We start from the raw sequence: 56,108 nt of genomic DNA on the forward strand, positions 1-56,108 counted from the left end.
CAGCGCCGTCTCCAGGCTCGTCTCGACGCCGGTGCCGAACTGATAGGCCACGCCAAGATCGACGATGGCAGGCAGCGCGCCCTGGCCGGCCGCCTCCTCCAGCAGCCGGATCGCGCGCGCCTCGTCCCGCAGCGGCTCCGGGGCGCGCTGCAACGCCAAAGCGAGGCCGCGCTTCAATTCGGGATGGCTGAAGAGGCCGATCGCCTCCTCGAACAGCGAGACGCCGTTCTTGGCCTCGTCGGGAGTGCCGCCCGCAGCCAGCGTGCCCGCCGTCTCGTCGAAGGCCCCGGGCGAGCCCAGCATCACCGCCATCAGGAGCGCCTCGCGCGCGCCTTCGCCGTCCTGCCCCGCCTTCAGCGCGAGGCCGAGGCGGAAGGCAAAGCGCGACTCGGACGGGTACTCCGCCATCGCCGCGCGGCAGGCCGCGATGATCGGGTCGATCTCCGTGGCGCCGCCGCCCTGGTTGAACCGGAGGCCGGGCTCGTCGGGCGTGGCAATCACGCGCTCGGGCGGCACGTTCGACAGGCGATCGCACTCGGTCGCGGGAGCTGCCGCAGCGTTCGCCGTCACCGGCAGGCTATTCTGACGCGGCGCAGCGTCCTGCGCGGCCACCCCACCCGCCAGGGCCAAAGACGCGACGGAGATCAGCAAGACATATCGAAGCATGTGGCGGCCTATCGACTTGATCTTTCATCCGGCGCGGGAAGAACAACTTTCATCCAGCTTAGGTCACAGCGCCATTCCGTAAAGTCAAAGCGCCGGCCTTGACCAAGCCGACGAAATACTTACGGCCGCCCGCGGACCTGCGACAGGCTATACCGCCATCGCATCCATTTTCAATTCCGGAAATGCTGGAATTCATCGGGAGGGTGGCGGCGGATCGTCCGCGGCGGCACAGGCGGAGATGGGCTCGCGTCCGAGGACAGCCGAGCGTGTTGCGATGACGCGGCAACCTCTCCGCGTCATCCCGGACAAGCCGCGAGGCGGCACCGCTCCGGGATGACGGCGTTTAGCTCTGGCAGATCACAGCAAGTTCTAGCGCCATGCCGGCGCGAAGCGCGGCCCGTGCCCGGCCGCCTCGGCGATCTGCCTGGCGCGCTGCGTCGCCTCGCCCAGCACCTCGTCGAAGGACGGGCCGTTGGCGAAGGCGCTGTTGCGATAGACCACCGCGCCGTTGACGATCACTGCCTTGGCGTCCGTGCCCTTGCCAGCGCTGACGAAGGTCGAGAGCGGGCGGTTGAGCACGCCGATATGGGGCTTGCGCATGTCGAAGATCGCGATGTCGGCGCGCTTGCCGGGTTCGAGCGAGCCGATCTCGTGGTCGAGCCCGAGCGCCCTGGCGCCGTTGATCGTCGCCATCTCGATGGTGCGCTCGACCGGCATGCGGGTGGGGTCGAGATGGCGGACATGCTGCATCAGGGTGCAGATCTTCATCTGCTCGATCATGTCGACGGAGTAGTCGACCATCGGCCCGTCCGTGCCGAGCGCCGTGTTGACGCCGGCGGCCTGCGCCTTGGCGAAGGGCGCGATGCCGCCGCCGCGCATCGCCTCGCTGCTCGGCGTGTAGACGAAATGGCAGCCGACATGGGCCATCTGGGCGATGTCGGTATCGGTGACGTGGATGCCGTGGATCATCAGCCAGTGCTTGTCGAGCACGCCGAGCTCCATCAGGTACTGCACGTCGGTGCGGCCGGTGGCGCGCAGGTGCTTGAGAAACCCCTTGTCGAGCGAGAGCGTGCCGCCGGCGATATGACCGGATATCCGCAGGTCGCGGTCGCGGGCGAATTCGTAGCCCTTGCGCACCAATTCGTCGGTGCTCATGCCGGCGGCGATCCAGTGGGCGTTGGCCTCGATCACCATCGCCATGCGCACCAGCCCATCGGAGGCGCCCTGCCAGCGCTCGACCTCCTCGGCCATGGCCGCGAGCGATTCATCGAGGCTGAGCGGGTGGTTGGGATTGCCCGGCGTGCGGCAGCGCAGTTCCTTGGCAAAGACCTGTCTGATGCCGAGCTCGGCCTGCGGTTCGATGATGGCGCGGACCATCGACGGTGTCGTCGTGGTGACGGAGTGGTTCAGCGAGCAGGTCGTGCCGGTCGCCAGCATCTCCATGCCGTCGAGATAGCTTGCGACCCGCATCGCGCCGTCGTCGAGGTGGCGCACCAGCGGGAAGACGAAGCCGGTGATCCAGTCCTCCAGCAGGTAGCCATCGGCGAGGCCCTTGAACAGCGTGTACCAATGGTGCTGGTGCAGGTTGATCAGGCCGGGCACGACCAGGCAGCCGGCGGCGTCGATGACCTCGTCGGCCTGCGCATCGGCCGGCAATTCGGCCATCGCGCCGAGCGCCGCGATGCGGGTGTCCTCGATCAGGACGAAGCCGTCGGGATGGACGGCGCGACCGCCATCGACCGTGACGACATAACCATTCTTGACCAGCAGGCGGGCCATCGCAGTTCTCGCAGTTGGGGCATTTGGAGTGAGGCGGAAACCTCTCCGCGTCATCCCGGACGGAGCGAAGCGGAGCTCCGGGATCCATCGTAAAACTCAGCGCCTTACGATGGATCCCGGAGCTGCGCGGCTTCGCCGCTTGTCCGGGATGACGCGGGAGGGTTTCCGGCTTCGAGCAAAAGGGTACCGATCAGCCCGCCGGCACCGCGACGATCATGTCGAGCTCGACGCGGGCGCCGGGCGAGGAGAGCTGGTTGATGCAGATCATCGTCGAGGCCGGGCGCCAGTCGCCGAAATAGGGCCGCATCACCGCATGCATGCCGTCGGCGTCGCGGATGTCGGTCAGGTACTTGGTGATCTTGACCACGTCGCTCCAGGTCGCCCCGACCGTGTCGAGGATCGACTTGATCGATTCCATCGCGTTGCGGGTCTGCACGCCGATGTCGTTGGAGTGGTCGTGCTCGCTGTCGATATGGGGGTGGTTGTGGTAGAGCGGCGAGGCCGTCGCCCCGGAAATATACATCAGGTTGCAGGCGCCTACGATGTGGACGGCCGGGGCATAGGGCATCATATGAGCCTTGTCGGGCTCGGGCTGGACGACCTGAAGCGTGGCGTTGGACAGCGACATGGCAAGGCTCCTTCGGATGGCTGTTGGTGACGAGGCCGGGCGCCTCAGTTGGTGCGCCAGAGGCCGAGGCGATCGTCGATCAGGTCCTGGCCCTTGGTGATGAGGATGCCGAGCAGCGCCAGCACGAGCAGCACGGCGAAGACGAGCTCGGTGTCGAGCAATTGCCCGGCGACGAAGAGCTTGGCGCCGAGCCCGTCCTTGGCCACGACCATCTCCGCGGCGACGACGAGGATGATCGAGATGCCCAGGCCGATGCGGATGCCGGCGAAGATCGCGGGCACGGCACTCGGGATCAGCACGCGCAGCACGATCTGGCGCAGGTTGGCGCCGAGGTCGCGCGCCGCCAGGATCAGGCCGGGCTCGCATTGCTGCACGCCGACCACCGTGTTGATCACGATCGGGAAGAAGGCGCCCATGAAGCTGATCGTCAGCATGAACGGGCCGCCGGTGCCGAGCCAGATCACCAGGAGCGGGATCAGGGTCACCTTGGGGAGCGGGTAGAGCGCCGCGATCAGGATGTCGGCCATCGCCTTGACCGGCTTGGACACCGCCATCCAGACGCCGAGCAGCACGCCGGTGACGAGCGCGATCAGGAAGCCGGCGAAGATGCGGTAGAGCGTCAGGCCGAGATCGGTGGCGAGGTCGGCCTCCATGAGGTTTTGCCAGAGCACCGCGACCACGCGCGTCGGGCGCGGCAAATAGAGCGGCGAGATCTTGGCCTGGATGACGATGAACTCCCAGACGCAGAGCAGCGCGATCAGGAAGCTCCAGCCGATGAGGCGCTGGTCGTCGAGCACGGCCCTGAACCACGGCACCTGCGGCCTGGGCTTCGCCGGCTTGTCCCCAGCGTTCGGTTCAGCGGCGGCCTCGGTCGGCATGGTGGTCTCCCCCGCCATCAATGCGCTCCGCTTTCGCCCGTCATCGCCTTGACCACCTCGTCCTTGAGCAGGTCGTAGATCTCCTCGAACAGGGCGACGGCCTCCGGCCGCTTCAGGTCGGCGAGCAGGCGCGGCTTCGGCAGCGCGACCTCGATCTCGCGCGAGATGCGTCCGGGCCTTGCCGTCATCACGAAGATCGTGTCGCCGAGCAGGATCGCCTCCTCGATCGAATGGGTGATCAGGATCACCGTCGCGCCGGTCTCCTGCACGATCTGCGCGACCTGCTCCTGCAGCACGAGCCGGGTCTGGGCATCGAGCGCGCCGAAGGGCTCGTCGAGCAGCAGGATCTCCGGCTTCATCACCAGGGCGCGGGCGATGCCGACGCGCTGGCGCATGCCGCCCGAGAGCTGGCGCGGATACTTGCTCTCGAAGCCACGCAGATCGACCTTGGCCAGCGCCTCCATCGCCCTGGCATGGCGCTCCGCCTTGGGAACGCCGGACATCTCCAGGCCGAAGGCGACGTTGTCGAGGATGGTCAGCCAGGGGAACAGGTTGAAGCTCTGCCACACCGTCGCCATCGGCGGACGCGGCGCCGACTGGCCGGAGCGGCGGTCGACGAAGCGGATCTCGCCCTCGCTCGGCTCGAGGAAACCGCGCGCCAATTGCAGCATCGTGCTCTTGCCGCAGCCGCTCGGGCCGATGATGGCCGTGACCTTCCCGGCCGGGATGGCGCAGCGCATCCGGTCGAGCGCCACGGTCGGCGGGCCCTTCCGGGTTTCCCAGGCGAGGCGCACATCCTCGAAGCGGATATCGATGACGGGAGAGGTCACGGCGCCGGCCTCAGACGAAGGGGTTCTTCGACTTCAGCGCCGCCGCCGCCTCCTCGGCGATGCCGAGGTCGAACAGCGCGTCCTTCGGTACGGGACCTGAGATCAGCTTCATCGTGTCGACCCAGAAGGAGGCCTGGTCGAGCACCGACTGGGTGTTGGGCATGCCCTCATGGTCGTAGCCGGTCCAGCGCGGCGCGGCCTTCTCGATCAGCGCGCCGGGAACCTTGGTGGCGTCGGCGATGATCTTGACGATCTCCGGGTCCTTGGTCTTGGCGGCCTCGACGAAGAGGCGGGCGGCGTAGATATGCGCCATGGCGAAGGCGACGGCGGCCTTGCGGTTGCCCTCCAGGAACTTGGTCGGCATCGTCCAGCAGCCGAGCTGGGCGTTCGGCACGATGTCGGCACCGGTGCCGATGATCTTGCCGACATTGTTGCTCTCGGCCAGGAAGGCGAGCGGGACCGGGCACTGCGCAGCGTCGGTCACGCCCGTGCCCATGCTCTTGATGATGTCGGGATAGGTCAGGCCGCTCGCATAGGTCGCGCTGGTGCGCGGGTCGAGCCCCGCCTTGAGCAGGCCATTGGCGAGCAGGTAGTGGTCGATGCCGCCGGGAGCCTGCATCGAGAAGCGCGCGCCTTTCAGCAGGGCGAACTTGTCGATGCCGGTGACGCCGGCGTCGTACATCTTGTTGCTGACCAGGATCGTGGTCGAGCCGAAGCCCGGCTTCTCGCTGCCGCGGTCGAGCACCAGCTTGTAGTTGGCGCCCTTCGAGACGGCGTTGAACAGGCCGGCATTGAGCGTCGCCACCGTGGCGTCGAGCTCGCCGGCGACGAGGGCGGGAATGGCGAGCGCGCCATCGGCGAAGGTGCGCAGCTCGACCTCGATGCCGACCTTCTGGAAGTAGCCCTTGGCCACGGCGATGAAGAGCGGGCCCGACGAGAGCAGCGGCACGACGCCGATCCGCATCTTGGTGACGGGCTGGGCGCGCAGGACGCTTGGCATGGCGAGCCCGGCGAACGTGGCCGTTCCGGCGGAAAGAACCTGTCTGCGGTTGATCACGGCGAGTCCTTTCGAGTTCTGCAATCGATTGCTCACGTCATTCAAGTTCCGTGCCAGCCGCTTTCGGCCGGCTTCGCAGCGGAAAGCGGGGCCATGCGCCGCCTCTGCTCAATTCACTTGCTGGCGCTGCCGCCCGTTTGCGCAGCCCTGGGCGTTTCCTGCGCGATCGCGATCTCCGGCGCCTCGGCCAGCAGGCCGAGCAGTTCGGCCTCGGCTGCGACGTCCTCAGCCATGTGCCGCATGGCCGAGCGGCCGAGGCGCTCGCCGCTATCGTAGCCGATACGCTCGACCAGCAGCGTGCCGGTGCGCTGGCTCGACCAGTAGCGCGCGCCGGTGCGCAGCCGGGCCGCCTTCAGGTGCGAGAGCACGCGCTCGGCCGCTTGCTGCTCGCCGTCGCGCGGCGCGTAGGTGATCGTGACCATGATCGCGGCGTCGCGGTCGAGCACCGTCACCGCCGGCAGGATCGCGGAATGGGCGAGCTTCACCGGCGCGGCGATGGCGATGCGCAGGCGGGCGAAAGCCGCGAGCGTCGCCAGCAGCAGCCCCGCCGCCGAGAGCCAGAACGTGACGGAAATGCCGAGATGGTCGGCGAGCAGGCCGGAGGCGAAGCTGCCGACCGCCAGCGAGCCGAAGACCGAGATCAGGTAGACCGCCGTGCCGCGCGCCCGGATCCACGGCGTCAGCCGCAATTGCGCGGCGAGATGGATCGAGGAGAAGGAGAGCAGCCAGCAGAAGCCGAGCACGGCATGCAGGGCGGCGAGAGCGGCCGGAAGCGGCGCCAGCGGCACGCAGGCCATGGCGAGCGCGGCGAGCAGGCCGGCCCCCAGCATCAGCTGGTCGAGATCGAAGCGCCGGCGCAGGCTCTTCAGCGCGCGTGCGCCGATGATCGCGCCGAGCCCGACGCTGCCGACCATCAGCCCGAGCATCAGGCTGGTGCCGTGGAACCATTCGCGCACCACGACCGGCACCAGCGCCCAGAAGGTCGCGGCGAAGATAAAGAAGGCGACGGCCCTGAGCGCCACGGCCTGGAGGCCGCGCTCGTGCCGGACATAGGCGAGCCCGCCGCGCACGGCCGAGAGCAGGCTCTCCTGCGCCGCCATCGGCGCGCTGCGCGGGGCGATCATGATGAAGGCCAGCGCCACCGCGGAATAGAGCACGGCGTTGAACAGGAAGGCGGCGGCGGGCCCGGCGGCGAAGAGCAGCAGGCCCGAGGTCAGCGGCCCGATCGAGCGGGCGATGTTGACGCCGAGGCTGTTGAGCGCGAGTGCGCCCTGCAGCCGCTCGCCGCTGACCAGCTCCGGCGTCATCGCCTGCCAGGACGGCGTGAAGGCGGCGTTGCAGCAGCCATTGACGAAGGAGGCGAGCAGCAGCAGCGGCACCGTGATGGTGCCGCTGAGCGCCGCCAGCGCGACGACGAGCGACAGCCCGGCCAGCCCGAACGCCGCCGCCTGCACGATCCGCCGCCGCTCGACCATATCCGCCAGCGCCCCGGCCGGCAGGGCGAACAGGAAGAAGGGCAGCGCGGAGGCGGTCTGCGCCAGCGCGACGAGGCTGCGGCTCTCGGTCTCGCGCGAGATGATCCAGGCCGCGCCGACATCGTGGATCAGGAGCCCGCTCTGCAGCGCGACCATCGCGACCCAGAGCGGCAGGAACACCGTGAGATAGCGCCGCGCCTCGAGGTCGCCCCCCGCCTGCCCCGCCGACGCGCTCGTCTCGCTGCTCATACCTCGTCCCCTTGCCACGTCCCCTTGCCGCATCCCCGCGGTTCCCGTGGTTAGCCTGAATGCAAGGATCGTGCAATCGAATGCACTTGCTGTTTGCGGCGCTTGCGCTAGCTATGGTGGCTGTCAGGAGGATTCGGTGAGCCGCGGACCCAAATTGAGCGATGTCGCGGCCGCCGCGAAGGTGCACCAGTCGACCGCCTCGCGCGCGCTCGACCCGAACCTGTCGCGCCGGCTCTCGCCGGAGGTGGTCGAGCGCGTCCGGCGCATCGCCGACGAACTGGGCTATAGCCGCAACGCCATCGCCGCCAGCCTGCGCATGCAGCGCAGCCGCATGGTCGGCGTCATCGTGCCCGACCTGACCAACACGATGTTCCCGCCGATGTTTCGCGGCATCGAGGACCGGCTCAGCACCGAGGGCTACAGCGCCATCCTGGCCAATTCCGATTTCCGCCCGGCCAAGGAACGCTCTATCATCGACACCTATCTCGACCGGCGCCTCGACGGCATGATCCTGGCCTCGGCCCATCTCGAAGATGCCGAGCAGCTCGAGGCGCTCGCCCGCAAGGTGCCGGTGGTGCTGATGAACCGCGAGATCGCCGACGCCTCGGTCACCGCCGTGATCGGCGACGATGCCGGCGGCATCAGCGAGATGTTCGCGCATCTCGCCGGGCTCGGGCACGAGCGCATCGCCCATATCGCCGGCCCGCAGGACACCTCGACCGGCGTCGCCCGCCGCGACGCCTTCCTCGCCGCCGCGCGCAAGGCCGCCCGCGGCTTCGACGGGCGCCTGCTCGTCGCGGCCGAGACCTATTCCGAGCGCGAGGGCTATCGCTGCGCCCGCCACCTCCTGGAGGCCGGCGGCGGCCCGACCGCGATCCTCGCCGCCAATGACTGGCTCGCCATCGGCTGCCTGACCGCGATCGAGGAGGCCGGGCTCAATTGCCCGCAGGACATCTCGGTGACCGGCTTCAACGACATGCCCTTCGCCGACCGGATGCGCCCGCCGCTGACGACGATCCGCATCCCGCATTACCGCATGGGCTTCGAGGCCGCCGACCATTTGCTGGCGCTGATCGCCGCGCCGGAGACGACGCCGACCCGCGTGGTCATGCCGCCAGCCCTGATCGTCCGCGGCTCGACGGCGCAGCGGGGCGGTTGAAACAGCTCTAGCGGATGTCCTTCGCGGTCAGGTTCGGCCAGCCGGCCTCGGCCCGGGCGATGTATTTCCTGGTGGCGCCGAGCCAGGTCTTGCGCACGCCGGTATCGTAGTTGAGGTAGAGCCTGCCATCGACGATGGACCAGGCTTCCGGCTCGATCTTGACGAGATAGCCCCGCGAGGTGCCGTAGGCGCAGAAGCCGCCATAGGCCGGCAGGTAGCGCTCCGGAGCGGCCTCGAACAGCGCCTTGTGCTCGGCGCTGGCGAAGCGCCAGGTGGCGCCGCCATGCCGCACCGAGAATTCCGGCTTGCCGAGGCGCGGGCCGCCGTCGCGGAAATAGGCAACGGGGTCGTAGCCGCGGATCGCGACGCCGTCGGTCGAGCCGAGCGTGTTGACCGGGCGGCCGGCATCGGCCCGGGCGGCGGGCGCGGCAAAAGCCGCGCCGGCGAGCAGGATGAAACTGCGCCTGTCGAGCATGGCGTTTCTCCCTTGTGGTGTGACGCTCAGGCCGGGCGCGCTTCGAGGATCTCGAAGACATAGGCCGCGAGGTAGCCGTAGATCGCGTGACCGATGAGGCTCATGAAGGAGAGGCGCGGCACGTCGTTGAGCAGGAAATGCTGGCCCGCCAGCGGCGCGAAGAAGCCGAGCGCGATGAAGTAGGTGATCACGCCCCAGATCCAGCCATCGGCCGGCATGCCGAAGCTCTTCACCCGGCGGGTCAGGATCCAGTAGCCGAGCGGGTAGAGCAGGAAGCCCGTGGTGAAGTGCAGCAACTTGGCGGTGGGCGTCGAGATGGTCAGGCCGAGCTGGTTTGCGAAGAGCGACTTGACCAGCTCCGGCGGCTCCAGCGGGTATTCGGCGAACCAGGCGGTCGGCACGGCCGAGAACAGCTCCCAGAAGCCGAGCGCGGCGAAGCCGCCAAGCGCGAGGTTGAGCACGGTGCGGGACGAAGGCAAGGCGAAGCTGCGGGTCATGGTTGCGGTGGTCATGGCGTGGGTTCCCGTCTCTGGGGTTCAGTGGGCGATGGCGAGGGGCGTCGCGGCAATGGCGAGCGCGGCGACGCGGCCGGCGGGACGGCTGCGCAGCTGCGCCAGCCGGCGGGCGGCGAAGAGGTTGGAGCCGCCGCGGCGGGCGAGGCGCTCGCTCAGGATGCGGGCGGCCCGGTCATGGCTGCCGGAGCGGATCAGGCTCTCGACATAGGCCTGCTCGAACAGGTCGCGCTGGGCATGGCTGCCGCCGATCGCGACGAGGCCGTTGCGGGCGCCGCCGAGCAGGCGGGCGGCCTCGGCATAGTCGCCCTCGCGGAAGGCGATCAGCCCGAAGGCCGCGAGCGCGCCGTTGCGGGCGGCGGCGCGACGCTCGCCGCTCGGATGGGTATGGGCGTGCTCGACCAGGGAGCGGGCGATGGTCTCGGCCCCGTCATGATGGCCGGCGCCAAGCAGCGCGAGCGCATAGTGCAGGTCGGCGAAGACGAGGCGGCCGTCGTGGATGCGCGCTTCCGCCTTCTCCGCCAGTTCCTCCCAGCGGCCGCCGACATCGACGCCGGCATAGTCGAGCCGTGCCAACAGCGAGGCGCCGTTGGCGATGTCGCGGTAGTCGTCGGTCTGCTCGCCGCGAATGTCGTCGTCGTAGAGCCGCAGCACTTCGGCCGTCTCGCCGCGCTCCAGCCGGAACAGGGCGAGGTGCCAGACGATGTGGAAGCGCAGATTGTTGGCGTGGGCCCAGTTGCTGCCATCGCCGAGCCAGGCGACGCCCTCGTCGGCGCGGCCGGTCATCTCCAGCACATGGGCGACGGCGTGGCGACCCCAGGCGTCGCGCGGGCTCAGATGCACGGCGCGACGGCCGGCGCGCTCGGCCTCGGCATAGAAGCCCTGCTCCTCCAGCGCGAAGGCGTAGCAGCCGTTGACATAGCCGGCGAGCGGGTGGCCCTCGCCAAAGCCGGGCGCGACGCGGCGCAGGCTCGCCAGCATCTCGGGCTGGTCGCCGAGCATGAAGCGCAGGCCGTGCGAGAGCTTCAGCGCGAGAACGTCGAACGGATGCGCTTCGAGGATCGTCTCCAGCCGCTGCGCCGCCTGGCGCGGGGCATCGGCCAGCCAGAGCGCCAGCGCCTCGGTGACCATGCGCTCGCGCCGCGTCACCGGGCGGAGCGCGATGGAGGCTTGCGCCTTGGCGAGGCAATCGCCGGCGGCGCCGAGCAGCTCGGGCCGCGCCAGCGAGAGCAGCATCAGGCCCTTGGCGGCATGGGCCAAGGCGAAATCCGGATCGGCCGCGAAGGTGCGGGCGAGATGCTCGGGCGTCGCTGCGGCATGGGCCAGCAGGGCCTCCAACGTGTCGTTCCAGGCAAGCCTTGCGGTGTCGTTCGCGACGGAGACGCAGTCGCCGGAGAGGTCGTGATACATGAGGCTGCTCCATTGCAGCGCCCGAACGAGGCGCTCATCAGGGAGTTCGCAGGCGGCCGATCAAGCGGAGATCAACTCGCTTCACGGACCCGTGTTGGCAGGGCCGCCGCCATGGCCGGCTCGTCCTGCCGCTGCGGCTCAGGCTTTTGCAGTTCTGTTTTGGTCGCCGGCCCGCTCCAGGGCGCACTCTTGAACCAGCCGACCGCGACGGCAACGCCGAGGATCAGCGCGAAGCCGGTGAGGTTGAGCAGCGCGACGACGAGCTCGCTGCGCCCGGCCATGTCGGCGGCGGTGCCGGCGAGCCGGGCCAGCACGACGCCGGCCAGGAAGGTCGCGAGCGATTGCCGGCCGATCAGGATGAGGAGATGACCGAAGCCGCTGTCGAGCCGCGCGCGGAACGGCTCGATCAGGCTCAGCACCAGATAGGCGAGCGCCAGGAAGTGCAGCACGCGCAGGATGTGCAGGTTGCTCTTCTCGGCCGCCGGGATGATCAGGTCGCGCAGGGCCTGCGCCGCCGGCCAATGCTCCAAAATGCCCCAGAAGGAGAGCGGCACGGAGAGCGCGAGGAAAGCGGTCGCGGCCAGCATCAGCCTGGTGTCGCCGAGCCGCGGCACCGGCAGCCATTTCATGGCGATGAAGAAGCCGATGAAGAAGACGAGTTGCCAGGCGAAGGGATTGAGGAACCAGCCGGCGCCGTTCCAGGGATTGCCGGGCAGGTTGAGCCCTTCCGCCCAGACCAGCGCATAGAGCAGCCCGGCCAGCAGGAAGGGCAGTGCGGCGTGGAGGCGCCGCAGCGCCATCATCACCGGCACCAGCGCCAGGATGACGAGGTACATCGGCAGGATGTCGAGATAATCCGGCTGCCAGGTCAAGGTCGCCAGGCCGAGCAGCGCGCTCTCGGGGTCGCTCAGCAGCGGCGGGAACTGCTTTGCCAGCTCGGCGAGGCCGAAGGCGCGGTCGAGCAGGGTCGCGAGCGCGATCAGCGCCAGCACGAGGCCGAGCTGGGCCCAGTAGACCTGCCAGATGCGGTAGGCGATGCGCGCCGCGCCGAGCAGCAATCCACGCCTGACGAAGACGCTGCCGAAGGCGAGCGCGCTGGCGACGCCGGAGCAGAAGACGAAGAGCTCGGCGCCGGAGGAGAAGCCGAAGCGGGCGGGGATGAAGGCGTTCCAGCTATTCTCCGGCAGGTGCGCCACGAAGATGATCAGCATGGTCATGCCGCGGAAGACGTCGAGCCGCTCGTCGCGCGGCCGCTTCTCCTTCTGGTGGGATTGGCTCATCAGAAGGCTCCCTCGTAATCCCTGGCCTCGATCCGGCAGGCGAGCAGCGTGAAGCCGTCGCGCCGGAACGCCGCCTCCGCCTCGCGCTTCAGGCCGTCGCGGTCGGAGATCGCCACGCCGTGGCCGCCCATGGCCTGAGCCACCGCGGCGAAATCGGTCGCGCCGAAATCGACGCCGGTGCGCCTGAGGTTGAGCTGGCGCTGCTTCAGCGCGATCAGGCCGAGGCTCTCGTCGACGAGGACGGCAATGACGACGGGAAGCTTGAGGTCGCGCAAGGTCGCGAGCTCGCCGAGGACCATCTCCAGCCCGGCATCGCCGGTGAAGCAAAGCACCGGCCGGCCCGAGCCTAGCGCCGCGCCGGTCGCGAGCGGCAGGGCGCAGCCCATGGTGCAGAGCCCGGTCGATTGCAGCAGACGGCGCGGCCCGTCGCACTCCCAGACCTGGCTCAGCAGGATGCGGTGCGCGCCGGAATCGGCTGTTGCGACCGTGCCGGCCGGGGCGGCCTGGCGCAGGGTCTCGAACACGGCATGCGGGCCCCAGGCGGAGGGCGCCGCAAAGGCCTGCCGAACGATCTTGCGGATGGCCGCCGGCTCGCGATCCGGCCAGGCGCCCTCCGGCATCCTGCCATCGGCGAGCAGCGTCAGGATCGCGCCGACATCGCCCTCCAGAAGCAGGCTTGCGCCGTGCATGCCGTGCGGCATGTCCTCGGCAACGATGTCGATGACGCGCTTGCCGGCCGGCCAGGGGTTGCGCCAGCCCTGCCGCATCTCGATCGGGTCGTAGCCGGCGAGCACGATGAGATCGGCCGCGTCGATCAGCGGGCGCACGATCGCGTCGGCTTTGGGCGAGAGGCCGACGCCGCCGACGACGCGCGGGTCATGCTCCGGCACCAGCCCCTTGGCCTTGTAGGTGGTCAACAACGGCGCGCCGGTATGCGTCAGGAATTGGTCGAGCGCGGCTGCGCCGCCCTGGTTGACGAGGTCGAGCCCAGCAATGACCAGAGGCTTCCTGGCATTCGCAATCAGGTAGCGGGCGGTCGAGAGATCGGCCGGGATGGAGATCTGCTGTCTCGGCATGGCTGGTGGCGGGCGGCGCGCCGTGCGCGCCTCGGCGACCGAGATCGGCAGGTCGATATGGACCGGGCCGGGCCGGCCGCGGGTGGCGATGGCGAGCGCCTTCTCGATGACCAGGTCTTCCGTACCCGGCGCAACGCGAAAACTCGCCTTGACCAGCGGCCGCAGCACGGCCTGATGGTCGAAGACCTGATGCGTGTAGCTCTCGGCCAGGGCTTGATCGACGCAGCCGGTGATGAAGACCAGCGGCACGCGGTCCTGCCGGGCGTTGGCGACGACGTTGACCGCGTTGGCGACGCCCGGCCCGAGCGTCGCGACGAGGATCGGCAGGGCGCCGGTCGTGTGCCAGAGCCCCTCCGCCATGAAGCCGGCGGCGTTCTCGTGCTTGGCGAGCAGGAAGCGGATGCCGGCGCGCTCCAGCGCATCGACCAGCGCCAGCACCTCGCCGCCGGGGATACCGAAGGCGTGGGTCGCGCCCGCCGCCGAGAGCCGCGCCGCGAGGAGATCGGCGCCTGTAACAAGATCGGCCGGGGCTGCTCCCGAAATCCTCTCCGCTGAACTCGTATCGTGGCGCATGGCTTCTCCCCGGCATTCCGCTCAAAGGCGGAGCATGGCTTGTGCGAAAAACGGGTTCCCACTTTTTCGCACAAGCCATGCTCTGGCGGCTCCGCGAGAGAGGTCGCGCCGGCAGGCGCTTCGGTTACACCCTCACGGAAAATTGAGCTTCGCGCCCGCGGTCGCGGCGGGCGCGCTGATCGGCATGGCGAGGCTCCAGGCGCGCTCGACCCAGGCGGGATCGGCCATGTGCCCGCCCGCATGCAGGCAGAGCTCGAGTCGGGCCGGGCCGCCGCAATCCGTGGCGAGCCGGCAGGTCAGCGTCTCAGGCGGCGCGGCGCGCTGGACCTCTGCCGCCCACGGCGCGGTGCAGCCACCGGGCGCCAGGATGGCGAGGCTCTTGAAGACGTCGCCCTGCCTGTAGCCGAAGCGCAGCGAGCGGCCGGCCAGCGGCACGGTGGTGTCGCTGGTGCCATGGACATGGATCAGGTTCGGGCGCGGCCCAGTGCAATCATGCGGCAGCGGCTCCCAGAAGGCCCCGGCGATCGGCGCGAAGGCAGCGAAGCGCTGGGGCATCCGGCAGGCCAGGTACCAGACCATCGAGCCGCCCTGCGAGAAGCCGCTCGCCATGATGCGGCCGGGATCGACGGGAAAGCGCCCGGAGACATCGTCGAGCACATGGCCGACATAGGCGAACTCGTCGCGGTTATGCGCCGGCGAGCCGGGAAAGGACCAGCTATGGCCCATGCCGTCCATGGCGATCAGCGCGACGCCGAGACGCTGGGCGACCGCGACCAGCGCCTGATCCGCGACCGTCTCCTCGGCCGAGCCCTGATAGCCGTGGAAGTACATGATCGCGCCGCTGCGCTGCCCGGAGGCGGCCTGCTGCGGCAGGATGATGCGGTAATGGCCGCCCTCGACCTGGCAGCCGCCCTCAGTCGGGCAGGAATCGACGGGTTTCGGCTGTTGCGCCAGCGCAGGGCCGGACAGGGCGAGAACGGCCGCAAGCGCCACCGTGAAACGCAATCCCGCCGCCATGCCCAGGCTCCTCCCGCGTGCTCTGTCTTGGACAGCGCCTCGCATGCGCGAGCGTAGCCGGATGGCGGGGCGGCTTCATCGCCCGGTCACGGGCTTGTGAGCCCCATGCCGGCATGCGACGGAATAAGCGATTTCCGTCTCGCCATCCGGAAAAGCGCATCGCCTTGTCGCTCGCCAAACTCGAAACGCAGCTGCGCCCCGTCTTCCTCGCCGCGCTCGCCGGCGACGCCGCGGCCTACCGGCTTTTCCTCGACGCGATCAGCGCCCGCCTGCGCGGCTATCTCAGGCAGATGCTGGCGCGCGCCGGCCGCAGCGAGGCGAGCGAGGCCGAGGACGTGCTGCAGGAGACGCTGCTGGCGCTGCACCTCTCGCGCCACACCTACGATCCGGCGAGCCCTGTCACCGCCTGGGCCCATGCGATCGCGCGCTACAAGCTGGTCGACCATTTGCGCCGCTCGGGCCGCCACGCCGGCAACCTGCCGATCGACGACGAGGCCTATCAGCTCGCCGCGCCCGAGAGCGGCGGCTCGGACGCAAGGCTCGACCTGGAGCGCGCCATGCAGGCCTTGCCGGAGCGCACGCGCCGGCTGATCGACCGGGTCAAGCTCCAGGGCGCCAGCGTAGCCGAGGCGGCGAATGCAGCGGGCATGACCGAGACGGCGGCCAAGGTCGCGATCCATCGCGGCCTGCAGGCCATGGCCAAGTTCCTGTCGAAGCGCGGCAAGAGGCCGGCTTGAGCCCATGCGATCCCGCCCCCACGTAACCTTCTGCCCGACGTAACCTTTCGCCGGCTCGCCGCGAATTCCCGTTCAACCAGAGCGCATTTTCAAGATCAGACATGCAGACCGACGACCTGATCTCCCTCATGACCGCGAGCCACCAGAAGGTGGACACCGGCGGCTTGCGCCGCGCGACCTGGCTGGCGGCGCTCGCCGCGCTCGCGGTCACGGCCGGGCTCGTGCTCGTCACGCTCGGCGCGCGGCACGACTTCGCCAGCGCCTGGATGACGCTGCCGGTCCTGGCCAAGGCTGCGCTCGGGGCGAGCGTGGCGGTGGTTGCGCTCGGCGTGTTCCAGAGCAGCCTGCGGCCTGGGCTGAAGCGCGGCCACCTGCTCTGGCTGGCGGCCGTTCCGCTCGCGCTGGTAGTGGGCTGGGCGCTCGCCACGCTGGCGCAGGCGCCGGCCGGGCAGTGGAGCGCGCTGGTCTTCGGCCGCTACTGGCTGGCATGCCTCATCGCCGTGCCACTCTACGCGATCTGCCCTTTCGTGGCGCTGCTGGTGCTGGCCCGCCGCGGCGCGCCGGTCGATGGCCGCCTGACCGGGTTCAGCGCCGGCATCGCCTCCGCCGGCCTGGCGACCGTCGCCTACAGCCTGCATTGCCCGGACGACGCAGTGCCATTCCTGGCCAGTTGGTATCCGCTCGCCATGGCGGCGGTGGCCGGCTTCGGAGCGCTGGTCTTCCCGCGCTTCGTGCGCTGGTGAGCCGCTTGGGCATAATGCTCTAGGATAGGAAACCTTGCGCCGCCAAAGCCGACCGCAGGCTGGCGACGACATAGTCCTGGTCCTCGGCGCCGAGGTCCGGGAAGGATGGCAGCGAAATGCCGCGCCGCGAGATGCTGTCGGCGATCGGCAGCGGGCGAACCGCCAGGTGCTGGTACATCGGCATCAGATGCGCGCAGTAGAAGACAGGCCGCGTCTCCACGCCATCGGCCATCATGTCGGCCATCAGGCGCTCGCGGTCGCATGCGTCGGGCAGCAGGATCGAGACCAGCCATTCGCTGCTTTCGACGCCCTGGTCGGGAATCTGGAATTCGACGGGGAAGGCCGCGAGCGCTGCGCGATACCGGGCCGCGAGCGCCCGCTTCCGGGCCAGGATATCGCCAAGGCGCTCGCTCTGGGCGAGGCCGATCGCAGCGGCGATATTGGTCATGCGGTAGTTGAAGCCGAGCTCCTCATGCCAGTAGCGGCGGGTCAGGCTCTGGCCCTGCCCCTTGACCTTGCGCATGCGGGCGGCAAGGACCGGATCGCGCGCCACCACCGCGCCGCCCTCGCCGGTCGTGATCGTCTTGTTCCCGAAGAAGGAGAATGTCCCGACATCGCCGAAGGCGCCGGGGTGGACGCCGTTCAGGGACGCCCCGAGGCACTCCGCGCAATCCTCGATGACCTTCAAGCCATGGCGCTCCGCGATCGCCATGATCGCCGGCATGTCGCAGATCGCGCCATAGAGGTGCACGGGCATGATCGCGCGGGTGCGCGCCGTGATCAGCGGCTCGATCGCCGCGGGATCCAACAGCCAGTCGCGCGCCCGGCTCTCCGCGAAGACCGGGATGGCCCCGGTCTGGGCGATGGCGTTGACCGACGCGATATAGGTGAAGCTCGGGACGATGACCTCATCGCCCGGCCCGATATCGAGGCAATGGATCGCCAAATGAAGGGCTACGGTGCCGTTGCACAAGCTGATCGCGCGCGGAACCCGCGTGATGTCGGCAAGGGAGGCCTCGAAGCGTTCGATGTAAGAGCCGATCGAGGATATCCAGGTGCTATCCAGGCAATCGACGACGTATTCCTTTTCGCGTCCGGACAGGTCAGGCCTGTAGACCGGGATGCGGCGACGCGGTTCTGCTTTACTTTGCATGGGACGAAGCGCGGGCATTTTCCTGCCTCTCTGTCTGAAACATATCCGATAGGGCAGCCATGAGCCGCTGGCCTTGCGGGGAGTCCGGCGACATGCCGAGCTCTCCGAACTGACGCCCGAGGCGCCGCGCCAGGCCGATCGCGGGGGCGGCGGCGTTTGCCGCGGCCAAGGCGGGCAGGAGCCCGTCGACATAGCGCTCCGCCGAGTTCGTCTCCCGGACATAGGCCCTGGCGCGCCGCCCCATCGCGGCGGCGGCGGCGCGATCGGCCAGGATCGCGGTCAGGTGGCGGGCCACGTCCGCCGCCTCTCGCCCAGGCTCGCAGCGCAGGACGAGATCGGCCGGGACATCGGCGTAGACGCCGTGGTTGGACACCAGCACCGGACGAGCGGAACGCATGCCCGTGATCAGCGAGGCCGAACCCGCTTCGATGATGGGGTTGCGCAGGCAGCAGACGACATCGACCGATCTCATCTCGTTTTTCAGCGCGTCGTCGTCGATCCAGCCGGTGAAGCGCGGCGGCGCGATCCCGAGCTCGGCCGCGAGCCCCTCGAGCCACGTCCGCTGATTGGCCCCGACTTCTCCGATCAGGCGGTACTGGCAATGCGCCTTCAGGTCCGGCCGGCTCGCTATCGCGCGGAGGACCTGGTCGGCCTGCTTATTGGGGTTCACGTCGCCGATCGTTGCGACGACGAGCGTCGGCCCGGGCTGCGGCGGCTCGGGCATGCCGTCGTCGGGCATGGTCAAAGGCTGGACCGTCACAGCGCCCGAACAGGCCGCGCGCAGCCGGCCGGCCCAGCCATGCGAGTGAACCACCGCTCCCGAGACCATCGGAGCGAGCCATTCGAGCATGGGCCGCTCAGTGACCATCTGCTCCAGCGGCAGCCAGAACTCCGCGGCCCCGCCGTTGCCGGCGCCGTAGACGGCCTCGGCAAGCCGCCGCGGCGATTGCGAGGCCGGCAGCCAATCCTCCGCCCAGACGTCAGCCAGGTGCGCCAGGAAGCCGTCGTGAAAGATCCCCAGCACCGGCAGGCGGTCCATCAGGTCGGGAAGCGCGCCGTGATAGGAAAAATTATTGCCGATATTGGCGATGACGCCGTCGAAATCCGCCCGCAGCTGTTGCGGAGACGTAGCGCCCAGCATCCGCACCGGAGCGGAATCGCACCGGCTCGGAATTTCGGCCGCGGCGCCGACCTCCGTGCGGAAGACGGAGACCTCATGCCCGCGCCGCCGCAACTCCGCGACCAGGGGCGCGCCGAAGGTCGCGATCGCCGATTTCGTATTCCAGGGACTGAGCCAAGCGATTCTCAGCATCATGCCAACAACTTCTTCAGCGTTGTTTCCCAGGTGAAATTGCAGGCATCGAGGATGTCCCGCCCCGCCTCGCCGAATTCTTGCGCCTGCCTTCGATTCGAGACGAGCGCAGTCATCGCCGCGCCCAAGGCCTCAGCCGTCGGCTCTACAACCAATCCGCTCCGCCCGTTCTTGACGATATCAAGAACCCCGCCTGAATCCGTCGTGGTGATGACGGGCTTCGCGGCACGGAAAGCTTCCATCGTTACATAGCCTACACTGTCCTCATCGAACGGAATATAGGCCGACGCGCGGCACCTGTTGACCAGGGAGGCGATATCCTCCTTCGGCAGATAGCGGAGATCGAGCGTCACGCGATCTTCCACGCCATGACGGCGCGCGAGCTGAACCAGATCGGCCGATATCGCCGGATCGTCAGGCGGGCCTGCGATCACCAGCCTGACGCCAGGAGCATGGCGAAGCGCCTCGATCAAAAGCGATTGGCGCTTGGCCGCGTTCACCCGACCGCCGGCGAAGACGAAATCCTCGCTCGGGCCGCCCGCGAACAGCTCGGGGTCGTTGAGCGGAGCAGACAGGACCTCGGCTTCGATCCCGTGGTAGCGGGACAGGCGCTTGGCCGCCTCCGATATCGCGAACAGGCGCCGCGCCGAGCGGAAGGCCTCCTCATCCGCCAGCCGGATCGCGCCGCGGATCGCCTCTCCCGACGCGTCGTCGGGAATGTTCGACATGCCGGCGTCAAAGAGGTCGTAGGCCTGCCGGTATTGATGGAGCAGCCAGACGACCCTGTTGGGATGCGGAACCAGGTAGACGGGGAATTTCAGCGCGATCACGCGGTCGACATTCTCGATCCGCAGGTTGCGGGCGATCAGCATCTCGTCGACGAGCCGCTCGGCCGGGTTCCATGAGAACGGAATCCGCATCTCCTCGGCCTCGTGCCCGGCCATGCGAAGCTGGAGGACGAGCTCGCGCGACAGGGCCTCGGCGCCTCCGCGCACGAACGGCACCCGGCTGTTGAGGACGAGCACCTTCATGCCAGCAGCCGCCCGATCACGGCATCCCAGCCGATGCCCGACTCGGCGATACGCCGCTCCGGCTCCGGGGCGGCCACGGGAGGGTAGAGAACCTCGCTGTCCAGACCATTGAACGTCTTCAGCCCATCCGCGGCGGCCTGGCTATTCGCAAACAGGCGCCGGGCGCCGGCAAGGGCGGCCGTGTCCGCCGCGCGCACCGCGTCGCGCAAGCCCCTGTACTGGGCGTTGTCCGGCAGCGAGCTGTGCTGCGGGTCTCCCCACAGATCGTAGAACATGCGCTGGTGGTGGATGAACCAGCAGATCTTCCGGCTGTGCCGCACCATGTGGGACGGGGCGCGGAACGTGACGACGAGATCGAAATGGCTTTCAAGCTCGATCATCTGAAAGGCGAGCATCTGATCCAGGACCGTCTCCGGGTCATCCGAACTCGGGACATAGATGGTCTCGACGAGGTGGCCGCGCGCCCGAAGCTCCTCCTCCAGCCCTTCGACGACGAAGCGGTACCCGCCCTCGACGGGAGGCACTGCGGACGAAATCAACGCGATGCGTTGAGGCGAGGCGGTCATGACGGCTTCCGCAGCAGCTTCGCCGGGGCGCCCCCGACCCAAACGCCATCGGGCAGGTCGGAGACCACGGCAGATCCGGCGCCAATGACGACGTCCGCCCCGATCGTGATTCCGGGCCTGACGGACGAGCCCACGCCGACCAGCGTCCTGGCGCCGACCGTGACCTGCCCCGCCAGGGCGCAGCCCGGGGCGACGTGGCATGCGTCTGCCAGCATGCCGTCATGGTCGACGATCGCACCCGTGTTGAGGATGGCATGCTCGCCCAGCGCCGCATCCGTGCCCAGCACGGCCCGGGCCATCACGAGCGCGCCGTCCCCGAGCCTCGCGCTTGGCGCGACGAAGGCTGAGGGATGAACGAGGCAGGGCTGGCCAAAATTCAACGCCCGGACCTTCGCCCCGACCTGCTGCCGCAGCCGGTTCTGCCCCAGGGCGACAAAGGCGTGGCGGACGCCCTGCGACCAGAGTTGCGGCAGGAGATCGTCGCCACCCAAAATCGGCGAGCGATGCAGAGACGACTGCTGCACGCCGATATCGAGGAACCCGACGATCGAGAAGCCGCCGAGGGCGGAGACAAGCTCATGCACGACACGGCCATGCCCGCCCGCTCCAAGGATGACGAGCGGCGTCATGTGCGCACGACCAGCTTGGGCCAATCGGATGGCGGGCGGCGCAGCATCAGGAGATTGACCGAGAAGACGCCGTCGAGATCCGAGGGGACGATCGCCCGAATGCTGCCGTCGCCCTCGCTGATCTCCCAGGGGCGAAAGCCATGCTCGGCAAAGGCGCCAAGCCAGCCGGCGGGGTCCATGCCGAGCCGCTCGAGATGAGAGGCACCGAACTCGACGATCATCGCAAGGCCCGGCGTCGATTCCAGCAGGCGCGGCATCCCGCGCAGGACCTCCAGCTCCATCCCTTCGACATCGACCTTGACGAGCTTGGGATGCATGCCGTCCGGCAGGGCGGAATCGAGCGTCCTGACCGGGACCTCGATGCCGCCCTCCCCATCCGCGAGCGGCAGGAGGCTGTTATGGGACGAGGTCAAGCCCAGGTGGAGCTTGGCCGTCGCCTCGGCGGATCCGATGGCGCATTGGACGATCGTCACGGCGCCCTCGGCGCCCTTGAGGGCGATGGTCCGGCGCAGCAGGTCGGCGCAACGCGGGGTCGGCTCGAACGCCACGACCTTGCCGCCCGTGCCCACGGACGCCGCCATCACGAGGGTCAGCGAGCCGATATTGGCGCCGACGTCCACGGCCTGATCACCGGGCCCAAGCATCCGCTGCAGAACGAGGGAGGTGCCGGGCTCGAACGCATCCCCGACTTCGACCATGGTCGATACGAGGCGCAGATCCTCCGCCGGCACCAGGAGCCAGCCGAAGGACGTCCTGCACAGAACTTCGGTGCCCAGGGGCACCGCACGCGACCGGAGCAACTGGCCGGCATAGTTCTCGACCCTGGCCAGGCCGGCGGCGGTGGCGCCTGCGGTCGCTTCGACCCTGGCCAGGCCGGCGGCGGTCGCGCCCGCGGTCGTTTCGACCCTGGCGAGGCCGGTAGCGGCACCACTCGCGCTCGCCTCGACCTGGGCCAACCTTTGCGTCAGGACTCGCAGAGCCTCGTTAGTCTCCCGGGAATACTGGCCAACGACATCCAGCATCTCCTGTTTTCCCGCCAGCAGCGTCGCGATTGCCAGGGTTTGCTGCTGGGCGAATTGCGACGCTTCGACGCCCGCCGTCACGCGCCCCTGCAGGCGCGTCAGCAGCGGCAGGACAACAGGACGGAGCCACCTGAGGCCACGGCGGCCGATGCGCCGATAGAGGGAGAGCCCTGAAGGAGCAACGCTCCCCGCGCCCGCGCCGCTCGCGCGCAACGAATGGGCCGGCTCGCCTCCGGCGAGAGGGAGCTGAGCCCCTCTCTCAAAGAGAGCGCGCGATACCCCGGCCCTGAAGGAAACATTCAGACGCATAGAATTGCGCTTCTCAAAGCATTTTTTAACAGAACAGCCGCCGAGATAGCAGAAAAGGTCTATTTTGTCCAGATTTTATATACTTTATACTACATACATAACCTTACGTCATCAAATAGATGTTTATCACCTCAAATACTTATAATCTAAAATCTGATCATCTACGCCCGAAAAGACCGGATACTGGTGATTCTACCGCGAGCTGCGCGGTGGTCGGCACATGCGATGCGGCGGTGGCGCAGCTCATGCTGCGCCACCGGGTCGCCCGTTCACGAGGCCAGGCACATCATCCGAACGCGACGCCATCGGACCACGCCGGCGGCGGCGTCATAACCAAGCACGTCAGGATAAGCGCTTTAAAACGTAAAGCCAAAATCGTTCGCATGCAGGGAGGTGCGCAGCACGTTCTGCAGCACGACGGTGTTGCCCTTGCCATCTCCGATCCAGGTATCGGCGCCGACCTGGGCCGAGTTCGCGTAAACCTGGGCGAAGCTCAAAAACACGGAGTAGGAGAAGACCACGGCATCCGGCGAGCCCGCACCGGCGACGAAGTCGGTGATCACATCCACGCCGAAGCCGGGCCTGACCAGGAACAGATCCGAGCCAGCGCCGCCGGTCAGCGTGTCATAGCCGGCGCCGCCCTGGATGACGTTGTTCTGGGCGTTGCCGATGATGATGTTGTCGGTCGCATTGCCGGTGCCGTAGACGGCGTTGCCGCCCATGATCAGGTTGTCGACGGCATCGGGAAGCGCGAAGTTGACATAGGCGAAGACCTTGTCGGCGACGCCGCCACCCGCGAATTCGAAGGCGATGTCCGAGATGTCGTCGACTTCGTAGGTGTCGTTTCCGCTGCCGCCGAGCATCACGTCGGCTCCGGTTCCGCCGAGCAGGACGTCGTCGCCGACGCCGCCATCGAGCCAATCCGAATCAGCGCCGCCGTCGAGCTTGTCGTTGCCGATACCGCCCTCAAGATAGTCTATGCCCGCTCCGCCGTAGAGTCCGGAAGCGACGACGCCGCCGAGGGCAACGACGATATCCGTGCCGCCGTCATCACCATCGCCCCCATAGATATGATCGCTGCCGGCGCCGCCATACAGGGCGTCCCGACCTTGACCGCCCTCCAGGTAGTCGCCCGAATCGGCCGCGGCGGGCCCACCCACTAGGAAATCGTCGCCGAGACCTCCGTAGAGGTAGTCGATCTCTGCCCCACCTTGCAGCCAATCATCTCCATTGCCACCGTAAGCATCAATGTCTAATCCGGCAGCCGCCGGGTCTACAGAAATATAATCGTCACCCCACCCGCCTTCAAAATAGTTATACGACCCATAAGCAGCGAAAACGACATCGTCTCCGTTACCCATATAATACCAATCATAGTCTAAGTGATCCGATATTTCATTAGCGTCACCGCCATAAAGCGTAGGCATAATACCGCTCCGTATCACAAAGTGAGATTTGATCTTGGCCTCAGTGATACAGGGTTTTCTTTTGCTGTCACGCTCAATCTCTAGTTGCGCCGATGCAACCCTCCCATCGAGGGAACAGACAAGCGCGGCACATTGGCCGGCTAACCGCGAGCGCGATCAAGACCGGGCGGACGAAACGCCCGCCCGGGGAGCCGTCCAGACGCGCGTCAGACGAAGCCGAAATCGTTTGCGTGGAGCGCGGCGCGGTTGACGTTCTGGAGCACGACGGTGTTGCCGTAGCCGTCGCCGATCCAGGTGTCGGCGCCGACCTGGGCCGAGTTGGCGTAGACTTGGGCGAAGCTCTGGAACAGCGCGGTGGAGAAGACGACCGCATCCGGCGTGCCGGCGCCGGCGACGAAGTCGGTGATCACGTCGACGCCGAAGCCGGGCCTGACCACGAACAGGTCGGAGCCAGCCCCGCCCGTGAGCGTGTCGTAGCCGGCGCCGCCCTGGAGGACGTTGTTCTGCGCATTGCCGATGATGATGTTGTCGGTGCTGCTGCCAGTGCCGTAGACGGCGTTGCCGCCCATGATCAGGTTGTCAACGGCGTCGGGAAGCGCGAAGTCGACATAGGCGAAGACCTTGTCGGCGATGCCCTGGCCGGCGAACTCGAACACCCGGTCGCCGACATTGTCGACCTCGTAGGTGTCCTCGCCCTCGCCGCCGATCATCAGGTCGGCCCCGGTCCCACCGAGCAGAGTATCGTTGCCGCGGCCGCCATAGAGCGAGTCCGCATCGGCGCCGCCATCAAGGGTATCACCGCCGTCTCCGCCATAGAGGTAGTCTATGCCGGCGCCGGCATATAGCAGGTCGTTACCCTGGCCTCCGTCGAGGCGATCGGCACCGGCATAGGCATATATGACGTCGTTCCCTTCGTCGCCATACATGTCGTCAGTGCCGGCGAAGCTCGATTCATCGGCATCCAAGTTGTCATCGCCGCTGCCGCCATACATGTCGCCGTAGGAGTTCGTTCCGTCTTGAAAATTCAAGCGGTCGGTGCCCTCACCGCCATACAATGTGTGTGAGCCGGCGGTGGCACTGAGGTTGTCATTGCCATCCAACCCGTACATGACGGCATCAGTGCCGGTGTAGATGTCGCTACCAAGCGTTCCGACGTAAGTGACCATCGCCTTCTCCCTGGATGCTATCGCGGTTAGTCATTCGAGGCTGCGCGCCGTCGGCGTGCAGCTCTGCCCATGCGAAAATTCGGCGATGCTGTTTTGGCGCCCATCAGCAACCCAAACCCCAGCGTGATGATGGCACTGAATTTTAACCGGTCCATCCTTTATTCGGATGACGATCGGCCTATGCCGTCAAATAACTCCGCCACTTTCTGGATCATTATTTTCCTTACGTAACCTTATATTGATATAATATCTTCCGACTATCAGTATTACACTTAAATCTACGTTGCCGTTCTTGTCATCCAAAATTCTTTGATCGAAATAAATAAATTCAGATACTTTTAAATTACCGAAAGCTCATCGGCATATCGAATTGGAATCATGACTGCCAATCCCCCTGCACGGGCCACGCAGACATTACGTCAACCTCATCTCGTCCAGCTCACCCGCAACCGCACAGCTCCGGAAGCGTCCCTACCGCTCCCTGAACGCCTTCGCGATCTGATCGGCGAGGGGTTTGACGATGTACTGGAGCGGGGTGCGGTCGTCGGTCTTGACGAAGATGTCGGCCTTCATGCCGGCGCTGACCCGGTTCGGTGCGATGCGGGCGAATTCCGCCGGCGATATCGAGACGCGGATCGTGTAGAAATCCGCGCCGGCCTGCTGGTCCCGGCTGGTATCGGCCGAGATGCGCGCGACCGTGCCAGAGAGCTCGGGCGTGCTGCGCTGGTTGAAGGCGTGGATCTTGACCTGGGCCGGCCGGCCAAGCGCGATCTGGTCGATATCGGGAGGATTGACGCGGGCTTCGACCTCGAGCGCATCCCCGGCCGGGACGATCAGCATGGCGGGCTCGGCCGGCGTGATCACGCCGCCGACCGTGTGGACTGCGAGCTGGTGGACGAAGCCGGCGCTCGGCGCGCGGATGTCGATCCGCTTCAACTGGTCCTCGGCCGCGATCCGGCGCTCGACCAGCTCGGCGCTCCGCCCTTGAATCTCGCGCAGCTCCTTCATCACCTCCTCGCGCAGGCTGTCATCGACCTGGATGACCTGGAGCTGCGTTTCCGCGATCTTGCCTTCGGACTGCGCCACGGAGGCGATGAGCTGGCCCTTCTGTCCCTCGAGCCTGGCGGCCTCGCGCTCCAGCGCGGTCTTGCGATTCAACGCGACCAGGCTCTTGGCGTAGAGATCGCGGACGCCGAGCAGCTCCTCCTCGATCAGGGCCGCCCGGCTGTCGCGGGCCGATTGCTGGGCGCGCAGGCCGCGAACCTCGTCGGCAAGCTGGTCGACGCGCTTGGCGAGCTGCGCCTTCTGGCCGTCGCGGGAGGCGCGGCGCGCCTCGAACAGGCTCTGCTCGGCCGCGACGAGTTCGGTGATGGCCGGCTCGGCGAGGCGGCCGGCCAGCTCAGGCGCGACGATGATGGCGGCGCGGCCGTCGCGCTCGGCCTGCAGCCGCGCCTGCCGGGCGGCAAACTGGCCGAGCTGCTTGAGCACGACCTGGAGGTTGGAGCGGGTCACGGTGTCGTCGAGCCGGATGACCACCGCATCCCGCTCGACGCGGTCGCCCTCGCGCACGAAAATCTCGCCGACCACCCCGCCGGTCGGGTGCTGGACCTTCTTGACGCTGCTGTCTACCACGAACTGGCCGGAGGCGACCACGGCGCCCGACAGGGTCGTCGTCACCGCCCAGACGCCGACCGTGCCGGCGAACAACGCGATGCCGGCGCCGCCGGACAAGGCGAGGCTCCTGAGCGAGCTCTTGAACTGCGAGCGCTCGCCGCCCCCTTCCGCCATCATGATACCGCCCCCTGGCGCTTCGCGCCCGGCAGGCCGCCCTGCCGCAGCACCCGTTGCAGAACCTCCTCCTTCGGGCCGAACGCCTGGATGCGGCCCTCCGCCATCATCGCAAGCTGGTCGACGCCGGCGATCGCCGTCTGGCGGTGGGTGACGACGATGACGAGGCCGCCGCGCGCCCGCACGCCCCTGACCGCGACGGTCAAGGCCTCGTCGCCGTCGCGGTCGAGGTTGGAGTTGGGCTCGTCGAGCACCACCAGGAAGGGCTCGCCAAAGAGCGCCCGCGCCAGGCCGATGCGCTGGCGCTGGCCGCCCGAGAGAGCCGCGCCGCCCTCGCCGATGCGCGTGTCATAGCCGCTCTCCAGCTTGAGGATCAGCTCATGCGCGCCGGCCGCCCGCGCCGCCGCGACGATCGCCTCATCCGTGGCCTCGGCCTGGAAGCGGGCGATGTTCTCGGCCACACTGCCGTCGAACAGCTCGATGTCCTGCGGCAGATAGCCGACATGGCGGCCGAACTCGGCCGAGCCCCATTGCTCGAGCGCGGCTCCGTCGAGCCGGACCTCGCCCTTGAGCGGCTGCCAGACGCCGACCAGGGCGCGCACCAGGGTCGACTTGCCGGATGCGCTCGGGCCGATGATCCCCAGGCCCTGCCCGGCGGTGAGCCGCAGCGAGACGCCCTGCAAGATCGGCGCCTGGCGCCCGGGAGCGGCGACGAACAAATTGTCGACCGAAAGCTCGTGGCGCGGCGGCGGCAGGCCCGTGCGCTCGCGCTCGCTCATGCCGGGCGCATCGAGCACCTGCTGCAGGCGCGTGATGCCCTGGCGGGCCGCGACGAAGCCCTTCCAATGCGCCACCGCGATCTCGATCGGCGCCAGGGCCCGCGAGGTCATGATCGAGGCGGCGATCATGGAGCCGCCCGAGATATCGCCGTGCATGGCAAGGTAGGCACCCAGGCCGAGCACCGCCGACTGGAGCGCCAGGCGGAAGATCTTGGCGAAGGAGCCGAGCCCGCTCGTCGCGTCGGAGCCGGCGAGCCAATCGCGAACGTGCCGCAGATTGGCCTCGCGCCATTTGCGCTGGAAGGCCGGCGCCATGCCCATCGCGGTCAAGGCCTCGGCATTGCGGCGGCTGGCCTCGGCAATGGCATAGCGGTTGGCGCCGCTGGCCATCTGGGCCTTGTTCGCCTCGTGGGTGCCCAGTTCGGTCAGGTAGGTGAGAAGCAGGATCGCGCAGCCGCCGGAAACCGCAAGCCAGCCGAGCCAGGGATGCAGCAGGAAACAGCCGAGAAAGAACAGCGGCATCCACGGCATGTCGAACAGGGCGGTCGGCCCCAGCGAGGCGAGGAAGCCCCGGACCTGATCGAGGTCGCGGATCAATTGCATCGACTGCTCGGAGCGCGCGCCGAGCAGGGACAGCCTTTGCACGGCGGCGAAGGCGGCCGGCGAGACCTGCTCGTCGAAATGCGCCCCGATCCGGGCCAGCATGCGCAGCCGGACCGCATCGAGGAAGCCCTGCAGCGCGAAAGCCGCAAGCAGCAGCAGCGAAATGCCGATCAGGGTCGGAACGCTGCGCGAGCTCAGCACGCGGTCATAGACCTGCAGCATGTAGAGCGAGCCCGACAGCATCAGGACATTGATGACGCCCGAGAAGGCGCCAACCGCAATGAACGCGCCGCGGCAGGACGACAGGGCAGCGGCGACGGTCGACGTTCGCGAGGATGCTGAGCGACGGATCAAGGCAAGCCTCGCAAGCCCGGCCTTTTTGCCGACGACGGTCGGCACAGCAGGCAGGCAAAACATTCGCCTTAAACCTACAGCTTAAATCCCTGTCTTTCAAATTTAAGCGGACACAATCCGCACAAATATCCCCCATCCCATCAACTTAAACCATTTAATATAATGTATCTATAGTTTTAGAATCCGAAATACGTCTTTATTGAATGTCATACTTCTGCTTACGCAATTGACACGATAGCAAATCATCGATCTAACCCAACGTAATATTTCTATACTGAGTCATTGGCGTGGCGTTGATACCCATCGAAATTATCTCCACGACGCCCGTATGATCATCAGGCACCAACCTCGACCGGCCATTGCCTTAGTGCAGGCGCTTCTCCGTCGCGGCGTCGAAGATGCGGATGTTCTCCTCTCTGGCGCCGAAGCGGAGCTTGTCGCCCGGCCGATAGACCGTCTCGGACGGGGCGCGGGCGACGATGGCGCCGTTCTGCAGGTCCATCAGCACGAAGGTCTCGGAGCCGTGCGGCTCGGCCACCCGGACCGTGCCCTCGATCAGGAGCGCGTGGCGCTCATCGTCCGGGCCGGCGAGGGTCAGCTCCTGCGGCCGCAGGCCGACGACGACGGGGCGTCCGTCTTCCGCGCCGCTGAGCCCTTCCGGCCAGACCGGCCCGAAGCTGCGCAGGGCCGCGGCGTTGGCGCCGAAGTCGAGGGCGCCGCCGCGGACGGTCGCATCGACCATGTTCATCTCGGGGCTGCCGATGAAGCGGGCCGTGAAGATGTCGGCCGGCCGGTTGTAGAGCTCCATCGGCGCGCCGACCTGGAGGATGCGGCCGTCGCGCATCACCACGATCCTGTCGGCCAGCGACATCGCCTCGACCTGGTCATGGGTGACGAAGACGATGGTGGTGCCGAGGCGCTGGTGGAGCTGCTTGATCTCCAGGCGCATCTGCCCGCGCAGCTGCGCATCGAGGTTGGAGAGCGGCTCGTCGAACAGGAAGGCCTGCGGGCTGCGGACCATGGCGCGGCCGATGGCGACGCGCTGGCGCTGCCCGCCCGAGAGCGCAGCCGGCCGGCGGTCGAGATAAGGCTCGAGCCCGAGCAGGTGGGCCGTCTCCAGGATGCGCTTGTCTTTGTCGGCTTTCGGCAGCTTTGAGGTGTAGAGCCCGAAGCCGATGTTCTGGCGCACGGTCAGGTGCGGGTAGATCGCGTAGTTCTGGAAGACCATCGCGATGTTGCGATGCTTCGGCTCGCGGTGGTTGACGACGTCGCCGCCGATGCGCAGCGTCCCGCCCGAGATGTCCTCAAGGCCTGCGATCATGCGCAAGGTGGTCGACTTGCCGCAGCCGGAGGGGCCGACGAAGACGACGAACTCGCCGTCCGCGATCGTCAGGTCGATGCCGTGGACGACGGTCGCCGCGCCGTATTTCTTGACGATCTTCTGCAGCTCGATGCTGGCCATCAGGCCCCTCCCACCAGTTCGGCAAAGCGCGCGGCGAGCTCCGCCGCGGCATTGCTCTCGCGCCGAGCCCTGTCCTCGGCCCGCTGTTCGAAATCCTTGAGCGCCGTGCGATAGCCGCGGATCGCGGCGTCGAGCGCGGCCGGGCCCGGCCCGCCGAAGCGCTCGCGCACCGCGACGAAATGCTCGGGCGAGACGATGCGCGCGAACTCGTCGGGACCGATCGAGGAGTCACGCCCGGCGCGCTCCTTGAAGGCCAAGGCGAAGGGCGCATAGCCATCGCTCGGCAGGTCGCCGGAGAGTGCGACCACGGTGCGGGCGACCTGCGCCGCGATGCCGTGCGCGAGCCTGAAGGACAGTCCCTCGACCCTGACCAGCGTGTCGGCCAGCTCGGTGATCGTCGCGCAGGAGCGCCGCAGGTTGACCGCGACACGGGCCGAATCGATCGCGCCGGCCGGCACGGTCACGGCGAGCAGGTCGAGGACGCGCCCGGCGACCTCGAAGACCTGGTAGCCCATCTCCTGGGTGTCGCCCTCGCTGTCGACCATGTCGGTGAAGGGGGTGTTGTGCATGACGTTGACGACCGCCCGGGCCCGGCCGACCGTCTGGGCCGAGAGATGGCGGAGATGCTCGATCGGCACCGGGTTGCGCTTCTGCGGCATGATCGAGGAGATCTGCACGAAGGCGTTGGGCATGTAGAGCTGCCCGACCTCGAAGCTCGACCAGACCTGGAAATCCTGGATCGGGCGGCCGAGATGCAGGAACAAAAGCTCGATCGCGCTGAAGATCGAGGTGATGTAGTCGACCGAGGCGATGCAGCTATAGGAGTTCGGCATCGCCCCGGCGAAGCCGAGCAGATGCGCGACGCGGGCCCGGTCGATCGGGAAGCCCGAGGTGGTGATCGCCGCCGCGCCCATCGGCGAGAGGTCGATGATGGCGCGGGCCGCCTCGAGCCGCTCGATGTCGCGCACGAGCACCTCGATGACCGCCCCGAGGTAGTGGCCATAGGTCGTCGGCTGGGCCGGCTGGCCATGGGTATAGGCCACCACCAGCACGGCCTTGTCGCGCTCGGCGGTGTCGACGAGCGCGCCGAGCAGGGTCCGGCACTTCAGCAGGAGACGGTCGACATGCTGCTTCAGCACGAGCTTGAACAGGGTGTGGTCGATGTCGTTGCGCGAACGCGCCGTGTGCAGCCGGCCGCCGATATCGGCACCGACGCGCTGCTTCAGCTCGCCTTCCATCAGGAAGAAGTAATCCTCGACCGCGCCGGTATAGGACAGGGTCAGGGGATCGACCTCGGCGGCGATGGCCTCCAGCGCCCCAGCGATGGTCGCGCCCTGCTCGCGCGAGACGATGCCGGTCTCGACCAGCATGACCAGATGCGCCCGGTCGACGGCCTTGAGGGCTGAGGCGAGATGGCGCTTGGCGCCGTCGAAGAGCGGCTTCAGCACGGTCTCGCGATAGACCGGATCGGGAAAGACGCTCCGGTCGCTGGCCTGCAATGCCTTCATATGCCGAAACCTATCCCTTGACGCCGGCGAGCATGACGCCGCGGACGATGTAGCGCTGGAAGAAGAGGAAGATCAGCAGGGTCGGGATCGTAGCGAGCGAGGCGCCCGTCATGATCAGCTCCCACTGGATCGACTGCTCGACGGCGAAGCTGGAGAGGCCGACCGGCAGCGTGTAGAGGTCGTGGTCGGTCGTGACGATCAGCGGCCAGAAGAACGCCGTCCAGTTGCCGAGGAAGGTGAAGATCGCCAGCGCCGACAAGGCTGGCGTGACCAGCGGCAGCGCGATCTTCCACCAGATCTGGAACTCGTTCAGGCCGTCGACGCGGGCGGCTTCGAGGAAGTCGTTCGGCACGGTCTCGAAGAACTGCTTCATCAGGAAGACGCCGAAGGCCGTCATCAGGCCGGGGAACATGATGCCCCAATAGGTGTCGATCCAGCCGAGCTTGCTCGCCATCAGGTACCAGGGGATCACCAGCATCTCGGTCGGGATCATCAGGGTCGAAAGGATGGCGATGAAGACGAATTGCCGGCCGCGGAACTGGAACTTAGCCAGCGCGTAGGCGACGAGGCTGTCGAAGAACAGGCAGGACAGCGTCACGATGGTCGAGATCAGCAGCGAGTTGAAGAACCAGCGCCCGAGGCGCCCGTCCGACAGCACCTTGACGTAGTTGTCGAAGGTCGGTGCCGCCGGCACCAGGCGCAGGTCGTAGACCTGGCCGGCGGTTTTCAGCGAGGTCGAGAACATGAAGAGCAGCGGCGTGACCATGACGAGGCCGCCAAGCAGGAGCAGCGTCCAGGCGATGATCCGGCCGGGGCGGAGCGGCTTTGCGGCCGCGCTTTGAGGTGCGGAACTCATCTCAGCGGCTCCTCAGGATCCAGAGCTGCGCCATCGAGATCGTCAGCAGGATCGTGAACAGGACCACGGTCTGCGCTGCCGCATAGCCCATCTGGTAGGACGAGAACGCGGTCTGGTAGATCATCAACACCAGCGGCTTGGTCGAGTTCAGCGGCCCGCCGGGGTCGTTGCTGGTCATGTTGTAGACCTGGTCGAAGATCCTGAGAAAACCGATCGACGAGAACACGACGAGGAAGACGGTCGTCGGCTTGAGCAGCGGCAAGGTGATGCGCCCGAGCACGGCGAGCTCGCCCAGCCCGTCGACGCGCGCGGCCTCGTAGTAGCTCGTCGGGATCGCGCGCAGGCCGGCGAGGAAGATGATGATCTGGAAGCCGAGATGGGCCCAGATCCCCGTCGCCATGATGGCGTAGAGCCCCTGGTCGACCGAGCGCAGGAAGGGCTGCGTCGGCAGGCCGAGGAAGATGAGCAGGTCGTTGATCACGCCGATCGGCGGCGGCTGGTAGAACCAGCGCCAGACCCAGGCCATCGCCGCCGCCGTCGTCAGGTAGGGCAGGAAGTAGAGCGCGCGGATGAAGCCGTGCAGGATGACGACGCGGTCGAGGTAGTAGGCGATGGCGAAGGAGATGACGATGCTGAGCGGCGTGCCGACCAGCAAGTAGGCGAAGGTGTTGCGGAAGACCTGCCAGAACAGCGGGTCGGCGAACATCGTCCGGTAGTTCTCGAGCCCGACGAAATTCGCCTCGCGCAGCAGGTCCCAATCGGTGACCGAGAGGTAGAAGGCCTGCGCGGTCGGATAGAACCTGACGACGGTAAAGAACAGGATCGGGACGGCGAGGAAGCCCCAGGCCCAGATCACCTGCTTGGTCGAGATCCGCAGCCGGTCCCAGAGGCGGGCCGGCACCTCGTCGCGGCCGGCCGCCGCGCTCGTCACCGACATCTCACTTGACCTTGCGGGCGTCGATGATGCGCTGCTCCTTCGGCACGGCGGCCGCGAGCGCCTCGGCGGCGGGCTGGTTCTTCAGCAGGACGCCGTTGATCATGTCGATCGCGACCTGGCGCTGCGCCGCCTCGTCGACGAAGAGCGTCGTGTGCGAGTAGTCGAGGCCGCGGATGAAGGGGCCGTAGACCGGGTCGGCCAGGTTCTTCTCGGTCATCGCCACGGTGCGGCGCGCCGGCAGTTCGCCGACCTTGTCGAGCCAGACGTTCATCGCCTTCTCGGAGGTGATGAAGGCGAGGAACTTCTCGGCCGCCGCAAGCTTCTCCCCGGTCGCGCTGGCGCCGATCGCGTTGGCGAAGTAGCTGCCGAAATTCGAGCGGATGCCGTCATCGGAGGCCGGAAGCTCGGCGACGCCCCATTTGAAGGTTGTGATCGTCTTGAACGATGCGATGCGGAAGGTGCCGTCGATCACCATGCCGGCGAGACCGGCGCGGAAGGCGGCCTGGCCCTCGTCCATGAAGCCTTCCTGACTGACCTTCTGCTGGGTCTGCAGGCCGGTGTAGAACTCCAGCGCCTTGCGGCCGCCCTCGCTGTTATAGGTGACCTTGGAGCCATCGGCCGAATAGGGCTCGCCGCCGAACTGGCGGACCAGCATCTCGCGCCACCAGTTGTGGTCCTGGCGGGAGATGTCCATGGCGACGCCGACCGTCTGGTAGTTGCCGGCTGCGTCGCGCTTGGCGATGGCCTTGGCGGCGGCGGTGAACTCGCTCAGCGTCTTCGGCGGCTTCTCCGGGTCGAGCCCGGCCTGCTGGAACAGGTCCTTGTTGTAGAACATCGCCATGGTGCGCACGGCGGTCGGCAGGCCGTAATACTCGTCGCGGTACTTCATCGCCGAGACGATCGGGAAGAAGTCCTTCTCGACCTGCGCAGCCGGGAAGCGCTCCTTCGAGAGCGGCTGGATCAGGCGGCCGGCAATGAAGTTGTCGAGCCAACCGTAGAAGAGCTGGACGACGTCGGGGCCCCTGCCGCCGGCCTTCGCGGCGACGATGCGCGTCTGATAATCGGCATAGGGGAAGGTCACCTGCTTGACGGTGATGCCGGGATTCTCGGCCTCGAACTCCTTGATCAGCAGGGTCATCGCCTGGACGCGCGAGTCGAAGAGATATTGCCAGTACTGAATTTCGACTGCCTGCGCCGGCGAGACGGCGGCAATGGCGAGGCAGGCGGCCCCGGCCGCAAGCGCGCATAGATTGGAGACAGCCCGGCGCAATCCCAGCAGGGACTTCCTCATCGTCGATCCTCCCGAGGATACTATGAGCCTGTTTCGGCTCTTTGTTTATGCAAGCGCTTGCATAATATGACGTTGGCCATACCGAGTCAACATCGCGGCAGAGAACCTCCGTTCCGTGCATTTAAAGCATTGAATATCAACGCTAATTGATATGGCGCCGAATATGCGCTAAAGGCCCTCGATCGTCGCGAGCTGCGCGGCCGCGAGTGAGTGATGACGAAAAATAGCCAGCGCTTGCCCTCAATGCCCGCCGGCCTCAAGGCCCTGGCGGAGCAGCTCGGCCTGTCGCAATCGACAGTCAGCCGGGCGCTGCGCGAGCATCCCGGCATCCCCGACAAGACGCGCCGCCGCGTGATGGCGGCAGCCGAGAAGGTCGGCTACCAGCCGAACGCAAGGGCGCGCGGGCTGGCGATCGGCCGTACCGAGGCGATCGGCCTCGTCTTCCCGATCGAGCGGCTGCAGCTGGAGGAGACGAATTTCGTCGACGTGCTCGCCGGCATCAGCGATGTCGTCACCAGGCGCAACCACAGCCTGCTGATGTCGCCCTTCACCGGCGACGAGGGCACGGTCCTGCGCAAGCTCGCCTCCTCGAAGGCGGTCGACGGCGTCATCATCACCAGGCCGCTGGTCCAGGACCCGCGCATCGCGCTGCTCACCGATCTCGGCCTGCCCTTCGTGGTGCATGGCCGCAGCGAGGTCGCGATCCCCTATTCCTTCGTCGACATCGACAACGAGGCGATCTTCGAGCGGCTGACCGGGCTGCTGCTCGACTACGGCCATCGCCGGATCGTCGCGCTGAACTCGTTCCTGCAGTTCCGCTACGCCGCGGCTCGCGCCGAGGGCTTCTACAAGGCCTGGGCCGCGCGTGGCCTCGACCCGGCCCCAGCGCAGATGCTGGAGACGCCGATGACCGAGCGCGCCGGCTATGACTGCGCCACGCGCGCGCTGGCAGGGCCCGACGCGCCCACCGCCTTCGTCTGCGGCTCGATCTTCCTGGCGCGCGGGGTCTACCGGGCGGTGGCGGAGCGTGGGCTCAAGGTCGGCCGCGACGTCTCCGTCGCCTGTCACGACGACGGCCTGCGCGGCATCAGGGCGTCGGAGTTCAATCCGCCGCTGACGGCGACCTACAGCCCGGTGCGCGAGCATGGCGAGCACCTGGCCGCCCTGCTGATCGACCTGACCGAGGCCAAGGCGGGCGCGCCGCACCGCATCCTCCCCGCGGACCTGATCCTGCGGGAATCGGTCGGGCTGGCTCCGTCTGCGGCGGCTCATACCGGCTTGAACGAATAGGGCCGCGTTCCTATAGACGGCCGGGATGAGCGCCCCAGACAAGCAGCGGACGGCTATGCGGTCGGGGCACTCCGACCAGCACTACGACGTTATCGTCGTCGGCGCTGGGATGGCCGGGCTTTCCGCCGCGGCCTTGCTGGCGCGGCACAACTACAAGGTCCTGGTCGCTGAGGGTCACGACCGCCCCGGCGGCTGCATGACGTCCTGGGTCCGCAAGCCGCGCGACAGGAACCGCGTCGCCCGGCGCTTCGTCTTCGATGCGGGCGTGCAGGACATCAGCGGGTTGAGCCCGCAGGCGCCGGTGCGGCATCTTCTCAGCCAGATCGGCGAGCAGGACTCGCTGGACTGGCTGCCGGTTCAGCATCGCTATGTCGTCAATGGCACGACGCTCGATCTCCCACGCAACTGGGACGGGCTCGAACGCGTCCTCTGCGCGGCTTTCGCTGAGGACGCTGCTGGCATCAGCGCGCTCCTGCGCGAGATCAGGCTGGTCTACGATGAGCTCTATGCCGGAATGGCGGCGGCGGATTACCGCCCCGTGACGGCGTCCGCGCAGATGCAATCGGGGCAGCGCTTCGAACACGCCGCGCGAGCCGCAGGGCAATCCTATGTCGCGCTTCTGGAGCGCCATATCGGCAATCCGACCCTGATCAGCATCTTCAAGATCCTGTCCGAATACGTCACCGACGATCCGGCCTGTCTGAGCCTCACCGATATGGTGCCGCTGTTCGGCTATTATATCGGCGGCGGCTTCTACCCAGCCGGCGGCGCACAAAAACTGCCCGACCTGCTCTGCCGCTCGATCCAGCGGCATCATGGCGAGATCCGCCTCAAGAGCCGCGTCAACGCGTTCATTCTTCGCGACGGACGGATCGCGGGCATCGAACTGGCGTCGGGCCAAGCGGCCTACGCGCCCGCCGTCATCAGCAATGCCGACATCGGCGCCAGCCATGGCGCGCTGCTCGGCCCCTACGACCTCCCCCCGCGCTACCGGCAGAGGCTCAAGCAATTGAAGCGCGGCCCCTCGGCGATCCTGATCAATTTCGGCCTGGACGCGATACCGGACCTGCCGGCGCGCGTCTTCGTCGAGCAGGACGGGCTGATCTTCGGACTCGGCAATCCCAGCGCCATCGATTCCACCCTGGCACCGGCCGGCCATGCCGCCCTGAGCCTGCTGCATCTGCTGCCTGAAGCCGAGGCGCACTCCTGGTTCGCGCTCAGCCCGGCCCAGGACGAGGACGCCAGAAAGCTCTACGCGCAAAAGCTGATCGCCGCCGCAGGCCGGGTGATCCCCGGCCTGGAAGACCATATCGTGCATTATGAAGTCGCGGCGCCGCCGACATTCCGGCACTACATCCAGTCCGAGAACGGCAGCATCTATGGCGCGGCGCGGGGTCAATGGTGCCCTCCCGTCGCCTCGCCCGTGCCCGGCCTGTTCCTGGCCGGGGCTGGCACCGCGACCGGCCCCGGCGTCGAGGCCGCCGTGCTGTCGGGCCTCCACGCCGCGCATGCGGTGATGGACCGGTAACGTCAGTCCCGCCAGGCGATGGACAGGAACATCTGATCCGACGGCTTGGCGTGCGCGACGGACCAGGCCGTCTCATCGACATGCGCACGCATCACGCCGCCCGAGACGGGACCGGCCAAATAATCGCAGCGATCGGTGAGCTGTGCGAAGGCGCGGCCGGTCGCCTTGGCCAGAGCCTCGCGCCCCGTCCAGATCCGGTAGAACGCTTTGGGCCCATCCTGCGCGACCTGTCGTCTTTCGGCCGGGCCAAACGCCAGTTCAGCGATGCCCGCGATATCGCGCTCCTTGGCGCTGCATTCGAGGTCGAGCCCCAGGCCGGGGACGAAGCCATAGGCGGCGGCAACGAAACCGTTCGCATGCGAGATCGAGATGACCGGCGTAACCTCCCGCGCGCCGGCCTCCAGAACGGGCCGGCCGGTCGGGTCGCGCAGGATGGAGCGCTGGCGAGACGCGTCAACCTCTCCTCTCAGCATGTAGCGCAGGAGCGCCCGGGCGGCTTGGGAGGACGGCGAATAGGCCTTGTCCGCCGGGTGCGACCAGCCACCGAGACGTTCCCGCGCAAAAGCCCCCTCCTCGCCCATCAAAGCAAGGGTGATCCGGCCCTGCGGCCTGGCGCGCTCCGGAAGGGATATCGGCAGGGAAAAGGCCGGAATATCGAACATTACACGCGAAACTGGATGGCCGACGCAAGGCAGCCAAGCTATGAGAACCGTCTCCGATGCCAAGCGAAATTTTCATGAGATTTGCGGTTCGAAACTGGTTCGCATGGACGTCCGAGCGGATTTCGAGCGCGCAATGGCGGGATTGGGCCGGTCCCTGCCGCGAGGACGACTTCGTCCCCCCCGTCGCCTTGCCCTTGTCCCTGCGCCGGCGCGCGACCCCGATGGGGCAGACCCTGCTTGCCGGCGCCCTGGGCTTCACCGAGATCGTGCAGGAGGCGCGCTATGTCCAGGCCTCCCGCCATGGCGAGTTCAGCCGGGCGCGCCAGACCCTGCTGGCGCTGGCGCAGGAGGAGGAGTTGTCGCCGGCCGAATTCAGCATGTCCGTCCATCACGGCCTTGCCGGGCTGCTGTCGATCCACGCGCAAAACCGGCAGGGGCACATCGCCCTGGCGGCGGGCACCGAGTCCTTCGCCTGCGGCCTGCTCGAGGCCGCCGCATGCATCGCCGAACGCCCGCAGACGCCCATCCTGCTGCTCTACGCCGATGAGAAGCTGCCGCATGAATTCGCCGGGCTCGCCGGCCCTGAAAGCGCCTTGCCCTGCGTCATGGTGCTCGGCCTGACGGCGCCGCGCATGGACGGCGACGACATCATCCTGACGCAGGAGCCCGCCAGCCGCCCCGGAGACCCGTCGCCTTCGGCCGCCTTGGATTTTCTGCGCTTCCTTCTTTCGGGCGAGGCGCAGGCGGTTTCGCATGGCGAACACTGGGACTGGACCTGGCGGCATGCTTGACCGGCTCGGCCGCATCTACCGCATCCTCGGGACCGGCTTCTTCTTCGCCATCCTGTTCGGCGGCGGCGCGGCCATCGCGGCCATCGCCTTTCCGATCGTCGGCCTGACGACGCGCGACCCGCGGCTGCGGCGGGAGCGCAACCAGTACATCATCCACCTGCTCTTCAGGTCGTATATCGGCTCGATGCGCCTGATGCGGCTGGCCTTCTTCGACTACAGGGGCCTGGACAAACTGCGCGACGCGCCGGGCCGGATGGTGATCGCCAATCACCCGTCCCTGCTCGACGTCGTCATGCTGATGGCGCTGATGCCGCGCGCCCAATGCATCGTGAAGCAGTCGCTCTGGGAGAGCCCCTATCTCGGCCGCCTGGTGCGGGGCGCCGGCTATATCAGCAACGCCCTGCCGACGGAGCAATTGATCGAGGCCTGCCGCCAGAGCATCGACGACAAGACCTGCCTCATCGTCTTCCCGGAAGGCACCCGGACCACGCCCGGCGAGCCGATGCGGCTGCAGCGCGGCTTCGCCAACGTCGCCCTCATGCTGGGGCTCGACATCCAGCTCGTCACCATCACCTGCACGCCGCCGACCCTCTTGAAGGGGCAGAAATGGTATGCGATTCCTCCGCGCCGGCCGGTATTTCGCGTCGATGTAGGAGAAATGTTATCGGTAAAGCATATGCTGAACGACCATGGACGACCTCTGGCCGCCCGAAAGCTGGTCAGGATGGTCTCAGCCTACTACGAGGACAAGCTGGCGAATGGATGAACTGGAAACACGCATCAAGCGGCTGATCATCGATAGCCTCAAGCTCGAAGACCTCAAGCCGGAGGATATCGCCAGCGACGAGCCTCTCTTCGTCGAAGGACTGGGCCTGGATTCCATCGATGCGCTCGAGCTCGGCGTCGCCCTGCGCAAGACGTTCGGCCTGACCATCGAAACCGTAACGGACGACGTCAAACTTCATTTTCGGACGGTTGGCAGCTTAGCTCGGTTTGTCCGCTCGCAACAGAAAGACCCTCAACACCATGTCGCGTGACGAGCTCTACCAGCAGATCAAGTCGTATCTCGTCGACGTCTTCGAAGTCCCGGCCGACAAGGTCACGCCGGACGCGCGGCTCTATGAAGACCTCGACCTCGATTCCATCGACGCCGTCGACCTGATCGTGAAGCTGCAGGACCTCACCGACCAGAAGTTCAAGCCGGACGACTTCAAGTCGGCCCGCACCGTCGCCGATGTCGCCGACCGGGTCGACGCGATGATGAAGGCGCAAGCCTGAACCGAGGCTCGACCTCCGTGGGCCCGGCCATGCGCGCGCTGCTGATCGTGCTGGGCCTGGCCTATCCCGTGCTGGCCTACTGGGGCCATGGCACCGTCTCGCCTGCAGTCTTCGTTCTGGTGGCCTTGGCGCTGCTGGCCGCCCGCTACCTGCTGGCTCCCGTGGGACCGCTCAACCTCAACCACCCGACCGTCCTGATCATCGGCGCAGCGCTCATCGTCATGGGCCTCGTCGACCAGTCCCTGGCCAGCCTCGCCTATCCCAGCCTGATCAGCTGGGCTTTCGCCTCGGCTTTCGGCCTGTCGCTGCTGCATCCGCCGAGCCTGATCGAACGCTTCGCCCGCGCCCGGCATCCGGATCTGCCGGATGAGGCGAGAGCCTATTGCGCGCGCATCACCTTGCTATGGACTCTCTGGCTGCTGGCCAACGGCCTGATCGCAGCCGCCCTCGCCTTCGGCGGGAAGCTGGAACTCTGGCTGCTCTGGACCAGCCTGATCAACTACCTCATCAGCGGCAGCCTGTTCGGCGGCGAGTGGCTGTTCCGCCGGCTCAGGCGCATGCCGTCATGACGGCCGGCGGCCTCATGCCCATTCCGATGGGTTGGCGTGATGAACTGGACCGGCCCATTGCCTGTCGCAGCGATGGCGAACTGGTCTCGCGGCGGCAGTTCATTGCCGACCTCAACCACAACATCGGGCTGTTGGGGCAGAGGCCCGACGAGGCCGCAATCCTGTCCACGGCCAATCTCTATTGGTTTGCCGTCGGGCTGTTCGCGCTGGCCGCCTGCCGCAAGCGCACCATCCTTGCCGCCAACGACCTGCCTGCGACCCTGGCGGGGCTGACCGACCATGCCGGGCTGCTCGTCGGCGATCGAGAGCATGCTTTCTCCGGCGTGCAGCACCGGCTCCAGCGAAGCGACGACGCCCGAGGCACGGCATGGCCCGAGATCGCCCTGACCGCGCCGATCTGCTTCTTCACCTCCGGCTCGACCGGCGGGCCGAAGCGGATCGACAAGGAGCTGCGCCATCTCGTCACCGAGGCGGAGGCGATCTCCGACTTGTTCGCCGCGCAGCGAGCAGGGTTCCGCTCGGTCTGCGGGACGGTGCCGCATCACCATGCCTATGGCCTGGCCTTCCGGTTGGTCTGGCCGCTGATCTCGGGCATTCCCTTCGCAGAGGAGACGCCGGAATTCCTGGAACAGGCTTTGGCCGAGCTCGATATCGGCGCTGTCTTCGTCACCAGCCCGGCCCATCTGCACCGGCTCGACGGCTTCGCGCCGCTGCCATCGGCAAGGCGGCCGGCCTGCGTCCTCAGCGCCGGCGCGCCGCTCGATGGGGAGGCAGCGCAGCGGGCGCAGGAGCTCTTCGGCTGCGCGGTGACGGAGATCTACGGCTCGACGGAGACCGGCGCGCTCGCCAGCCGCCTGCATGATCGCTCCGGGGAGCCGTGGCGGCCCCTGCCCGGCGTGCAACTGTCGCAGGACCCGTCGGGCCATGCCAGCGCGACCGCCCCGCATATCCCGGGTGGGCAGGCGGTGCTCGCCGACCATGTCCGTAGGCGCGACGATGCAGGCTTCGACCTGCTCGGGCGGCGCGACCGCGTCGTCAAGATCGAGGCCAAGCGGGTGAGCCTCGACGAGGTCGAGGCGCGGCTGCGCGAACTGGCCGATGTCGAGGACGCCATCGTCATCGTGCGCGGCCATCCGGCGCGCCTTGCCGCCTGCGTCGTGCCGAGCGGGGCGGGGGCGGGGTTTCTTGCCAATGAAGGCGCTTTCCGGTTTAACCGCAGGATACGCGCCGCTCTGGCAATTCATCTCGAAGCTGCCAGCTTGCCTCGGCATTGGCGCTTCGTTGAGCAATTGCCACGCGGCGCCCTAGGCAAGATCAGCCAGCGCGACGTCGAAACATTGTTTGATGAGTAATGCCCCTACGACGCAGTTGTCCGGCAGAACCGAGCCCGACATATCGATGGTGCGCCCGACCGCAGACGGCGTGCAGATCGATCTCTCCGCGCCCCCCGACCTTGCCTATCTCGCCGGCCATTTTCCCGAGGCGCCGATCGTGCCCGGCGTCGTGCAGATCAATTGGGCGATCGAACTGGCCGCCCGCCATTTGCAGCTCGTGCTGGAGGCGGGAACCCAGTTCCAGGTGAAGTATCGCCGGGTCTTCCTGCCCGGCAGACCCGTCACTTTGACGCTGACCAACAAGAATGGCGCCTTACGCTTCGACTATGCCGATCAGGGCGACGTGCTGTCATCCGGCTCGATCAGGCTGAAGCACGGGGAGAGCCGCTGAGATGGGTATTTTTGCCGAGGCCAAAGCCGAGGTCCAGTTCTACGATCTCGATCCGATGCAGATCGTCTGGCACGGCAATTATCCGCGCTTCCTGGAACTGGCCCGCGGCGCGCTGCTCGACCGGCTCGACTATAATTATCCGCAGATGGCGGCCTCAGGCTATGTCTGGCCGATCGTCGACATGCAGATCAAATACGTCAAGCCGGCGCGCCTGGCCCAGAAGCTCACGATCCGCGCGACGCTGCTCGAATACGAGAACCGCATCAAGATCGCCTACCGCATCAACGACGATCCAAGCGGCGAGTTGCTGACGAAGGCGCAGACGATCCAGCTTTGCGTCGATGCTGGGACCGGCGAGCTGCGGCTCGATTGCCCGCCGGAGTTCATCAGGAAAGTGGAGGCGCTTCGTGATGGGGCATAGCTCGACCGGGCCTCGGGCTTCGGGCCTGCAGTTCTGCGGTGACGCGCTGAGGCCGATCGCCTGCGCACTCACCCTGTCCTTCCTCGCGCTGCTGCTCCAGGCCCTGCCGTCGCAGGCGCAGAGCACGACCTTGCAGGAGGGCCAGATCCTGCGCGGGCAGTTCGAGCAGAAGCGCTATCTCAGCGGCCTCGACAATCCCGTCAGAAGCTCCGGCGTGTTCACGCTGGTCGCGGGCAAGGGCTTGATCTGGACCACGAAAAGGCCGTTCGCGACGGTGACGGTGATGACCGAGGCCGGCCTGGTCCAGGACGTGAAGGGCAAGGAGACGCTGCGCCTCAGCGCCAGCAAGCTCCCGGTCATGGCGAAGCTCTATACGATGTTCGGCGCGGCGCTGACCGGAAATTGGGACGCCATGCAAGGCGCCTTCACCTTGACCCGCCAACAGAATGGCCAGGCCTGGACCATTCACCTCGAGAGCCTCAGGGCGGATGATCCCAACCTGCCGATCAAGGCGATCAAGGCGCGTGGCCAAAAACTTCTCGACGAGGTCGAGGTGGTGAAGACCAATGACGACCGCGACGTGCTGACCTTCTCCAACCAGAAGCTGGAAGCCGGCCGGCTGACGCCGGAGGAAGAGGAATTCCTGGTGAGGGCGCAGCGCTGACGCGCTCCCAAGCCAGCCTGCTTTGGCTGCTCGCGGTGGTCGCCGCGGGCATTTTTCTTGTTTTCAGCTTCCGCCAAGCGAATCCGCTGCGCACGGACCTCACCGCCTTGCTGCCCCTGGAGCAGCAGGACCCGGCGCGGCAGAAGGCCAATGACCTGATCTCCCGGTCATTGGCGAAGCGATTTATCGTCCTGATCAGCCATAAGGACCGCGCGCAGGCGCGGGCCCGCGCCGCCGAACTGGCAAAGGCGCTCGAAGAGACGAAGCTCGTCAGGCCGATCGGCGATGATTTCAGCCCCGACCAGTTCAGGAAGCTCGGCACGCTCTATTTCGCCCATCGCGCCGGCCTGCTCTCGCCGGGCGACCGCGACGCACTGCTGGCCGATCAGGGCCAGGACCTCGCGGAGCGGGCGATGGCGCAGATCGTCGGCCCCGGCGCGATCGCCGATGCGCGCCTGCTGAAGGCCGATCCGTTCCTGCTCCTGCCCTCGTTCCTGCTCAACCTGCCCTTTCCGGCCACGAAGCTGGCGCTGGACGAGGGCATGCTCGCGCTGCGGGACGAGAATGGCACGCATATTCTTTTGTCGGCTAATTTACTTGCCGACCCGTTCGACCTCACGGTCCAGCAGACCATCGTTTCGACCTTCAATCGCTACGAGGCCGCGCTGGACAGGCTGGACCCTCCCTCTATCCGCCGCCTCGGCGCGGTGTTCTTCGCGGAGGCCGGCGCGCATAAGGCCATCGACGAATCCTCCTGGCTAGCGGGCTTTTCGCTCGCCGGGACCATCCTGCTCATCCTCGTCGCGTTTCGCGGGTTGCGGCCCCTGTTCCTGAACCTGCTGGTGATCGCCGCCGGCGTGGTCTGCGGCCTGAGCGCCTGCCTTTTGGTTTTTGCGCAGGTCCATGTCGCCGTGCTGCTGTTCGGCATCAGCCTCATCGGCGTCGCTGCCGATTACGGCTTCTATTATACGGCGACGATCTTTGCGGCCGAGGACAAGACGCCTGAGCAACGGCTAAAGGAGATCCTGCCCGGCCTGTCCATGGCGCTGCTGATCGCCGTTCTCGGCTATGGCGCGCTGGCGATCGCGCCCTTCCCGGGCCTGCGCCAGATCGCCATCTTCTCCGCCGTCGGGCTGGTCAGCGCCTATATCACGACCGTGCTGTGGCTGCCTTTGGCCGACAGGCGCAAGCGGCCGGCCCATGCGGCGCAAACCCTGCGCTTCATCACCGGGCTTTCACGGCTCTGGACCGACAGGCGGTGGCGCGTGCTGCGGCTCGGCTTCTGCGGCGTCCTCGTCGTGATCGTGGCAGCCGGCCTCGGGCGCATCAGCTTCGATGACGACCTCAGGAAACTGCAGCCGCTCGACGCGTCGCTCATAGCCGATCAAAGCGCCATTACTGCCGTCACCGGCCTGAATCTGACCACACAGTATCTGCTGGTCGAAGCGGCCAGCGACGAGCGGGCGTTGCAACTCGAAGAGCAGATCGCGCCGATGCTCGGGCAATGGCAAAAATCCGGCCTGATCAAGACAGCGCAGTCGCCGGCTGCCTATGTGCCATCGCTGGCGCGGCAGGCGGAGAACCAGCGGCTCCAGCGCGAAAAACTCATTGAACCATTCCGCGCGGAGCTGCTGGAGGCGATCGGCCTGCAAGCCGGCGACCTCAACCCGGCGCCGGACGAAAAGCTCGCGCTCGCCACGGCGCTGGAGAGCCGCGCCATCCCCTTCCTCAACGAGCTCGTGCTCGAACCCGGCCTGCATGTCGTCACGCTCCAAGGCGTTACCAGCCCCGAGCGCATCAGGCAGGAGATCGCCGGCATGGCCGGGATCAAGTTCGTCGATCCGACCGCCGATCTCAGCGCCCTGCTCGGCCTCTACCGCTTTCGCGCGCTGGTGCTCCTCGCCTGCTCGCTCGGGGTGATCTCGCTGCTCGCGGCGTGGCGCTACGGCTCAAGCGGCGCCGCGCGGGCGCTGGCGCCGTCCTTCGTCGCGCTGCTGGTCGTGCCCTGCGCGCTGGGATTGCTCGGCTATGCCTTCACCTTCTTCAACGCCATGGCCATGGTGCTGCTGCTCTCCTTCACCATGGATTATTCGGTCTTCTGCGCCGAGGGCAAAGCGGAGAGCCGGCCGATCACGCTGCTGGCCGTGTGGCTGGCGGCGCTGGCGACGATCCTGTCCTTCGGCGTCCTCGGCTTCTCCAGCACGCCCGTCGTGGCGAGCTTCGGCCTCACCGTCCTGCTGGGCGTCGCCCTCGCCGGCCTGCTGGCCCCGATAGCTGCCCCGGCCCTCAAAGAGCCCGGCGGCTCCTAGAAGCCTGCGATCCTTGTGCTATAAGCGCCCGTAACAAGAAAAGGGCCCTTGATGCGACCGTGGCGCGATTGGCTGATAGGCGGCTTGTTCTTTGCTTTGGCCGGCTGCGCATCCGATACAAATTCAGCAGGAACGGGCGAGGCCACGATGCTGATCGGCCCGCAATTGCCGATCCGCGCCATCTCCCCCGCCGAATTCGCGTTCAAGGGCCAGGTCACGCAGGTGCTGACCATGCGCTTCGGCGAGCAGTCCATCAATCTCGAAGCGCAGCTCGTCATGAGCAAGAGCGAGGTCCGCGCGATCCTGCTCGATTCGCTCGGGCGCCGCGCCGTGACCCTGGCCTGGCGCGAGGGCAAGCTCGAGTCCCAGCTCGCATCCTGGCTGCCGCCGGGCATCCGCGCCGACGCGATCTTCGCCGACATGATGATCCTCTACGGCCAGCCTGCCGCGTTGCAAGCCGCCCTCAAGGATTCCGGCTGCGCGCTGGAGCTGGGCAGGGCCTCGCGCCTGCTGCGCTGCCGCGACAAGGAGGTCCTGCGCGCCGAGTACGAGCTGAAATCGCCGAAGACGCTGAACGGCTCGCTGCATTACGCCAACCTCGCCTGGGGCTATGACGTCGATGTCCAGTCCGCGGAAGTCCTGCGGTGACGGAGCATCTCAGCCTGTCCGCCATGGGGCTGGTGACACCCATCGGGACTGGCAAGGCCGAGACCGCCGAGAACCTGTTCAAGGGCTCCCAGGCCGGCTTTCGGACGCGCGGCGATCTCATCCCTGGGCGACAGGCTCTGGTCGGGGAGGTCATGGGGGACACCCCTGCCCTGCCAGCCGGGCTGGCGAAGTGGGACTGCCGCAACAACAGGATGATGGCTGTGGCGCTGGAGCAGATCCGCCCCGATCTCGATCGCGCGATTGGGCGCTACGGAGCAAATCGCATCGCCGTCATCCTCGGCACCAGTACCTCGGGCATCGCCGAAGGCGAGGCGGCTTTCGCGGAGCGCGTGAAGGCGGGGCGATGGCCCCCGCATTTCGACTATGCGCAGCAGGAAACCGGCGGCCTCAGCGAATTCGTCAAGGCATTCCTCGGCCTCACCGGCCCGGCCTACACGATCGCCACCGCCTGCTCGTCGAGCGCGAAAGTCTTCGCCACGGCGCGGCGGCTGATCCGCCTGGGGCTCGTCGACGCGGCCATCGTCGGCGGCGCGGATTCGCTGTGCCGGATGACGCCGAGCGGCTTCACCGCGCTCGCCTCGGTTTCCGCCAGACCGGCCAATCCGTTCAGCCGGAACCGCGACGGGATCACGATCGGCGAGGCAGCGGCCGTGTTCCTGCTCGAAAAGGAGCCCGGCGAGATCGTCTTCATGGGCATCGGCGAGACCTCCGACGCCCACCACATCAGCGCACCCGACCCGCAGGGAGCGGGAGCAGAAAACGCCATGCGCGCGGCGCTCGACGATGCCGGCTGCGAGGCCGGCGACATCGCCTATGTCAACCTGCACGGCACCGCGACGCCGCTGAACGACGCCATGGAAGGCCGGGCAGTCCACGCGATCTTCGGGGCGCAGACGCCGTGCAGTTCTACCAAGGCCATGACGGGCCACACGCTTGGCGCGGCAGGCGCGTGCGAGGCCGCCTTCCTGTGGCTGACGCTGTCACAGGAGTATAATCCATCCCGCTTATTGCCGCCCCAGCTCTGGGATGGGGTTCGCGACGAGGAGATCGCGCCATTGCACCTGACCGGTGCAGGCGAATGTTTTCCTGGGCAAGGCCGCGTCGCGATGCTGAGCAATTCCTTCGCCTTCGGCGGCAGCAACGTCGCGATCATCCTGGGAAGGCGATGAGATGAGCCAATCGCTTTACCCGCTCGACGCCGTCCTGCCGCACCGAGCGCCGATGATCCTGATCGACGGCATCCGGGAGTGGAGCGAGCACGAGATCCGGACGGAGCTGACGATACGCCCCTCCTGCCCGTTCTTCGTCGGCGGCAAGGGCATCGCCGCGCATATCGCCATGGAATGGATGGCGCAAAGCTGCGCTGCCTTCATCGGCGTCGAGGCGCTGCGGGCGCAGCAGCCGGTCAAGATCGGCTTCCTGCTGGGCACGCGCAATTTCTCGGCAGCCCTCGACTGGTTCGGCGAGGGCGAGACGCTCGAGATCAGCGCCAGGCCGGTCTACCGCGACGCGGGCATGGGCCAGTTCGACTGCGCAGTGTATCGCCCTGCCGGAAAATCCGAACTGGCAAAAGCGCAATTGACCGTTTACCAGCCGGATGATCTTTCCAACTTGATTCAAGATCAAACCTCGGAACGCGGGACATGATGCGCACCCTGCTTGTTACAGGCGCAAGCAAAGGCATAGGCCGGGCCATCGCGCTTCGCTTGGGGCGCGATAATTTCACTGTGCTTGTACATTACGCCAAGGACCGCGCCGGCGCGGAAAGCACGCTCGCCGAGATCGTCGCTGCCGGCGGGCGCGGCCGCCTGATGTCGTTCGACACGTCGCAACGCGAGGCGGCGCAAGCGGCGCTGGAAGCGGATATGGCCGAGCACGGCCCCTATTACGGCGCCGTGCTCAACGCCGGCGTCGCACGCGACAACGCCTTTCCCGCCTTGAGCAACGAAGACTGGGACAGCGTGCTCGATACCAATCTCGGCGGCTTCTACAATGTCCTGAAGCCGATCGTGATGCCGATGGTGAGCGAGCGCAAAGGCGGGCGCATCGTCACGATCTCGTCGGTCTCCGGCATCATGGGCAATCGCGGCCAGGTCAATTACAGCGCGGCGAAGGCCGGCATCATCGGTGCCACCAAAGCGCTGGCCATCGAGCTCGCCAAGCGGAACATCACCGTGAACTGCGTCGCGCCGGGGCTGATCGACACGCAGATGCTCGATCCGTCCATTCTCGACGAGGCCTTGAAGACCGTGCCGATGCGGCGTGTCGGGCAGCCGGACGAGGTCGCGTCGCTGGTCTCGTTCCTGTGCTCGGAGCAGGCCGCCTACATCACGCGGCAGGTGATCTCGGTGAACGGAGGCATGTTTTGACGCGCCGCGCCGTCATCACCGGCATGGGCGGCGTCACTGCGCTCGGCAATGAGTGGGCCGATATCCGCGCCAACCTCCATGCCGGCCGCACGGCCATCCGCCGCATGGATTGGGATCAGTATACCGGCGTCAATTCCAGGCTCGCCGCGCCCGTCCCCGATTTTTCCGTCGATCAGCGCTATAGCCGCAAGCAGCTGCGCACCATGGGGCGGGTGTCGCGCATGGCGGTCTACGCGACCGAGCAGGCGCTGGGTCAGGCCGCCCTGCTTGGCGATCCCGCGCTCAAGACCGGGCGCTGTGGCGTCGCCTACGGCTCGTCCTTCGGCTCGATCGCGCCCATTCTCAGCTTTGCCGAACTGATGAAGGACGGCGCCTCCAAGACGCTCAACGCCACCAGCTACATCCAGGTGATGGGCCATACCGCTGCGGTGAACATCGCGCTGTTCTTCGGCATGACCGGCCGCATCATTCCGACCTCGACCGCCTGCACGTCAGGCAGCATGGCCATTGGCTACGCCTATGAGGCGATCCAGAGCGGCAAGGCCGACGTGATGATCGCGGGCGGGGGCGACGAGCTCGACATCTCCGACGTCGCCGTCTTCGACACGCTGTTCGCGACCTCGACCAATAACGACAATCCCGGCCTGACGCCCCGCCCCTACGACATCACCCGCGACGGGCTGGTGATCGGCGAAGGCGCCTCGACGCTGATCGTCGAGGAACGCGAGCACGCCCTGGCGCGCGGCGCGCAGATTCACGCCGAGATCGTCGGCTTCGGCACGAATTGCGACGGCCACCACGCCACCCATCCGCAGGCCTCCACGATGGAGGTCGCCCTGCGCCTCGCCCTGGACGATGCCGGGCTGCCCGCATCCGAGATCGGCTTCGTCAGCGGCCATGGCACGGCGACGGAATCGGGCGACATCGCCGAGAGCCAGGCGACCCACGCGGTCTTCGGCGATGGCATGCCGATCCATTCGCTCAAGAGCTATTTCGGCCATACCCTGGGCGCCTGCGGCGCGCTGGAGGCCTGGCTCGGCATCGAGATGATGCGCGAGAAAAGCTTTGTGCCGACAGCTAACCTCACCTCCGTGGACCCGCGCTGCGCGCCCCTGGATTATGTGATGAAACAGGCGCGGCGCGTTGAAACAGAGCTTCTGATGAGCAACAATTTTGCCTTCGGCGGAATCAACACGTCTTTGATATTTCGACTAGCTTGAGAGGGATGTCATGAGGAATTCAGGCCGTATTCTTTTAGTCGGCGCAATTTGCCTTGTTTCGTTTTCCGCGATGGCGCGCAATGACCGCTCCCTGCAATCGCTCGACGACGCGATGAGAACCCCGGAAGCCACAGCCCTGCGGAGCGACGTGAAGGTCTATTTCGGCAACCAGAGGCATCCGCGCGTCAGCCAGACGATCGGCGAATGGAGCAGCCAGCGCAGGGGCAGCGCCGGCCGCACCGACCCCGAGACGAGCTCCGGCTGCCACTACGCTTTCGCCGAGGCCCTGGGGCAGTTGATCAAGCGAGCCGCCAATGAAGGCGGCGACGCGGTGATCAACATCGTCAGCGTGCATGGCGACGCGCCGCTGAAGAGCACCGCGCAATATCTGTGCGGCATCGGCAATGTTAAGACGGCCGTGCGCCTGACCGGCACCGTCGTCAAGTTCGGGCGCTGAGAGCGACGCGTTCCGCCCTCAGCACCGGCCGCACGTCATTGGTGGCTGGCCTTCTGTTGCCGACGTCACCGCTCGCGTGACGCCGGCGCAGCCCAGAAATCGTAGAAATTGTACCATTGCAGCGGCTGCTGCAGGCAGTGGTGCTCGAGCCGCTGCGCATAGAGCGCGGCATAGGCCGCCAGCGCCTCGGCCCTGGCCTTGCGCGGCAGGACCACCGCATCGGCAAAGCCCTCGAAATAGGCGCGGTGCCCTTTGCCCTCGCGCAGGCAAAACAGGGTGAGAACCGGGCAGTTCAGCAAGGCGGCCAGGATGTAGGGCCCTTGCGAGAAAGGCGCGGCCTCGCCCAGGAACATGGCCTCGCTCACCCGGCTTTGGCTCATGACCGGAATGCGGTCGCCGGCGATCACCAGCCACTCGCCGCGGTCGATCCGCTCCGACAGGGCGATCGCCGTATCGACGCCGATCTCCGTCACCTCGATGACGTTGGAGCCGACGCCGGGCAGGATCGAGCGCAGGATCGCGTTGTAGCGCCGCGCCTGCACCGTGTGCATCAGCACGTGCACGGGCCGGCCGACATGGGCGGCCAGCGCGGCGCGGGCGATCTCGGCATTGCCGAGATGCGAGACGATCAGCAGCGCACCGCGTCCCTCAGTGATATGGGCCAAGGCCGCGTCGCCGCCGACGATCTCGACCGGCCCGATCTGCTTGGGCCGCGCCCAGCCGATGAACGTATCGAGCGCCTTGGTGGCGAAGTCGAACTGATGCCGGAAGCCGTCGCGCCAGTTCGGCGCAGGCTCGCCCTTGAGCGCGCGGATGCGCGCGAGGAAATCCAGCGACGCCCTGCGCTGCTCGGCGCCGACGAGGAAGAAGTAGAATACGACGGGCTTCATGGCGAGAAGGCAGGCCCGCCGGCCGCAGAGGCGATAGACGGCAAGCAAAGACTGCATGCCCCAATAGGTGCCGCGCTCCGCCATCCCCGCCCAATGGCTCACTGGGGCAGCGGAGGGCCGACGCCGCCTCAGCAGCGCAGGCAGCCGCCAGAGCATGCCGAAGAACAGCCGCGTATGCATGCAGGTGATCAGCCAGTTGTCCTTGAACAGCCGGAAATTGGAGATGTTGCCGTCCGGATAGGTCACGCGCACCGGGACGTGGACCACGGGAGCACCGCGCCAGAACATCCGCACCATGATTTCCGTGTCGAAATCCATCCGGCGCCCGACATGCTCTTCGTTCAAGACGCGCAGAGCGGCGGCCAGCGGATAGACCCGGAACCCGCACATGCTGTCCTTGATCTGCAGCGACAGCGTTTCGATCCAGACCCAGACATGCGTCAGCCAGCGGCCGATGGCCCGGCCGCGCGGGATTGAGCGGTCGTAGACGGGAAGGCCCGAGATCAGCGCCTCCGGCTGCGCCCGCGCCGCCGCGACCAGGGCGTCCAGGCTCTGCAGATCATGCTGCCCGTCCGCATCGACCTGCACGGCATGGCTATAGCCGGCCGCGGCAGCGGCCTTCATGGCGACGCCGACGGCCCCGCCCTTCCCTTGATTCCGCGGCAAGCGGATGAGTTCGACGCCCTTGGCTGGATCATGCAGCAACGCGATGGCGCGCGCGGCGGGCTCATCGCTGCCGTCATCGACGACGAAGACCGGAATGCCCTGCGTGGCCAAGACATCGACGATACCGCCCAAGGCCCGATAGTGATTTCGGCTGGGTATGATGGCGCAGAGCTTCAATCCATCGGCAGTATCTTGCTTGGAAATCGTCATCTTCGCCCGAAAATCTGCTGCCTTACGCGGACGGAAAAACCGGGACACAAGACGGAATCACAGTTTGATCCAGCCCTTCGGATTGGTCCACCCTGGGCTGCCTCTGGAAACCGGTGGAGCGCAGACACCGAAGGCGCGCCGCGAGCCGGAAGGCATCGCCCCAAAACTGCGGCAGCCGGATGTCGCCAGGATGAAGATCGCGGCGGATGCGGGCCGGACGGCGGCGACTTAGCCAACTGCCGGAATGCGCGGCGCTGCGCCACCTCTGCCTCGCCTCTCCCAGAGTTGGACCGTCTCTTGCTTGCCTGAATCGGCTTGACTCCCGCAAACACCTATTTCAATAGAGTGATTGAATTGGTCGTTTGAACGGGATTGGCATGAGCGAAAGCCAGCCGGCTGCCACGGCAGATCGCATTCTGGATGTGGCCGAGGAGATGTTCGCCGAGCAGGGCTATCGCGCCGTCTCGGTGCGTTCGATCACCCGCGCCTGCGACGCCAACATCGCCGCGGTGCATTATCATTTCGGCTCGAAGCAGATCCTGCTGGAGGAGATCTTCGCGCGGCGTTCGGGCGCCATCAACGTGGCTCGCCTGAAGCTGCTGGACGATTGCGCCGAGCGGCCCGGCCGCGGGCCGGTGCTGGAGCAGGTGCTCGAAGCCTATCTGCGCCCGTCCTTCGCCCAGCCATCCGACGACGAGGGCGCGCGCCGCTTCATGCGGCTGCGCTCGGTCGTCGCCCATGAGCAGGCCGACCTCTCGAAGAACCTGATCGCCAAGCACTTCAACGCGACGAGCCAGCGCTTCATCGCGGCGATTGCGGCTGCGACGCCGCATCTCTCGGCCAACGACGTCTACTGGCGGTTCCACTTCCTGCTCGGCGCCCACTACTACACGCTGTCGAACCCGGGCCGCATACAGGCGCTCTCCGGCGGCCAGTGCGACCCGGCCGACCTCGAAGCTGCGCTCGCCGAGATGGTCGCCTTCGCCGCCGCCGGCTTCCGCGCCCCGCCCTGCGACCGGTCGCAGCTCAGCTTCGCCCCCGACGCCACCCAATCCGCCCACCAATCCGCCTGAGCGGCCTGCTCGCGCGAGGAGCCTGTTTCCATGCCTCTATCTCTCGTCGATCGCGTCACCTCCCTGAAGCCCTCGGCCACGGTCGAGATGACCGAGCGCGTGCGCGCGGCGCGGGCTTCCGGCCGGCGCATCCTGGCGCTGTCGAGCGGCGATCCGAGCATCGACACCGACCCGCGCATCATCGACGCGGCCGAGCGCGCCATGCGCGGCGGCGCGACCCATTACGGCCCGGCCGCCGGCCTGCCGGCGCTACGCGAGGCGATCGCGCTGCGCGAGCAAGCCCGCTCCGGCACCGCCTATGATCCCAACGACATCATCGTCACGCCCGGCGGCAAGTTCGCGCTGCTGACCGCGCTGATGGCGCTGGTCGAAGCCGGCGACGAGGTGCTGGTGCCCGAGCCGGGCTGGGTCAGCTACGGCCCCTGCGTGCGGCTCTGCGGCGGAACGCCCGTGCCGCTGGCGCTGCTCGACAGGCTCGACCTGGAGATGCTGGAGCGCGCCGTCACGCCGCGCACCAAGGCTGTGATCATCAACTCGCCGGTGAACCCGACCGGGCGCGTGCTGAGCACTGAGGAGATCTCCGGCCTCGTCGAATTCGCCGTGCGCCACGACATCTGGATCGTCTTCGACCAGGTCTATTGCGACCTGCTGCATAGCGGCCGCTTCCCGAGCCCGCAGGCTCTGCCGGGCGGGCGCGAGCGCACCTTCGTCGTCGACAGCTTCTCCAAGACGTTCGGCATGACCGGCTGGCGGCTCGGCGCGCTGATGATGCCGGCCGGCCTCTCCAAGGCCGTGCTCAAGTTCATGCAGCACTCGGTCTATTGCGTGCCGGACTTCATCCAGCTCGCCGGCATCCAGGCGCTCTCGCTCTATGACGAGGTCGTGCCGCAATACCGCGAGACCTTCCGCCGCCGGCTGGAGACCGCCGTGGCCGGCCTGTCGAAGATCGACGGCATCACCACGAGCATGCCGTCCGCGACCTTCTACCTCTTCCCGGCCATCGCCGGCGACGACGTCGCGGTGGCCAAGCGCTGGCTCGACGAGATCGACGTCTCGTCCCTGCCCGGCTCCTTCTTCGGCGCGCCCGGCAAGGGCCATCTGCGCCTGTCGCTGACCTGCCCCGACGCCGATCTCGAGGAAGCCCTCGAGCGCATCGCGCGCGCCGGCCTCGCTGCCTGACATCAAAGTGATCGACCAAAAACAGGGGAACCAAAGGCGATGATCAACCGCAGACACTTCCAGCTTACCGCGGCCATCGCCGCGCTGGCGGCGCTCGCGCCGCTCGGTGCGGCGCAGGCCCAGACCGACAGCATGAGCAAGATCAAGGAGCGCGGCACCATCCGGGCCGGCGTCAAATACGACACGCCGCCCTTCGGCTTCCTCGACGACAAGAACGAACCTGCCGGGTTCGACCTCGATATCGTCCGCAAGATCGGCGAGAAGCTCGGCGTCAAGGTCGAGTTCGTGAAGGTCACTTCGCCGACCCGCGTGCCGCTGCTGGTCAGCGGCAATGTCGACATCGTCGCGGCCTCGATGACCCATACCCGCGAGCGCGACAAGGCGATCGACTTCAGCATCACCTACTACACCGGCGGCCAGTCGCTGATGGTGGCGAGCGACAGCAAGATCGCGGGCCTGAAGGACCTCGACGGCAAGGAAGTCGCGGTCCAGCAGGGCACGACGCTGGAGAAGAACATCGCGGCGGCCGCGCCCAAGGCCAAGGTCACGGCCTTCAAGGACTATAACAGCGCCTGGCTGGCGCTGGCCCAGGGCCGCGTCGACGCGCTGACCGGCAGCCTCAACATCCTGCAGGGCTTCCTGAAGGACAATCCAAAATTCAAGATCGTCGGCGAGCTCTTCAGCGTCGAGCCCTTCGGCATCGGCATCCGCCAGGGCGATTCCGAGCTGCGCGACGCCGTGAACTTCGCCCTCCAGGACCTGTGGACCTCCGGCGAATACAGCGCGCTCTACCGCAAGTGGTTCAACGCGGACCCGACCTACCCCATCGAAACCTGGCCGTGAAAAAGCGGGATTCGGCGGGCCGAAAGGCCCGCCGGCACAGAAGGTCTGACCGGTGAACTACACCCTGCAGTTCGGCCCGATCTGGGACAACCGCGCTCTTATCCTCGACGGCTTCGTCACCACGATCCTGCTCTCGGCGGCGGCGCTCGTGCTCGCCATCCTGATCGGCGTCGTGGTGGGCACGGCGGCGACGGCGCAGGGCCGGACGCCGCGCCTGCTCTCGATCGCCTATGTCGAGTCGATGCGGAACATCCCGCTGCTGATCCACATGTACTTCTGGTATAACGGCCTGGCTTTCCTGAAGATTCCGGCGTTCTGGTGCGGCGTCCTCGGGCTCTCGCTCTATTCGGGCGCCTATGTCGCCGAGATCGTCCGCTCCGGCATCGGCAGCGTGCCGCGCGGCCAGCGCCAGGCGGCCCTGGCGAGCGGCCTGACCAATGCGCAGGCCATGCTCTTCGTGGTCTACCCGCAGGCGATCCGCGCCATCATCCCCTCGCTCGCCAGCGTGTTCTCGCAGCTGATCAAGGATTCCTCGCTGGCCTCTGTCATCGCGGTCGC

The 56,108-nt window shown here is 67.1% G+C and carries 55 protein-coding genes (2 of these 55 cut by a window edge); 25 read left to right on the forward strand and 30 right to left on the reverse strand.

Going from position 1 to position 56,108, the window contains the following annotated elements; genetic code table 11:
* From DWF00_RS18515 to DWF00_RS18545, 7 genes are all read right to left on the reverse strand, one after another.
* Positions 1–666, reverse strand: the 5' portion of a protein-coding gene (locus DWF00_RS18515) for a tetratricopeptide repeat protein (protein ID WP_114829232.1). 2,346 nt of this gene lie to the left of the window's left edge; the window shows 666 of its 3,012 coding nt (coding positions 1–666); its start codon is at positions 664–666; the stop codon falls past the left edge of the window.
* Positions 667–1,035: 369 nt separating this feature from the next.
* Entirely contained in the window at positions 1,036–2,445 is a 1,410-nt protein-coding gene (locus tag DWF00_RS18520) for an amidohydrolase family protein (protein ID WP_181832624.1), read from the reverse strand.
* 190 nt (positions 2,446–2,635) lie between these two features.
* Complete coding sequence (locus DWF00_RS18525) at positions 2,636–3,073, reverse strand: RidA family protein (RefSeq protein WP_114829234.1); 438 nt, start codon at positions 3,071–3,073, stop codon at positions 2,636–2,638.
* A gap of 44 nt (positions 3,074–3,117) precedes the next feature.
* Entirely contained in the window at positions 3,118–3,969 is an 852-nt protein-coding gene (locus DWF00_RS18530; protein WP_114829235.1) for an ABC transporter permease, read from the reverse strand.
* Positions 3,969–4,781, reverse strand: a complete 813-nt coding sequence (locus DWF00_RS18535; protein WP_245974045.1) for an ABC transporter ATP-binding protein — start codon at positions 4,779–4,781, stop codon at positions 3,969–3,971. The genes DWF00_RS18530 and DWF00_RS18535 overlap by 1 nt, the downstream gene beginning before the upstream one ends.
* A gap of 10 nt (positions 4,782–4,791) precedes the next feature.
* A complete protein-coding gene (locus DWF00_RS18540) occupies positions 4,792–5,874 on the reverse strand; it encodes an ABC transporter substrate-binding protein (protein ID WP_147283687.1) in 1,083 nt (360 codons plus the stop codon).
* 77 nt (positions 5,875–5,951) lie between these two features.
* Positions 5,952–7,562, reverse strand: a complete 1,611-nt coding sequence (locus DWF00_RS18545; protein ID WP_181832625.1) for an MFS transporter — start codon at positions 7,560–7,562, stop codon at positions 5,952–5,954.
* Positions 7,563–7,698: 136 nt separating this feature from the next.
* On the opposite strand from DWF00_RS18545, the gene DWF00_RS18550 reads away from it, so the two are divergent.
* Positions 7,699–8,721, forward strand: coding sequence for a LacI family DNA-binding transcriptional regulator (locus tag DWF00_RS18550; protein ID WP_147283688.1), 1,023 nt, complete (start codon positions 7,699–7,701; stop codon positions 8,719–8,721).
* A gap of 7 nt (positions 8,722–8,728) precedes the next feature.
* Here the strand turns inward: DWF00_RS18550 and DWF00_RS18555 are convergent, their stop codons facing one another.
* From DWF00_RS18555 to DWF00_RS18580, 6 genes are all read right to left on the reverse strand, one after another.
* The gene (locus DWF00_RS18555; RefSeq protein WP_114829239.1) at positions 8,729–9,196 is read right to left on the reverse strand and encodes a YHS domain-containing (seleno)protein; all 468 of its coding nucleotides are present in this window, start codon (positions 9,194–9,196) and stop codon (positions 8,729–8,731) included.
* A gap of 26 nt (positions 9,197–9,222) precedes the next feature.
* The gene (locus DWF00_RS18560; RefSeq protein WP_114829240.1) at positions 9,223–9,708 is read right to left on the reverse strand and encodes a hypothetical protein; all 486 of its coding nucleotides are present in this window, start codon (positions 9,706–9,708) and stop codon (positions 9,223–9,225) included.
* A gap of 24 nt (positions 9,709–9,732) precedes the next feature.
* Positions 9,733–11,118, reverse strand: a complete 1,386-nt coding sequence (locus DWF00_RS18565) for a tetratricopeptide repeat protein (protein WP_114829241.1) — start codon at positions 11,116–11,118, stop codon at positions 9,733–9,735.
* 71 nt (positions 11,119–11,189) lie between these two features.
* On the reverse strand, positions 11,190–12,398 hold the full coding sequence (locus DWF00_RS18570) for an OpgC family protein (RefSeq protein ID WP_114829242.1): 1,209 nt from the start codon (positions 12,396–12,398) through the stop codon (positions 11,190–11,192).
* Positions 12,398–14,047, reverse strand: coding sequence for a thiamine pyrophosphate-binding protein (locus DWF00_RS18575; protein WP_114829243.1), 1,650 nt, complete (start codon positions 14,045–14,047; stop codon positions 12,398–12,400). Before DWF00_RS18575 ends, DWF00_RS18570 begins: the two co-directional genes overlap by 1 nt.
* A 132-nt stretch (positions 14,048–14,179) precedes the next feature.
* A complete protein-coding gene (locus DWF00_RS18580; RefSeq protein WP_181832626.1) occupies positions 14,180–15,064 on the reverse strand; it encodes a CE1 family esterase in 885 nt (294 codons plus the stop codon).
* Between the two features lie 164 nt (positions 15,065–15,228).
* On the opposite strand from DWF00_RS18580, the gene DWF00_RS18585 reads away from it, so the two are divergent.
* Positions 15,229–15,801, forward strand: a complete 573-nt coding sequence (locus DWF00_RS18585; protein ID WP_245974047.1) for a sigma-70 family RNA polymerase sigma factor — start codon at positions 15,229–15,231, stop codon at positions 15,799–15,801.
* A 101-nt stretch (positions 15,802–15,902) separates the two neighbouring features.
* On the forward strand, positions 15,903–16,544 hold the full coding sequence (locus DWF00_RS18590) for an NrsF family protein (RefSeq protein WP_114829246.1): 642 nt from the start codon (positions 15,903–15,905) through the stop codon (positions 16,542–16,544).
* 19 nt (positions 16,545–16,563) lie between these two features.
* On the opposite strand, the gene DWF00_RS18595 is transcribed toward DWF00_RS18590, so the two are convergent.
* The 15 genes from DWF00_RS18595 to DWF00_RS18670 form a co-directional block, all read right to left on the reverse strand.
* Complete coding sequence (locus DWF00_RS18595; RefSeq protein WP_114829247.1) at positions 16,564–17,697, reverse strand: DegT/DnrJ/EryC1/StrS family aminotransferase; 1,134 nt, start codon at positions 17,695–17,697, stop codon at positions 16,564–16,566.
* A complete protein-coding gene (locus DWF00_RS18600; protein WP_114829248.1) occupies positions 17,687–19,012 on the reverse strand; it encodes a glycosyltransferase in 1,326 nt (441 codons plus the stop codon). The genes DWF00_RS18595 and DWF00_RS18600 overlap by 11 nt, the downstream gene beginning before the upstream one ends.
* Positions 19,009–20,040, reverse strand: coding sequence for a glycosyltransferase family 4 protein (locus DWF00_RS18605; protein ID WP_114829249.1), 1,032 nt, complete (start codon positions 20,038–20,040; stop codon positions 19,009–19,011). The genes DWF00_RS18600 and DWF00_RS18605 overlap by 4 nt, the downstream gene beginning before the upstream one ends.
* Positions 20,037–20,606, reverse strand: coding sequence for a glycosyltransferase family protein (locus DWF00_RS18610; RefSeq protein WP_114829250.1), 570 nt, complete (start codon positions 20,604–20,606; stop codon positions 20,037–20,039). Before DWF00_RS18610 ends, DWF00_RS18605 begins: the two co-directional genes overlap by 4 nt.
* Positions 20,603–21,235: an acetyltransferase gene (locus DWF00_RS18615; RefSeq protein WP_114829251.1), complete on the reverse strand. Its 633-nt coding sequence runs from the start codon at positions 21,233–21,235 to the stop codon at positions 20,603–20,605. The genes DWF00_RS18610 and DWF00_RS18615 overlap by 4 nt, the downstream gene beginning before the upstream one ends.
* Positions 21,232–22,338, reverse strand: coding sequence for an FkbM family methyltransferase (locus tag DWF00_RS18620; protein WP_147283689.1), 1,107 nt, complete (start codon positions 22,336–22,338; stop codon positions 21,232–21,234). The genes DWF00_RS18615 and DWF00_RS18620 overlap by 4 nt, the downstream gene beginning before the upstream one ends.
* A 584-nt stretch (positions 22,339–22,922) precedes the next feature.
* Entirely contained in the window at positions 22,923–23,993 is a 1,071-nt protein-coding gene (locus tag DWF00_RS18630; protein ID WP_114829254.1) for a calcium-binding protein, read from the reverse strand.
* Between the two features lie 206 nt (positions 23,994–24,199).
* Positions 24,200–25,159 (reverse strand): calcium-binding protein, encoded by a 960-nt coding sequence (locus DWF00_RS18635; RefSeq protein WP_114829255.1) that lies wholly within the window; start codon positions 25,157–25,159, stop codon positions 24,200–24,202.
* Between the two features lie 471 nt (positions 25,160–25,630).
* Positions 25,631–26,950, reverse strand: coding sequence for an HlyD family type I secretion periplasmic adaptor subunit (locus DWF00_RS18640; protein ID WP_245974049.1), 1,320 nt, complete (start codon positions 26,948–26,950; stop codon positions 25,631–25,633).
* Positions 26,947–28,683 (reverse strand): type I secretion system permease/ATPase, encoded by a 1,737-nt coding sequence (locus DWF00_RS18645; RefSeq protein ID WP_245974050.1) that lies wholly within the window; start codon positions 28,681–28,683, stop codon positions 26,947–26,949. Before DWF00_RS18645 ends, DWF00_RS18640 begins: the two co-directional genes overlap by 4 nt.
* Before the next feature lie 364 nt (positions 28,684–29,047).
* Positions 29,048–30,145 carry an ABC transporter ATP-binding protein gene (locus DWF00_RS18650; protein WP_114829258.1) on the reverse strand — a complete coding sequence of 366 codons (1,098 nt, stop codon included), beginning with the start codon at positions 30,143–30,145 and terminating at the stop codon, positions 29,048–29,050.
* The gene (gene argH / locus DWF00_RS18655) at positions 30,145–31,653 is read right to left on the reverse strand and encodes an argininosuccinate lyase (RefSeq protein WP_114829259.1); all 1,509 of its coding nucleotides are present in this window, start codon (positions 31,651–31,653) and stop codon (positions 30,145–30,147) included. The genes DWF00_RS18650 and argH overlap by 1 nt, the downstream gene beginning before the upstream one ends.
* Before the next feature lie 10 nt (positions 31,654–31,663).
* Positions 31,664–32,509, reverse strand: a complete 846-nt coding sequence (locus DWF00_RS18660) for a carbohydrate ABC transporter permease (RefSeq protein WP_114829260.1) — start codon at positions 32,507–32,509, stop codon at positions 31,664–31,666.
* Position 32,510: 1 nt separating this feature from the next.
* Positions 32,511–33,446: a carbohydrate ABC transporter permease gene (locus DWF00_RS18665; RefSeq protein ID WP_114829261.1), complete on the reverse strand. Its 936-nt coding sequence runs from the start codon at positions 33,444–33,446 to the stop codon at positions 32,511–32,513.
* Between the two features lies 1 nt (position 33,447).
* Entirely contained in the window at positions 33,448–34,737 is a 1,290-nt protein-coding gene (locus tag DWF00_RS18670; RefSeq protein WP_114829262.1) for an extracellular solute-binding protein, read from the reverse strand.
* Between the two features lie 213 nt (positions 34,738–34,950).
* Between DWF00_RS18670 and DWF00_RS18675 the strand changes: the two genes are divergently transcribed.
* Together DWF00_RS18675 and DWF00_RS18680 are read left to right on the forward strand one after the other, a co-directional pair.
* A complete protein-coding gene (locus tag DWF00_RS18675) occupies positions 34,951–36,027 on the forward strand; it encodes a substrate-binding domain-containing protein (RefSeq protein ID WP_114829263.1) in 1,077 nt (358 codons plus the stop codon).
* A gap of 55 nt (positions 36,028–36,082) precedes the next feature.
* Positions 36,083–37,555 (forward strand): phytoene desaturase family protein, encoded by a 1,473-nt coding sequence (locus DWF00_RS18680; RefSeq protein WP_181832627.1) that lies wholly within the window; start codon positions 36,083–36,085, stop codon positions 37,553–37,555.
* Between the two features lie 2 nt (positions 37,556–37,557).
* On the opposite strand, the gene DWF00_RS18685 is transcribed toward DWF00_RS18680, so the two are convergent.
* Positions 37,558–38,217 carry a 4'-phosphopantetheinyl transferase family protein gene (locus tag DWF00_RS18685; protein WP_114829265.1) on the reverse strand — a complete coding sequence of 220 codons (660 nt, stop codon included), beginning with the start codon at positions 38,215–38,217 and terminating at the stop codon, positions 37,558–37,560.
* A 74-nt stretch (positions 38,218–38,291) separates the two neighbouring features.
* Between DWF00_RS18685 and DWF00_RS18690 the strand changes: the two genes are divergently transcribed.
* The 16 genes from DWF00_RS18690 to DWF00_RS18760 all read left to right on the forward strand — a co-directional run bounded on the left by DWF00_RS18690 (position 38,292) and on the right by DWF00_RS18760 (position 50,689).
* Complete coding sequence (locus DWF00_RS18690; RefSeq protein ID WP_181832628.1) at positions 38,292–39,008, forward strand: beta-ketoacyl synthase chain length factor; 717 nt, start codon at positions 38,292–38,294, stop codon at positions 39,006–39,008.
* Positions 39,001–39,774, forward strand: a complete 774-nt coding sequence (locus tag DWF00_RS18695; protein ID WP_181832629.1) for a lysophospholipid acyltransferase family protein — start codon at positions 39,001–39,003, stop codon at positions 39,772–39,774. The genes DWF00_RS18690 and DWF00_RS18695 overlap by 8 nt, the downstream gene beginning before the upstream one ends.
* The gene (locus DWF00_RS18700; protein ID WP_114829268.1) at positions 39,767–40,045 is read left to right on the forward strand and encodes a phosphopantetheine-binding protein; all 279 of its coding nucleotides are present in this window, start codon (positions 39,767–39,769) and stop codon (positions 40,043–40,045) included. The genes DWF00_RS18695 and DWF00_RS18700 overlap by 8 nt, the downstream gene beginning before the upstream one ends.
* Positions 40,035–40,286 (forward strand): acyl carrier protein, encoded by a 252-nt coding sequence (locus DWF00_RS18705; RefSeq protein WP_114829269.1) that lies wholly within the window; start codon positions 40,035–40,037, stop codon positions 40,284–40,286. Before DWF00_RS18700 ends, DWF00_RS18705 begins: the two co-directional genes overlap by 11 nt.
* A gap of 29 nt (positions 40,287–40,315) precedes the next feature.
* On the forward strand, positions 40,316–40,855 hold the full coding sequence (locus DWF00_RS29510; protein WP_181832630.1) for a COG4648 family protein: 540 nt from the start codon (positions 40,316–40,318) through the stop codon (positions 40,853–40,855).
* Between the two features lie 26 nt (positions 40,856–40,881).
* Positions 40,882–42,207: an AMP-binding protein gene (locus DWF00_RS18710; protein ID WP_181832631.1), complete on the forward strand. Its 1,326-nt coding sequence runs from the start codon at positions 40,882–40,884 to the stop codon at positions 42,205–42,207.
* 46 nt (positions 42,208–42,253) lie between these two features.
* A complete protein-coding gene (locus tag DWF00_RS18715; RefSeq protein ID WP_114829271.1) occupies positions 42,254–42,580 on the forward strand; it encodes an ApeI family dehydratase in 327 nt (108 codons plus the stop codon).
* Position 42,581: 1 nt separating this feature from the next.
* Entirely contained in the window at positions 42,582–43,001 is a 420-nt protein-coding gene (locus DWF00_RS18720) for an acyl-CoA thioesterase (protein ID WP_114829272.1), read from the forward strand.
* Positions 42,991–43,665 carry an outer membrane lipoprotein carrier protein LolA gene (locus DWF00_RS18725; protein WP_114829273.1) on the forward strand — a complete coding sequence of 225 codons (675 nt, stop codon included), beginning with the start codon at positions 42,991–42,993 and terminating at the stop codon, positions 43,663–43,665. The genes DWF00_RS18720 and DWF00_RS18725 overlap by 11 nt, the downstream gene beginning before the upstream one ends.
* Before the next feature lie 107 nt (positions 43,666–43,772).
* Complete coding sequence (locus DWF00_RS18730) at positions 43,773–45,974, forward strand: MMPL family transporter (RefSeq protein WP_147283691.1); 2,202 nt, start codon at positions 43,773–43,775, stop codon at positions 45,972–45,974.
* 147 nt (positions 45,975–46,121) lie between these two features.
* Positions 46,122–46,622: a DUF3261 domain-containing protein gene (locus tag DWF00_RS18735; protein ID WP_181832632.1), complete on the forward strand. Its 501-nt coding sequence runs from the start codon at positions 46,122–46,124 to the stop codon at positions 46,620–46,622.
* Positions 46,619–47,812 carry a beta-ketoacyl-[acyl-carrier-protein] synthase family protein gene (locus DWF00_RS18740; protein ID WP_114829276.1) on the forward strand — a complete coding sequence of 398 codons (1,194 nt, stop codon included), beginning with the start codon at positions 46,619–46,621 and terminating at the stop codon, positions 47,810–47,812. The genes DWF00_RS18735 and DWF00_RS18740 overlap by 4 nt, the downstream gene beginning before the upstream one ends.
* 1 nt (position 47,813) lies before the next feature.
* Complete coding sequence (locus tag DWF00_RS18745; protein WP_114829277.1) at positions 47,814–48,290, forward strand: hotdog family protein; 477 nt, start codon at positions 47,814–47,816, stop codon at positions 48,288–48,290.
* Positions 48,290–49,012: a 3-ketoacyl-ACP reductase FabG2 gene (locus DWF00_RS18750; RefSeq protein WP_342769117.1), complete on the forward strand. Its 723-nt coding sequence runs from the start codon at positions 48,290–48,292 to the stop codon at positions 49,010–49,012. The genes DWF00_RS18745 and DWF00_RS18750 overlap by 1 nt, the downstream gene beginning before the upstream one ends.
* On the forward strand, positions 49,009–50,232 hold the full coding sequence (locus tag DWF00_RS18755) for a beta-ketoacyl-ACP synthase (protein WP_114829279.1): 1,224 nt from the start codon (positions 49,009–49,011) through the stop codon (positions 50,230–50,232). Before DWF00_RS18750 ends, DWF00_RS18755 begins: the two co-directional genes overlap by 4 nt.
* A gap of 10 nt (positions 50,233–50,242) precedes the next feature.
* Positions 50,243–50,689, forward strand: a complete 447-nt coding sequence (locus tag DWF00_RS18760) for a hypothetical protein (RefSeq protein ID WP_147283693.1) — start codon at positions 50,243–50,245, stop codon at positions 50,687–50,689.
* Positions 50,690–50,754: 65 nt separating this feature from the next.
* Here the strand turns inward: DWF00_RS18760 and DWF00_RS18765 are convergent, their stop codons facing one another.
* Positions 50,755–52,455 carry a glycosyltransferase family 2 protein gene (locus DWF00_RS18765; protein WP_114829281.1) on the reverse strand — a complete coding sequence of 567 codons (1,701 nt, stop codon included), beginning with the start codon at positions 52,453–52,455 and terminating at the stop codon, positions 50,755–50,757.
* A gap of 377 nt (positions 52,456–52,832) precedes the next feature.
* On the opposite strand from DWF00_RS18765, the gene DWF00_RS18770 reads away from it, so the two are divergent.
* The 4 genes in view from DWF00_RS18770 to DWF00_RS18785 are tightly spaced (at most 52 nt apart) and all read left to right on the forward strand, a layout consistent with a single transcriptional unit that may run on beyond the window.
* Positions 52,833–53,528: a TetR/AcrR family transcriptional regulator gene (locus DWF00_RS18770; RefSeq protein WP_114829282.1), complete on the forward strand. Its 696-nt coding sequence runs from the start codon at positions 52,833–52,835 to the stop codon at positions 53,526–53,528.
* 30 nt (positions 53,529–53,558) lie between these two features.
* A complete protein-coding gene (locus DWF00_RS18775; protein ID WP_114829283.1) occupies positions 53,559–54,707 on the forward strand; it encodes a pyridoxal phosphate-dependent aminotransferase in 1,149 nt (382 codons plus the stop codon).
* Positions 54,708–54,746: 39 nt separating this feature from the next.
* On the forward strand, positions 54,747–55,550 hold the full coding sequence (locus tag DWF00_RS18780) for a transporter substrate-binding domain-containing protein (RefSeq protein ID WP_114829284.1): 804 nt from the start codon (positions 54,747–54,749) through the stop codon (positions 55,548–55,550).
* Between the two features lie 52 nt (positions 55,551–55,602).
* A protein-coding gene (locus tag DWF00_RS18785; protein WP_114829285.1) for an amino acid ABC transporter permease crosses the window boundary here: on the forward strand, positions 55,603–56,108 show its 5' portion. Its footprint extends 172 nt past the window's final position; 506 of the gene's 678 nt are visible here — the first part of the coding sequence; the start codon lies at positions 55,603–55,605; its stop codon lies off the right edge, out of view.

The sequence above is a fragment of the Allobosea caraganae genome (assembly GCF_003351345.1).
GTDB lineage: Bacteria > Pseudomonadota > Alphaproteobacteria > Rhizobiales > Beijerinckiaceae > Allobosea > Allobosea caraganae.

Excerpts from the sequence above, each read along its gene's own strand:
- DWF00_RS18520 (WP_181832624.1), bottom strand. The coding sequence starts at position 2,445 with ATGGCCCGCCTGCTGGTCAAGAATGGTTATGTCGTCACGGTCGATGGC.
- DWF00_RS18525 (WP_114829234.1), bottom strand. The coding sequence starts at position 3,073 with ATGTCGCTGTCCAACGCCACGCTTCAGGTCGTCCAGCCCGAGCCCGAC.
- DWF00_RS18530 (WP_114829235.1), bottom strand. The coding sequence starts at position 3,969 with ATGGCGGGGGAGACCACCATGCCGACCGAGGCCGCCGCTGAACCGAAC.
- DWF00_RS18545 (WP_181832625.1), bottom strand. The coding sequence starts at position 7,562 with ATGAGCAGCGAGACGAGCGCGTCGGCGGGGCAGGCGGGGGGCGACCTC.
- DWF00_RS18555 (WP_114829239.1), bottom strand. The coding sequence starts at position 9,196 with ATGCTCGACAGGCGCAGTTTCATCCTGCTCGCCGGCGCGGCTTTTGCC.
- DWF00_RS18560 (WP_114829240.1), bottom strand. The coding sequence starts at position 9,708 with ATGACCACCGCAACCATGACCCGCAGCTTCGCCTTGCCTTCGTCCCGC.
- DWF00_RS18565 (WP_114829241.1), bottom strand. The coding sequence starts at position 11,118 with ATGTATCACGACCTCTCCGGCGACTGCGTCTCCGTCGCGAACGACACC.
- DWF00_RS18570 (WP_114829242.1), bottom strand. The coding sequence starts at position 12,398 with ATGAGCCAATCCCACCAGAAGGAGAAGCGGCCGCGCGACGAGCGGCTC.
- DWF00_RS18575 (WP_114829243.1), bottom strand. The coding sequence starts at position 14,047 with ATGCGCCACGATACGAGTTCAGCGGAGAGGATTTCGGGAGCAGCCCCG.
- DWF00_RS18580 (WP_181832626.1), bottom strand. The coding sequence starts at position 15,064 with ATGGCGGCGGGATTGCGTTTCACGGTGGCGCTTGCGGCCGTTCTCGCC.
- DWF00_RS18590 (WP_114829246.1), top strand. The coding sequence starts at position 15,903 with ATGCAGACCGACGACCTGATCTCCCTCATGACCGCGAGCCACCAGAAG.
- DWF00_RS18595 (WP_114829247.1), bottom strand. The coding sequence starts at position 17,697 with ATGCAAAGTAAAGCAGAACCGCGTCGCCGCATCCCGGTCTACAGGCCT.
- DWF00_RS18600 (WP_114829248.1), bottom strand. The coding sequence starts at position 19,012 with ATGATGCTGAGAATCGCTTGGCTCAGTCCCTGGAATACGAAATCGGCG.
- DWF00_RS18605 (WP_114829249.1), bottom strand. The coding sequence starts at position 20,040 with ATGAAGGTGCTCGTCCTCAACAGCCGGGTGCCGTTCGTGCGCGGAGGC.
- DWF00_RS18610 (WP_114829250.1), bottom strand. The coding sequence starts at position 20,606 with ATGACCGCCTCGCCTCAACGCATCGCGTTGATTTCGTCCGCAGTGCCT.
- DWF00_RS18615 (WP_114829251.1), bottom strand. The coding sequence starts at position 21,235 with ATGACGCCGCTCGTCATCCTTGGAGCGGGCGGGCATGGCCGTGTCGTG.
- DWF00_RS18630 (WP_114829254.1), bottom strand. The coding sequence starts at position 23,993 with ATGCCTACGCTTTATGGCGGTGACGCTAATGAAATATCGGATCACTTA.
- DWF00_RS18635 (WP_114829255.1), bottom strand. The coding sequence starts at position 25,159 with ATGGTCACTTACGTCGGAACGCTTGGTAGCGACATCTACACCGGCACT.
- DWF00_RS18640 (WP_245974049.1), bottom strand. The coding sequence starts at position 26,950 with ATGATGGCGGAAGGGGGCGGCGAGCGCTCGCAGTTCAAGAGCTCGCTC.
- DWF00_RS18650 (WP_114829258.1), bottom strand. The coding sequence starts at position 30,145 with ATGGCCAGCATCGAGCTGCAGAAGATCGTCAAGAAATACGGCGCGGCG.
- argH (WP_114829259.1), bottom strand. The coding sequence starts at position 31,653 with ATGAAGGCATTGCAGGCCAGCGACCGGAGCGTCTTTCCCGATCCGGTC.
- DWF00_RS18660 (WP_114829260.1), bottom strand. The coding sequence starts at position 32,509 with ATGAGTTCCGCACCTCAAAGCGCGGCCGCAAAGCCGCTCCGCCCCGGC.
- DWF00_RS18665 (WP_114829261.1), bottom strand. The coding sequence starts at position 33,446 with ATGTCGGTGACGAGCGCGGCGGCCGGCCGCGACGAGGTGCCGGCCCGC.
- DWF00_RS18670 (WP_114829262.1), bottom strand. The coding sequence starts at position 34,737 with ATGAGGAAGTCCCTGCTGGGATTGCGCCGGGCTGTCTCCAATCTATGC.
- DWF00_RS18675 (WP_114829263.1), top strand. The coding sequence starts at position 34,951 with ATGACGAAAAATAGCCAGCGCTTGCCCTCAATGCCCGCCGGCCTCAAG.
- DWF00_RS18680 (WP_181832627.1), top strand. The coding sequence starts at position 36,083 with ATGCGGTCGGGGCACTCCGACCAGCACTACGACGTTATCGTCGTCGGC.
- DWF00_RS18685 (WP_114829265.1), bottom strand. The coding sequence starts at position 38,217 with ATGTTCGATATTCCGGCCTTTTCCCTGCCGATATCCCTTCCGGAGCGC.
- DWF00_RS18690 (WP_181832628.1), top strand. The coding sequence starts at position 38,292 with ATGAGATTTGCGGTTCGAAACTGGTTCGCATGGACGTCCGAGCGGATT.
- DWF00_RS18695 (WP_181832629.1), top strand. The coding sequence starts at position 39,001 with ATGCTTGACCGGCTCGGCCGCATCTACCGCATCCTCGGGACCGGCTTC.
- DWF00_RS18700 (WP_114829268.1), top strand. The coding sequence starts at position 39,767 with ATGGATGAACTGGAAACACGCATCAAGCGGCTGATCATCGATAGCCTC.
- DWF00_RS18705 (WP_114829269.1), top strand. The coding sequence starts at position 40,035 with ATGTCGCGTGACGAGCTCTACCAGCAGATCAAGTCGTATCTCGTCGAC.
- DWF00_RS29510 (WP_181832630.1), top strand. The coding sequence starts at position 40,316 with ATGCGCGCGCTGCTGATCGTGCTGGGCCTGGCCTATCCCGTGCTGGCC.
- DWF00_RS18710 (WP_181832631.1), top strand. The coding sequence starts at position 40,882 with ATGGGTTGGCGTGATGAACTGGACCGGCCCATTGCCTGTCGCAGCGAT.
- DWF00_RS18715 (WP_114829271.1), top strand. The coding sequence starts at position 42,254 with ATGGTGCGCCCGACCGCAGACGGCGTGCAGATCGATCTCTCCGCGCCC.
- DWF00_RS18720 (WP_114829272.1), top strand. The coding sequence starts at position 42,582 with ATGGGTATTTTTGCCGAGGCCAAAGCCGAGGTCCAGTTCTACGATCTC.
- DWF00_RS18725 (WP_114829273.1), top strand. The coding sequence starts at position 42,991 with ATGGGGCATAGCTCGACCGGGCCTCGGGCTTCGGGCCTGCAGTTCTGC.
- DWF00_RS18735 (WP_181832632.1), top strand. The coding sequence starts at position 46,122 with ATGCTGATCGGCCCGCAATTGCCGATCCGCGCCATCTCCCCCGCCGAA.
- DWF00_RS18745 (WP_114829277.1), top strand. The coding sequence starts at position 47,814 with ATGAGCCAATCGCTTTACCCGCTCGACGCCGTCCTGCCGCACCGAGCG.
- DWF00_RS18750 (WP_342769117.1), top strand. The coding sequence starts at position 48,290 with ATGCGCACCCTGCTTGTTACAGGCGCAAGCAAAGGCATAGGCCGGGCC.
- DWF00_RS18760 (WP_147283693.1), top strand. The coding sequence starts at position 50,243 with ATGAGGAATTCAGGCCGTATTCTTTTAGTCGGCGCAATTTGCCTTGTT.
- DWF00_RS18765 (WP_114829281.1), bottom strand. The coding sequence starts at position 52,455 with ATGACGATTTCCAAGCAAGATACTGCCGATGGATTGAAGCTCTGCGCC.
- DWF00_RS18770 (WP_114829282.1), top strand. The coding sequence starts at position 52,833 with ATGAGCGAAAGCCAGCCGGCTGCCACGGCAGATCGCATTCTGGATGTG.
- DWF00_RS18775 (WP_114829283.1), top strand. The coding sequence starts at position 53,559 with ATGCCTCTATCTCTCGTCGATCGCGTCACCTCCCTGAAGCCCTCGGCC.
- DWF00_RS18780 (WP_114829284.1), top strand. The coding sequence starts at position 54,747 with ATGATCAACCGCAGACACTTCCAGCTTACCGCGGCCATCGCCGCGCTG.